The organism is Nonomuraea sp. CA-141351, assembly GCF_050944675.1.
Classification (GTDB): Bacteria; Actinomycetota; Actinomycetes; order Streptosporangiales; family Streptosporangiaceae; genus Nonomuraea.
In genome coordinates this window covers 3,144,479-3,202,149 of the sequence record NZ_CP191982.1, presented here as the reverse complement: position 1 = coordinate 3,202,149, position 57,671 = coordinate 3,144,479, and the positions used below count along the sequence as shown (strand labels likewise).

Genomic DNA, 57,671 nt, shown 5'->3' with positions numbered 1-57,671 from the left:
ACCAGGTCGCGCAGGCGGAGGCGCCGGACGCCCGCGTGGTGTACGTCGACAACGACCCCATCGTGATGTCGCACGCCAGGGCGCTGCTGAACAGCACGCCGGAGGGCAGGACCGCCTACATCGAGGCCGACGTGCGCGACCCGCGGAGCATCCTCGAGCACCCCGACGTGCTGGCCACGCTCGACTTCAAGCAGCCGGTCGCGCTGGTGATGGTCGCGATCCTCATGCACATCCCCGACGACGACGACCCGGCGGGGCTGGTCAAGACGTTCGCCGCGGCCGTGCCCTCGGGCAGCTACCTCGTGCTGAGCCACCTGACGCTGGACTTCGTGCCCAAGGAGACCGCCGGCACCTACCTGGCGGCCACCAGCCACCAGGCGATGCACAGGACGCCCAGGACGGGCGAGCAGATCGCGCGTTACTTCGACGGGTTCGACCTGATCGAGCCCGGGCTCGTGGCGGCCCCCGACTGGCGTGACACGCCGCTCTTCGCCGACGACCCCGCAGCCTGGATGTACGCCGGGGTCGGCCGCAAGCACTGACCCCTCAGCCGTGCGAACGCTGAGGGCGCGGCTCGGCGCTCTCCACGGCGGTCTAAGGTTCAAGCCGTGGATCAACACGGCGGGGCGAACGCGACGGTCGAGGCGGGGCGGCCCGCCGCGGCCGGTCCAGCGGCGCCGCGGAAGCGTCGCAGGCGATGGCCGGCCTGGACGGTCGTCACGCTGCTGGCCCTCTGGGCCGTCATCAGGGCCGGTGGCCTGGAGACCGGCTCGTTCCTGACCCAGCTCATGACCGTGACCCCCATCGGGGCGGGCCTCGCGGCGCTGACCGCGATCCTGTCGCTGCTCAGGCGCAACCGCCCGGCCGCGCTGGCGGCGGCGCTCGTCGGCGCGGTGATGGTGTCGGTCGTGACACCGCGGGCCTTCGGCGCCGAGCAGCCGCCCGCGAGCGGCGCGCCGCTGCGGGTCCTGGCGATCAACCTGTTCGGCCGGGGCGACGCCCAGACCGTGGTGGACCTGGTACGCAGGTTCGACGTCGAGGTGTTCAGCGCCCTGGAGCTCACCCCGGCGGAGGCCGAGCGCCTGGACGCGGCCGGGTTGAAGCAGCTCATGCCGTACCGCGTGCTGCAGGCCGACTTCGGCGCGACCGGCAGCGGCATCTTCGCCAGGCACCCGGTGACGGAGCTGACGGGCCTGTTCACACCGATCGGCCACAACATGCCCGCCGCCACCGTCACCTTGCCCGGCGGCGGCAAGGTCGAGTTCGTGGCCGTCCACCCCAACCCGCCGCTCGGCCGCATGGAGGCGGAGTGGAACGCCGCCCTGCGCGCGCTCCCCTCGCCGTCGCCTGCCACCGTCCGGGTGCTGGCCGGCGACTTCAACGCCAGCCTCGACCACCGCGCCTTCCGCGACCTGCTCGACCGCGGCTACGTGGACGCGGCCGACCAGGCGGGCAAGGGCCTGACCCCGACCTGGCCGAACCTCCGGGCGATCCCGCCCATCATCTCCATCGACCACGTCCTGGCGGACCGGCGCGTGGCCGTGCGGCGGGTCGAGATCGTGGACGTGCCCAGGACCGACCACCGCGGCGTGTTCGCCGAGCTACGCCTGCCCTAGCCCCGTCCCCGCCCTGAATCAGTGTCCCAGCGTCTTCTCGGTGGTGAGTCTGTGCCTGGTGCCGAGGGCGACGGTCTCGCCGGTGAGCCGGATGTCCGCGCGCAACGGCAGCTCCGCCGCCGACGGCCCGGCGGCGAGCACGATCGTTCCCGGCTCGACGATGCGGCGCAGGCCGAGCCCGGTGTAGGAGAAGGCGTCCGCGGGCACGTCGAACGCCACGACGCGTTCCTCCCCCGGCTTCAGCGCCACCCTGGCGAACCCGATGAGCTGGACGACGGGCCTGGCGACCTGCGCGACCGGGTCGGAGGCGTAGAGCTGCACCACCTCCTCGGCAGGCCTGGCCCCGGCGTTGCGGACCGTCACCCGGGCCTCGATCGAGCCGCTGGTGGGGCATTCGGCCCGGTCCGTGGCCAAGGCCACGTAGTCGATGGCGGAGTACGACAGCCCGTGCCCGAACGCGTACGCCGGGGTGGGGTCGAGCACCGTGATGCCGTCGGTCCTGCCGCCAAGGGGCGGTTGCAGGTAGGTGGACGGGTTGACGAAGGGCGTGCCGGGGACCTGCACGGGCAGGCGGCCCGACGGGTTCACCCGGCCGCTCAGCACGCCCGCCAGCGCAGCCCCGCCCTCCACGCCGGGGAAGAACGCCTGGACCGCGGCGGCGACCCGGTCCTTGTACGCTCCGAGCGCGTACGGCCTGCCGGACACGACGACCAGGACGGTGGGGGTGCCGGTCGCCAGGACCGCCTCCACCAGGTCCGGCTGGAGGCCGGGCAACCGCAGGTCGGGCGCGTCGCACCCCTCGCCCGACGTGCCGCCGCCGAACAGCCCGGCCCGGTCACCGACGAACACGAGCGCCAGGTCCGCCTCGGCCGCGGCCTCGGCGGCCCGGGCGATGCCCGGCCCGTCGCCGCCCGACACGTCGGTCCCCTTCTCGTACCGCACCTCGGCGTAGGGGAACTCGGCCTCGACGCTCTCCCTTATGGACGCGACCGGCAGCCCCATGCCGTGCTCCGGGTAACGGTCGAGCACGTGGTTGGGGAAGGCGTAGCAGCCCATCAAGGTACGCGGGTCGTCGGCGCACGGGCCGATGACCGCCAGCCGGGCGGTCGTGCCGGGACCGATGGGCAGCAGGCCGTCGGGGTTGCTCAGGAGCACGATGGAACGTTCCGCGACCTCGCAGGCGATCCGGCGGTTGCGCGGACTGTCCAGATCGACGCCGTCCGGGCCCTCCGGGACGAGCGGGCCGCCGTCCAGCAGGCCGAGCTCGATCTTCTGGCGCAGGACCCGGCGTACCGACTCGTCCACCACCGCCTCGGCCACCCGCCCCGCGCGGACGCCGGCGACCAGGTGCGCGCCGTACGAGATCGTCTCGGGCAGCTCCACGTCGACGCCCGCGGGCAGCGCCACCGCGCCGGCCTCCGCGGCGTCCTCGGCCACCTGGTGCATGGAGGCCAGGAACGGGATGGACCAGTAGTCGGACGTCACGGTGCCCTCGAACCCCCACTCGTCGCGCAGCAGCCGCCGCAGCAGGTCGGCGCTGGCTCCCACGGGGACGCCGTCGAGGTCGGTGTAGGAGCACATGACCGAGCGGGCCCCGCCCTCGCGCAGCGCGATCTCGAACGGCGGCAGGATCACGTCGGCCAGCTCGCGCGGCCCGATGCTGACCGGGGCGTGGTTGCGGGCGGCGCGGGAGGCCGCGTACCCGGCGAAGTGCTTCAACGTGGCGATGACCCCGGCCCCCTCCAGACCGCGTACGTAGGCCGCGCCCAGCCGGCCCACCAGGTGCGGATCCTCACCGAGGGTCTCCTCCACCCGCCCCCACCGATAGTCCCGCACCACGTCCAGCACTGGCGACAACCCCTGGTGCACCCCCGCCGCCCGCAGGTCCGCGCCGATCGCCGACGCCATCCGCTCGACCAGCTCAGGGTCGAAGGTCGCCGCCCATGCCAGCGGCGTCGGATACGCCGTCGCCCCGAACGTGGCGAATCCCGTCAAGCACTCCTCATGCGCGATCGCCGGGATGCCCAGGCGGTTCGAGGCCACCACCCGCTCCTGAAGCTCGCGCAAACGGGCCGCGCCCTCGGCGGAGGACAGCGGCGCGGTGCCGTAGACGCGGGTGAGGTGGCCCAGCCCGTGGCTCAGCTGCTCGTCCAGCGTCTCCGGGGGCTTGAACCGGTCCTGCAGGGGCGCCACGTTGCCCTCCCCGCCGTCCTGGAGCCAGACGGACCCGAGCTGCGCGACCTTCTCCTCCAGCGTCATCTCCGCCAGGAGGGACCCCACGCGTTCGTCGATCGTCCGTGCGCTGTCCCGCCAGGGCGCGAGGCCCGGCGCGTTCACTGATGTCATGGCGCCCCCCTTGTGAAACTTCGCAAGCTCATGCAGATCATCGAATTCGGACTCTAGATGCCGCTCTCAAAAGCCGTCAAGAATATTTCGGGACAATTCCGAAACTTTCGGAAATATCGGGGCCGCGCGAGGAAGGCGACTATCACCACAAGGACAGTTCGAAAATACGTTCGCACCTGGAATCGTCACGTCCCTGCCCGGACCCACCGGGGCCTGCTACACGAGGAGCCATGACATGCCCTTTCTCAAGGCCTTACGTTCGTCCCACGCGGTCGCGCTCGCCTTGATGAGCGCGACCGCCCTGGTCCTGCCCGCCTCACCCGCGCAGGCGACGAGCACCAACGTGGTCGTCACCTGGAACGAGGCGCTGCTAGCGGCGGTGCGCGGCGGCACACTGGGACCGCCGCAGGCGGCCAGGGCGCTGGCGATCGTGCACACCTGCGCCTACGATGCCTGGGCCGCCTACGACCCGGTGGCCGTCGGCACCCGGCTGGGGGGCTCGCTGCGCCGGCCCTCGCCGGAGCGCACCGAGGCCGGCAAGGCCGAGGCCATCAGCTTCGCCGCCCACCTCGCCGCGGTCGATCTCTATCCGGCGCAGCGACCCGCGTTCGACGCGCTGATGGCCGAGCTGGGCTACGACCCGGCCGACCCATCGAGCCGCCCGGCCCAGACGGGCGTGACCGCGTGCCAGGCGGTGCTCGACCACCGGCACGCCGACGGCTCCAACCAGCTCGGCGGCTACGCGGACACCACCGGGTACGCGCCGGTCAACGCGCCTGTAGTGGTCTCCGATCCACTGACCTCCCTCGCCGAGCCCGGCCGGTGGGCGCCACTCACCTATGTCAACCGGGCAGGTACGCTGGTCACACCGCCGTTCCTCGCCCCGCACTGGGGTCGTGTGGGCTCCTTCAGCGGCGCCGCCCGCGACCTCGCCGACAGTGTGCCCGCGCCGTACGCCTATCCCTCGTCCGGCTTCAGCAAGCAGGCCGCCGAAATCGTCTCCGGCACGGCCTCGCTGACCGACCGGCAGAAGGCGATCGCCGAATACTGGGCCGACGGCCCCAACAGCGAGACGCCGCCCGGGCACTGGTGCCTGTTCGCGCAGCGGATCTCCGCGCGCGACCACCACAGCCTCGACCAGGATGCGAAGATGTTCTTCGCGCTGGCCAACTCGGTCATGGACGCCGGGATCGCCTCGTGGGAGGTCAAGCGCGACCACGACTCGGCTCGCCCGATCACCGCGATCCGCTTCCTGTACCGGGGGAAGCAGATCCCCACCTGGGGCGGCCGGACGATCGACGGGGCCTCGTGGGTTCCTTATCAGGCGCCGACGTTCCCGACGCCGCCGTTCGCCGAGTACGTCTCGGGGCACAGCACGTTCAGCGCGGCGGCGGCCGAGGTGCTCAAGCGCTTCACCGGCTCCGACACGTTCGGCGAGCAAGCAGTGATCGCGAAGGGTTCGTCGCAGGTGGAGCCCGGGGTGACGCCGGTGCAGGACGTGACGTTGCGCTGGCACACGTTCACGGAGGCCGCCGACGAGGCCGGGATGTCACGTCGGTACGGTGGCATCCACTTCCCCCCGGGCGACCTGCAGGGCCGCGCCCTGGGACGGGCGGTCGGCACGGCGGCGTGGGATCGCGCCAAGGCGTACTGGACGGGCCGCGGCTGACCTTCCCATGCCGAGGCGCCCGCTCCACTGCGCTGAGAGCGGGCGCCTTTCGTGCAGCGGAGAAGGTCAGGCCGCGCTTTCCTCGGCCTCCCGATGGAGCGTCTCAAGGTCGAACGCGCCCGACTTGACCGCCGCGGTGAACGCCTCCCAGTCGCGGCGCGGGACCTCCAGCACCTTGTCCGGGTTGTCCACGTGGATGACCTCCACGTGGTCGTTGATCCGCTTGGCCGCGACGCGGCCCGCGTCTTGAGTCATGCCGCACTCCTTCCAGTGCACTGCGGAGGTGTCCGCCCCTGCCGCCTTCGCAGGATGACCGGGGCGGCTGCGGGAAGCCTTCCATCCCGGCCGGGGCACCGGCCACTGGTCCGGGTGGAAAAACCCACTCGCGGAGGTCGATCTCTTGACCTCAGATGCAAGATTGACGCCCCGGCCCCACGCAGCGTCATGCGGGCGTGAGGATCCAGTGGTGATCAAGCGGCTGTAAGAGCCTTTTAAGTGGAGAGACGTAAGTTACGCATAAATTAGCGAACAGCACCACATAGAGGACATGTCATGAACTTGACCCCAAAGCGGCAGACGCGCGTCCACAAAACCCGGAGCATCCGCATCACATAGCCAGAAGATCATCCCCAATGGATGGTTCGAGCATAGTTGAAGCATTCCTCCGGCGATGTCCCGCCTGTCTACAGTCCTACCTGTGGGGGCTCAAGTCACAAGCACCAAGGTGTGGAGCGAGCTGCACGTACGCTCCACACCCCAGCTGTACGTCTCCATCTCGCCCAACCTGACCGTCCTTGCCATGATCGCCGACGCCCTCGCCGACCGCCACCGGGGCCTGCCGGAACTCTGGCGGCGGGCGATCGCCTCGCGGGTCGGCCCGCTCGGCCACGAGGCCGTGCGCCCGCTGGCCGCCCCCGGCTACTCCGCCGCGCCCGACAGCCTCGTGCCGCGCACCCCCGTCGGCCAGGACGTCTCCGTGCAGGCCCAGATCAGCGCGCTGCACGACACTCCCCCCGACCACCTGATCAGGGATCTGGAGCAGGCGTTCGGCCCGGGCGACCCGCCCCCGCACTGGCGCTCGGCGGCCGAGCGGCCCTCCCGCTGGCTGGTCGGCTACGCCAGCGCCCTGGCCGACGTCTGGAACACCACCGAGCCCCTGTGGCAGCGCGGCCGCCTGCTGCTGGACAGGGAGGTCGAACGGATCGGTGTCGCCACCGTGCGCGGCGGCCCGGAGTTGCTGCTCGGCGCGCTCAGCGACCGCATCGCGTACGGCGAGCGCGGACTGCGCATCTCGGACGTCGAAGCCGGCACGTACGACCTGGGCGACCGCAAGATCGTCCTGGTGCCGATGCTGGCCGGCAAGGACGCCCTGATTTTCAGCCTCGACAACCCGGACGCGGTGTGGATCGCCTACCCCGTGCCGGGGGCGGACTCGCTGTGGCGCAAGCCGGTCGCGCCCGCGATGGACGAGCTGTCGGCCCTCGTGGGGCCGGTCCGCGCGGACCTGCTCTGCGCGCTCGACCAGCCCATGACCATGTCGATGCTGGCCACCGACATGAAGATCGCGCCCAGCGGTCTCACGTACCACTGCGACCGGCTGCGGGCCGGGCGGCTGATCACGCGCGAGCGGCGCGGGCGCGAGGTGTGGATCGCCCGCACGCACCGGGCGGAAGAACTGCTGGAGCTGTTCCGGCGCTGACGGAAGGGCTTGGGGCGCGCGCTGGAGACGCCTCCGCCCAGGAACAGGCCGACGTCTACCAGCGCCGCGACGAGGGCCCCCGCGGTAATCCCCGCCGCCCGCCGCCCCTCCACCACCGAATGGCCACCGACTCACAAGTCGTACATGTACGGGTCCGCGAAAACCCTAGGGCGAGGCCCGCGGATCATGAGGTCGCTTCAAATAACCTGGAAGTGTCCGGTCACCGAGCTCCTGAGTTCCTCGACGCGGGTCAACATTTCCTCCGCCCGCGCGGAGATCCGTTCCAGCTCTTCTGGATCGAAGTCGTTCACCGTACCTCCCGGCTCTCTGCGACGGCCGGCAGGCCGAGCTGCGTCACGCCTGGACGTACTGAGCGAGTAAGACGAAGCGGTGGGCGGTCGCTCTCAGCGGGCGGCCGCTCCCCATTTCCGCGTGCAGCGCGCGGAGCCGGTCCTCGTACGTGTCGGTGTGGAAGCCCGGGACCTGCCAGGAGATGACCCGCAGGTACAGCACGAGTGCTCCGATGTCGCGAAATGTCACGGGGTAGCCGGCCTCCTGGCTCCAGGTGACCTCGAGTCCGGCGGCTTCGAGCGCGGCGGTCGCGGTGGCCAGGTCCCAGGCATGGTCCTCGTGCGGCGGGCCGCCCAGCGCCGCGTTGAGCTCTTGCAGGTCGCGCCCGGCCACCTGCTGGGTGACGAACGTGCCACCCTCGGCCAGCAGGCGGCGAATCTCGTGCGGGTCGTACGATTCGTGCCGGTCGACGATCAGCTCGAACGAGCCGTCGGGGAACCGCCGGCTCGACTCGGCCACCTCAACTCCCAGGGGCTCCAGGCGGCGCCGGGCAATCGGGAGGTTGGGCGCGTATCCCTCGGTGGCCGCGGTGCGGGGCGGCAGCGGCGACAGGGACGACAGCAGCTCGCCGCCTCCGGTGCCGAGGTCGAGCAGGGACGCCGCCTTCGGCAGGCGCTCGCGCACCAGCTCCTCGTAGTCCCACGGCAGGTCGTCGGCGCTGGTCATCCGGCCGCGGAACACCGCCCAGTCCCAGCCCTCGAACGGCGTGGTCAGTGCCTCGTGGACCAGCTCCTCGTAGCCCATACCGCGATCATGCTCTGTCGCGGGGCCGTCCCGCACGCCCTTTTCCGTGGCGCGGCGGGGTGCTCTCGCGCAGGACGACGCGGGTCGGGAGCGGCACGTCCGGCGCGCTCTCATCGTCGGAGAGCGCGAGCCGCATGGCGGTCAGGCCCGCCTCCTGCAGCGGCACCGCGACGGAGGTGAGGGCGGGCACGACGTCCAGCGCCGAGCCGATGTCGTCGAAGCCCGCCACCCCGATGTCCACGCCCGGGATGACCCCGGCGTCGCGGAAGGCCGCCATGGCGCCGATCGCCATCACGTCGTTGACCGCGAACACCGCCTCCACGTCCTCGAAACCCCGCTCCACCAGCCTGCGTGCCGCGTCGTAGCCGCCCGCGCGGGTGAACGCGCTCTCGATCGCCAGCGGCTCCGGAACACCGCCGACCAGGTCCGACCCGTCCAGTCCGAACGCGCCCGCTTCCGGCCCCGACGGGTCCGGGCCGGAAGCGGTGAGCGCCCACTCGCGGAGGCCCGTCCGGAAGCCGTCGTGGCGCTCGCGGGAGGTGCGGATCTCGTCGGGGGCGTGGAAGACGGCGAAGCGCCGGTATCCCGCGTCCAGCAGCGCGCGGGCGAGGTCGCGGGCGCCGCCGTGGTTGTCGATCGTGACGGTGCCGAACGGCAGATCGCGCTGGCTGATCAGCACGACCCGGCCGCCCGCCGTCCGGTACTCCTCCAGCTCCTCGATCAGAGCGTCCCTGGTCCCGGAGCCCTCGACGCGGCTGCCTGCGACGATGATGACGCGCGGCCGCTGCCCCCGGAGCGTCCTGACGATCTCCAGCTCGCGCTCGGGCGACCCGTCCGCCACCGCCATGGTGACGATGAGCCGCGCCTCCTCCGCCGCCCGGGTCACCCCTGCGGCGATGGAGGAGAAGTACGGGTCGGCCACGTCGCGTATCACCAGCGCGACGGTCCTCGTCGAGCCCTTCGCGATGGCCTGCGCCGACAGGTGCGGCTCGTAGTCGAGCTTGGCCGCCGCCGCGCGCACCCGGCGGGCGTTCTCGGACCTGACGTTGCGTGAGCTGCCGTTGAGCGCACGCGAGGCGGTCGCGATGGACACGCCCGCCTCACGGGCGACGTCGTGGAGGGTGGGCGGGGCCTTGGACCCGTCATCCATACCGGTCATCCTGCCACTACGGTCAACGGATCGCCCCTGGTCACGCCCGCCGCGTTCGCCAGCTCCGCCACGTACGTGTGCCTGCCGGGCGACCGGCCCGTGAGCACGGTGGCGGCGCTCTGCGCGGCCGGCGTGGCGGGGTCGAGCGGCTGGGTGTCGACGAGCACGCCGTCCTCGTAGAGGCGGTAGGAGGTGGCGTTGGTGCCCCACCACATGTTCATGCGGATGGTGTAGTCGCCGTCGCCGTCCCAATTGTCGGAGCTGAGCACGGGCCTGCCGGGGTTCGCGTCGGTCACGACGACCTTCGCGGACGTGGTGGCGGTGCGGCCGGCCTGGTTCAGCAGCTCGCCGGTGTAGACGTAGGTGCCGTTCTTCCGGCCGGTGACCGCGACGGTGGCCTTCTGGGCCGACGGCGTCTTCGGGGTCAGGTCGCGCCTGGCGATCTCCTTGCCGTTCTCGTACAGGACGAACACGCCGGCGTTGACGCCGTACCACAGGTTCATGGTCACGTCGTAGGTGCCGTCGTGGAGGCCGTACTGACGGCCGCTCGTCGTCGAGAGCGCGGCCCGCGCGGGCGGCGCGGTGGCGCCGTCCTGCGGCAGCCCGGGCTCGGGGCGGGTGACCTTGATCGTGTACGTGGCGTCCGCCGTGCCGTCCTCGGACACCACCTTGACGGCGACCGCGGTGTCACCGACGGGCACCTGGATCGGCGCGGACGCGGCGCCGCTCGCCACCGCCTGCCCCTGCACGGTGATGGCCGCCTCCGGGTTGAGCGCGGTCGGCGTGAACGCGACCCGGTCCCCCGGGACGGTCAGGGCGTATTCGAGGACGTCGGCGTCGAAGGCCGGGTCGAGCGTGCCCGCGTCCGGGACGAGGCCGGACAGGGTGGTGTCCTGGGCGAGCGGGCGGCGCCTGATCTGGAGGGTGTGGGTGGCCTCGGTGCCGTCCTCCGCGGTGACCACGATGGGCACCTCGGCCCCCGTCGCGCCCAGCGTGATCTTCCGGGTCGCCTGGGCTCCCTCCATGCGCTCGCCGGAGATGCTCACCGACCTGGCGAACGGGCTGCGCGCCACGGCGGTCACCTCCACCTCGGTGACCCTGGCGGGGACGTCCAGCACGCCGTCCGCCGGCGCGCCCTGGCTGGTGTCGATGCCGAGCAGGCCGGTGTCGTCGCGGGCGAGGCCGGCTCCCTGGGCGACCCGGATGTCGTCGAGGTGGATGCTGCCGTAGTTGCTGCTGTTGGCGTAGTAGTCGATCTGCGCCACGCCGTCCATCGCGGTCCTGAACGCGGCGCCCTCGAGCACCTTGCGGCCGTCGATCAGCAGGTCGAAGCGCTGGTTGACGGTGTCGATCACGGCCGAGACGTGGTACCAGCGGCCCGGCTCGTACGCGCCCACCGTGCGCGTGGTCGTGCCCGCGTAGGCGACGATGGTGTTCTTGGTGAAGGCGAGGCTGACGGCGTTCTGGCCGGCGGCGTTCCTGATGTAGGGGACGGCCCACCAGTGGTTGCCGGAGGTGTAGGGCTGCTCGCTCATGACGCGCGCCTCGACGGTCACGATGCCCTTCAGCCCGAACGTCTGGGAGACGCTGGTGCTGCCGCTGTTCGCCGTGCGCGTGAGCTTCAGGCTCTTGCCGTCCGGCGTCTCGACCACCTCGGCGCTCCCGCCGGCGCCGCTCACCACGAGTCCGTCGCCGCTGGTCAGCGGCCCTGTCGCCAGGTCGTAGAAGTCGTGCACGGCCACGTAGTCCGGGACCGGGCGGACGAGGAGCAGCGCGCCCGCGTCGGTCGCCGTGGCCGCCTCCACGGTCAGCCCCGGCCGGGTGGCAGTGACGTACCCTCCGGACGAGGCGCGGACCGCGTACCCCTTCCCCGCCGGGACGTTCTCGACGGCGAAGGCGCCGTCGGGGCCGGCGGTCGCGGTGCCGAGCGTCTGCTCGCCGTCCTTGACCGTGACCGTCGCGCCGGGCAGCGGGCGGGCGGCCTGGTCCAGGACGCGCCCGGTGACCGAGCCGACCGTGCCGGCCGAGGCCATGGTCAGGTGGACGGTGGCGGTGTTGCCCGCGCGCACGTTGACGGTCTCGGTGGCCGTCGAGTAGCCGTTCCTGGTGGCGGTCACCTCGACCCCCTCGGCGAAGGGGACGTCTTTGATCGCGAAGCGTCCGTCGGCTCCGGTGGTCGCGTTCCTGCCCGCCGCCGTCACTGCCGCCCCGGCGACGGGGACGCCCGCGGGGGTGCGGACGGTGCCGATGACGGACTCGGTCGTGGCGCCCGCGGCCGTGGTGTACTCGAAGGCGCCGATGTCGGGGCCGCCGTTGTAGAGCGGGGTGCCGGCGAAGTCGCGGCCGCCGTTCGCGCTGATCTCCTCGCCCGCGTCGATCGCGTACGAGCCCGAGGAGACGCGCAGGCCGTGCGCGGTGTCGAGCCGCGGGCCCGACTCCGGCGTGCCGTACGGGCCGTCGAGCGGCGCCTTGGCGAACAGCGGGTCGGCCACCACGGCGGCCGAGTCGCCGGCCGGCACCGCGAGGTCCGCGCCACCGTACAGGTTGTGGCTGTAGGCGATGGTCGGGCTGGTCGTCAGCGTCGCGGGGCGCGTGGAGTAGAGGATGTTGCCGACGATGTCGTAGCGGGCCTCGATGTACGTGCCGTACCCGTAGATGAGGTAGTCGCTCTTGTCGTTGTAGATCGTGTTGTTGTGGACCTTGGCGGTCGCGGCCCGGTCGGAGTGCAGGTAGATCTGGTAGCGGCTGTTGCTCGCGATCACGTTGTTCCTGACCACGGCGTCGCCGAACGCGAACTGGCACAGCAGCACGCCGTCGCCGTTGCCGTGCAGGTAGTTGTACTGCACGACCTGCCGGGTGGTGCCCTTGTCCGGGTCGATGGCGTTGGAGTCGGCGCCGCCGGCCTTCTGCTGCGTCTCGTACACCTCGTTGAACTGGAACGTCACGTCGTCGGCGTAGTACGACTCGATGCCGGAGGTGCCCGCGCGGTAGACGACGTTGTGCTCGACCAGCGCGCCTCTGACGTTCGTGATGTACATGCCGTTGCAGCCGTACGCGGTGCCGGCCTGGGTGACGTGGTTGTTCCTGACGACGATGTTCGTGTGCGGGGTGAACTTGGGGTCGTCGGCGCTCTGCCGGGTGCCCCAGCCGGTGGCCGTGGCGATCGTCTCGCCCGCGTCGTTCTTGCCGTCACCGGTGTACTGCTTGAAGACGATCCCGGCGAACGACGTGTTGGCGACCGTGGAGTTCTGGATGACCACGTCGTTCAGCACGGTCGCCTTGTCCGGCGGCGCGTGGATGTCGGGCACCGTCGTGTCGAACACGATGCCGCCCGTCTTCTTCGAGCCGTCCCAGCCGGTCTGGAAGCGGATTCCGGGGGCGTTGCCGGCGATGCTGCCACTGATCCAGTTGACCTGGCCGGTGACGTCGTGCACGTCCACGCCGTCGATGACGAAGCCGTCGAGGGTCTGGCTGTTGTCGCCGGAGACGTGGATGCCGCGCAGGTCGCGCAGGTTCTCGCCGGGGGTGCCCGTCGGCGGGACCTCGTTCGTGACCTCCAGGTTGCGGATGGTCCAGAACTCCTGGTTGAACAGCCGGACTGCGTCGCCGGCCTGGCCCGCGCCGTCGATGCGGGGCTTGCCGCCCTCGCCGTACCTGTCGACGGTGATCGGCGCGCCGCTCTCGCCCGAGCCCTTGGGCCAGAGCCGGCCCGTCCACCTCTGGCCGGCGCGCAGGAGGATGCGGTCGCCCGGGTGGAACGTGGTCTCGTTGACCTTGCCCAGGCTCTTCCAGGCGTGCGCCTCGTCGATGCCCGAGGCGGAGTCGTCCCCGCCGGTGGCGTCGACGTAGTACGTGGTGCCCGCCTGGGCCGTGGCCGTGGCGGGCTGGGTGAATGTTGTGATCATGGCAGCGGCTGTGAGCACGTGCAGGAACTTTGGCATGACCGGGCTCCTGGGGGTGTGCCGGCGCGCCTCCCGATCCGGAGGCGCGCCGGAGGGCGATCAGCTCGGTTACGGGGTGTGGACGATGGGGTGGGCCACGTCGTGGGCACGCAGGTGGCCGCACATCCCCCACCGGTCTTGTGGCGGGCTCTCCATCAGGGCCGACTGGCGCAGGTGCGCGCCGTCGCCGCGCTCCAGGGCCTCGAGGATCCCGGCCGTGCGGCGCGTCTCCTGGGCGACCGTGTCCTCCCAGATCGAGCGCCACGCCGCCGCCTTGGGACGTACGAGGGCGAGGGCGTGGTCGTAGAAGCGGTGGAGCGGGCCGAGGTCGCCCTCGGCGGCGGCGTCGGCGAGTCGCAGGAACCCCTCGACGGCCGATTCCCGCCGCCTCCGCACCGCCTCCTCCTCCCCTTGGCTGGGGAGGGCGGCGGCCTGGCGGTAGCGCTCCGCGTCCGAGACGATCTCCGGCGGGAACGTCATGACCGCGTCGCCGGCCTCGGGAAGCCCGGCGTTCGACATCACGACCACCACCTCCAGGCCCCCGCGGTTGACCGCGCGGTGGATGGTGCCGGGCGTGAACCACACGGTCGTCCCCGCGCTCAGCTCCGTCTCGCGCAGCCCGTTCACGTCGAGTGTCTGCAGCGTGCCGTGCCCGCCGACGACCACGTACGCCTCCGTGGAGGCCGTGTGCAGGTGCGGCGTGCCGCCCTCCAGCCCGTCGGCGCACGGGCTGCCGGAGTAGACCGACAGCCGGCTGACCGAGGTGCCTCCGGGGAAGGTCATGCCAGCGCCGCCCGCCCCTGCTTGGCCAGCAACTCGGTCCCTTCCTCGCCCCGGTCGCCGTCGCCGATCACGACCGCGTACCGGAACCTCAACGACTCCCCGTCCGGCAGCTCCAGTTCCTCGCTGAAGAACGGCGCCGGGCACAGGCACGCGAACTGCTCGCTGCGCGCGAACCACTGCGGCGGGTGCTGGGGGTTGGAGGCGGCGTCGACCACGACGATCGTGGAGTGGTCGCCGGTCTCGTCGTGCCTGCCGCGGAAGCCGAACCATTCGGCGCGCGTGCCACGCAGCTCGTCACCGCCCGCCCCGGCAGGGGACTGGATGGTCCCGCCGGTGAACGACCTGGGCCCGCGCCAGAAGAGCCCGCCGTACCCGGCGTTCTCGCGGCCCTTCGTCGTCGGGGAGCCGAACGCGAGCGTGCCGCCCGACACGTTCGTCATCTCCGTGTCGAACACCAGCGCCCACGTCGCCTCGTCCACCACCTGCGCGGCCAGCGAGCGCCGCTCCGTGATGACCGGGGCGCCGGCCTGCGAGGTCCAGTCGAGCGTGTGCGCGATCTCGGCCCGCCCGCCGGTGACCGACAGCGCGGTCATCTCGCGGTGCGTGGCGGCGCCGTTGTTCTCGAGCTGCACGTAGAACTTCCCGTGCACGTACGTCGGCCCGCCCCAGAAGTTGTGCTCCCCCACGTGCGGCAGCGACCAGGCGATGCCCTTGTGCCAGACGTGGTCGTGCGGCCTGAACAGCGACACCAGCCGGCCGCCGAGGGTCCGGATCGGGTGCAGGTACGGCTTGGGCGACTCCAGCACCGGCGTGTCCGGGCGGTAGACGTACGTGAACAGGTCGACGTCGCCCGCCGCGACGGTCACCGAGTTGTCGAGCACGTGTGTGGCTTGCAAGGTCACGGGTTATTCACCTTTCCCCAAGGAGCGCCCGTGCCGTCCATGCGCAGGGCGAACGGGCTGTCAGCAGTGATCTGTCCGGCTTGTACGCGCTCGCCGGTGAAGGCGGAGGTGTACAGCGCGGCGATGAACTCCATCGTCCGGCGGGCGTCCTCCGTGGTCACCGGAGGCGCCTCACCACGGTCGAGCGCGTCGAATACGGCGGCGAGCCAGCCGTCGTGGCCGCTCGGCACGGTGCTGTGCCCCTGCGCCCACAGGTCCGACACCGCCTCCTGGCCCGGCGCCGGGGTCACGGTCCAGTCGTCGTCGGTGTAGCCGTACAGGTGCTCCACCTCGACGGTGGCGCGCTCGTAGTCGAAGCGGAGCTGGGAGGTCTGCCTCGGGGACACAACGGAGTTCACGATCGTGGCCACGGCGCCGTTCTCGAACGTCACCAGCGCCAGCGACACGTCCTCGGTGTCCACCGGGCGCGCCTGGCGGGCGGCCACGGCCGTGACCTCGCGCCACGGCCCGAGCACCGAGAACAGCAGGTCGAACTGGTGGATGCCGTGCCCCATGGTCGGCCCGCCGCCCTCCGACTCCCACGTGCCGCGCCACGCGACCGCGTAGTACGCCTCGTCGCGGTACCACTGGGTGTTGCAGGTGGCCAGCAGCGGGCGGCCCAGCTCGCCGGCCTCCTGGAGGCGGCGCAGCCGGAGGGCGCCCGCCCCGAAGCGGTGCTGCAGGACGGTCGCGACGTGCGCCGTCGAGTGGCGCTCCGCCTCGATCAACGCGTCGAACTCGGCGAGCGAGAGCGTCGGCGGCTTCTCCACCAGCGCCGTGACCCCGGCCTCCAGGCACGCGATGGCCAGCGGCGTGTGCAGCTGGGGCGGCGTGCACAGGTGGACGAGGTCGACCTCCTCCTCCCGCAGCAGGTCGTCCAGGCTCGCGTGGGTGCTCGTCACGTCGTACTTCTCGGCGAACGCGCTCACCCGGTCGGCGTCCACGTCGGCCACGGCCACGAGCTCCGCCCGCCCGGACCCGAGGACGGCCTGGGCGTGCGCGTGGGCGATCGCGCCGGTTCCGACGATCGCTGCCCGGTAGTTCCGTTGTGTCACGATGATGCTCCTATATGGGGGTATGTCAGGCGCCGTCGATCTCAAGCCTGGTCACTCTAGGGGCCGGGCCTACATTGGGGTGTCCAGGTACTCCGCAGCGGCTTTGTCCGTTTCCGTGAGCTTCGGAGTGATGGCCGCGCGGCCGCCTCGGAGTCCGCGGCCGCTCTTGCGCATGCGCTGGAGCTCGCCGATAGCGCTCACACGTGACCTCCTGTTCAATGATCGAGACGCGGGAAAGCGCATTCCACGGGAAAACGTATTCCGCAGTTTGCACCGGCGTTACCTGAGCGTCAAGAGCGTTACCGGGCGACTACATGCGCCAGGACCGCCAGGTGTGGTTACACAGCGTGACGGGCGGCGGCGTGCCCCGCCCGCGAGCGCCAGTGCCTTCCCTCAGGGTGCACATCCGGGGCGTCAGGCCCTTGTGCGGGTGCTTTCGCGGACGATCAGTCGCCCCTCGAGGGTGAGCCGCCTACCCGCGCCCGCCTTTTCCAGTGCGAAGCGGATCGCCTCCACTCCCGCCTGCGCCAGCGGAAGCGCCACGGTGGTCAATCGCGGCGTCACATCCCCGGCGAGCGGAATGTCGTCGATTCCCGTCACGGAAACGTCTTCGGGAACCACCACACCGGCGGCCCGGAATCCCGACATCGCACCGATGGCGACGGCGTCGTTGACGGCGAGAACCGCTTCCACACCGTCCATGCCCTCCTCGGCCAGCCGCCGCGCCGCGTCGAATCCGCCCTGACGGCTGACGTCGCAATAGACGACCCGGATATCCCGCTCGTCGATGCCCCCGGCCCGCAGTCCGGCCATGAAACCGCTCGTGCGAAGGGCCATGTTGCGCAGTTCGGGAACGCCGCCGAAAATCGCCACCCGCCGGTGCCCGGTTTCCGCGACGAATGCGCCCGCCGAGCACCCGGCGCCGTAATCGTCGAAGCCGATCGCGTCGAAACTCATGTCGGTCTCGCCGACGATGACGACCCGGCCGCCTTCACGTTCGTAGGAGTCAAGCTCCTTGAGCAGCCGCCCGTCGAGCGCGTTCGCCATGAACCGGCTGGAGGTCAGCACGAGCGCGCGCGGCCGCAGGGCGCGCAGCAGCCGGACGGTCTCGAGCTGCCGCTCGGAGGCCGCCATCGTGGACGAGACGGTGACGAACGCGCCCGCCGTACGCGCTTCGCGTTCCATCGCGGCCACCACCATCGCCATGGTCGGCGTCGTGAGATCGTCTGCCACGAGCGCGATCGACTCGCTCGCCCGGCGCATCGCCCTGGCCGAGGCGTCCACCGTGTAGCGCAGGGCCGCCGCCGCGGCCAGCACGCGCGCCTCGTACTCGGGCGCCACCTTCCGCGTGCTGCCGCCCAGGACCCTGGACGCGGTGGTAACGGAGACCCCGGCCGCCGCGGCCACATCGTGCAGCGTGACCGTGGGCCTCGCCGCGTGAGGCATCCGCAGTGTCCTTTCCTCGGGCGTACGGGCCGGTTATGAAGCGTACCCGCCGCCGTCTCCCTCCTCCTCGACAGCGTTCATGGATCCGGCATGACCCGTGTCATATGGACTCGATGACACAGCGCACTAACTCCGCCAGGTCCGGCTGAACCATGCTGCCCACATGACATCTCGCCGATTCAGGAAGCCGGCCGCGGCTCGCGCCAGGCGGCTGGCCGCCGCGACCGCGGCAGGCGCGTTACTCGCGGCAGGGACGCTGACCGCACCAGCCATCGCTCAGACCACGGTCGTCACCGGCACGGTCCAGGATGGCGGGCTGGACCGGCAGGCGCTGCGGCAGTCCCTGGACGCCGTGCACGAGGCCGGCATGTTCGGCATCTACTCGGAAGTACGCGACGGCAGCCAGACGTGGAAGGGCGCGTCCGGTGTGGCCGATGTGGACACGGGCCGCCCCGTACGACCCGACATGGTGCACCGGGTGGGCAGCATCAGTAAGACGTTCACCACAGTGGCCATCCTCCAGCAGGTCGAGCGCGGTGCCATCGAACTGGACGCCCCGATCGGGCGCTACCTCCCCGGCCTCGTCCCCGGCGAGCGCGGCCAGAAGATCACCGTACGGATGCTCCTCAACCACACCAGCCACATCGCCGACTACATCGGCCCGGCGTTCCCGTCGCTGCTGGAAGGCTCGACCAAGAGCCTGGACGACAACCGTTTCCGCAGCTTCGCCCCGGAGGAACTGGTCAGGCTGGGCCTGGCCGCCACCCCGACCGGCGAGCCCGGAGCGGTGCCCGGCTCGTACTCGAACACCAACTACGTCCTCGCGGGCCTGCTCCTGGAGAAGGTCACGGGCACGGACGCCGAGCAGTACATCACCCGCAACGTCATCCGCAAGGCCGGCCTGCGCCACACGTCCTTCCCGCGCACACCGCTCATCCCGGGCCCGCACTCCAAGGCGTACGAGTCGTGGTACGGCTTCATCGACCCGCCGCGCGACTACAGCGTCTACAACATGTCGTGGGCCAGCACGGCGGGCGCGATCGTGTCCACGATGGACGACCTCAACCGCTTCTACCGGGCGCTGCTCCGCGGTGAGCTGGTCGGCGCCGCGCAGGTCGCCGAGATGCAGAAGACGGTGCCGGTGCTGGTCGGCGGGGGGTCGATCGCGTACGGCCTCGGGCTCTACTCTCTCGACCTGCCGTGCGGCCGCTTCTGGGGGCACGACGGGGGCGTGTTCGGGATGGGCACACAGTCGCTGTCCAGCCCGGACGGCAACCGCCAGCTGTCGTTCGGGATCAACCTCATGAAGTACCAGAAGATTGACGAGAACGGCCAGCTCGTGCCAAGCCCGATCGACTACGCCCTGGTCGATCACCTGGTCGTGGCCCTGTGCGGCGACACCGCGGCCCAGGCGAAGGCGTCGCGGCCGCAGTTCCTCCCGCTCCCGTCGGACAACGCGCCCATCGGAGTCCGGTAGGACTGTGTCGCCGATCACTTCGTGAGTGCGCATTTGTCCGCAGATGACTGCTCGAACTCTCCGTAATGTCCCTGCTGCCGGATCAAACCGGCGCACTGACGACGGGGAGGAAACCCAATGCGTAAGACCCTTGCGATCACCGCTCTGGCCGGCTCGATGGCCATCACCGGCATCGCCCTCACCCCGGCCGCCCAGGCCGCCACGGAGTCCACCTCGTACTCCATGGGGACCAGCTGGGGGAAGTTCTTCTCCAGTGACCACAAGGCGTACACGTTCGGCAAGACGTGGAAGGCCGGCGGCCAGGTCTTCACGAAGTGGTACGGCGTGGACAAGGTCGGCGGGAAGAAGGGCTGGGTCTGGTTCGAGTACTACCAGAACGGCGGCTGGCACAAGTTCAACCGCTCGTTCGACGGCAAGGTCGTCGGGTCCTGGCACGGCCGGGGGATCAAGAAGATCTACACGTTCACCTGCTGGGCTGGCAAGTTCGACAACTGCGGCCGTAGGTACCGCATCTACTAGACAAACAGGCCCGGCGCCGTTCAGCGCGCCGGGCCACCGTTCTGGGATCTTGCCGGCCCCCTGACTCGGTGTTACCTCTTGCGAGATGCGCGCAATCCGCGCACCCCTGAGACGCAGGAGGCACCGTGTCCTGGTTACGCAGCACCCTCGTCGCCGTCGCGCTCGTCGCGTCGGCCTTACCCCTCGCGGGGCCGGCCCGGGGCGAACCCGGCGGGCAGGCCCCGGTCCACGACTTCCAGGCCGAAGAGCACGGCAAGCCCGACGTGGACAACCGGCAGGGCAGGGTGGCGCCGCCCGCCGGGGTGAACGCCCGCACCGCCGGGTCGAAGGCCGAGATCCGTTGGAACGCTCTCGGCACCCCCGCCGCCGTCACCAGCGCGGAACCGCTGGCCGAGGGCCTCGGCGAGGATCCCGAGCAGGCCGCCCGCACCTACCTCAAGAACAACCAGACCGTCTTCGGGCTGTCCGCGGAGGCGGTGGACGCGCTGGAGCGGGTCGCGGTCAACCCCATCGGCGCGGGTCACGCCGTGCTGCTGCGCCAGCGCTTCGGCGGCCTGCCGGCCGGCGTGGACGGGCTCGTCGCGATCGGCGTGGTGAACGGCCAGGTCAGGCACGTCACGTCCTCGCTTTCCCGGAAGACCGAGGCGCCCCCGGCCGCGACCATCACCGCGCAGCAGGCGCTGGAGATCGCGGCCAGGGACGGCGGCATCGACCTGGCCACGGCGACGACCAAGCAGTCCACGCCGGTGGCGGTGCCCGCTCCCGACGGGGTGCACAGCGCGTACCAGGTGGTCCTGGTCGGCGGCTCGCAGGGCGAGGCCGCCGGATACACGACGCACGTGGACGCCGTCAGCGGCGCCATCCTGGTACGCGAGAACCTGGTCGACCACTTCGACCCGGAGAACCCGCACTGGGCGGCCTTCCCGTCGAACCCGCGCGACGACTACTCCTCCCGCGACACCCGCCAGACGTGGTGCTTCACGGCCGGACCCGGCTGCGACTATGTGACCGGCGGCGACCCGGGCACCGGCAAGGCGTGGGACGTCGACCACACCACCAATGAGCCGACGAACACCAGCTCCGGCAACGCGACCAAGTCGACCGAGAACCGGGCGAACGGCGACCCGTTCAGCGTCGGGACCCGTACCAACGTGCTCACGCCCAGCAGGAACTACGTCTACCCGTGGCGGAACACCTGGCACGAGGCGAAGTGCGACCCCGCGGTGTTCGACCAGAGCGGCGAGGCCGACCTGGAGGCCGCCATCGCCAACCTGAACGCGATGCACAACCGCATGCACGACTGGTCCTACCGGCTCGGCTTCACCGAGACCGCCTGGAACATGCAGGCCGACAACGGCGAGCGCGGCGGCCTCGGAGACGACCCCGAACAGGGCAACGCGCAGGCCGGCGCCCGCGTCCTGTCCGTACGCGACAACGCCAACCAGATCACCGGGCCTGACGGCGTCGCGCCGATCACGAACATGTACCTCTGGCAGCCCATCGCCGGCTCGTTCTACTCGCCGTGCGTGGACGGCGACTACGACATGTCGGTCATCGGCCACGAGTACACGCACGCCATCTCCGGCCGCATGATCGGCGGCCCGAACGCCGGCTGGAGCGGCGCCCAGCCCGGGGCCATGAACGAGAGCACCTCCGACCTGTTCGCGATGGAGCACCTCTTCGAGTACGGCTTCCGCCCCTCGGGCCTGACCCCGTACGTGACCGGCGGCTACGTGACGGGCGACAAGGCGCGCGGTATCCGGAACTACGACATGTCGAAGTCCCCGCTGAACTACAGCGACATCGCCTACGACATCGTCGGCCAGCAGGTGCACGCGGACGGCGAGATCTGGTCGGCCACGCAGTTCGACGTGCGGGCGGCGTTCGTCAAGCGGTACGGCGACGGCACCGCCAGGCAGCAGCGCTCCTGCGCGGACGGCCAGACGCCGGTCGAGCGGTGCCCGGGCAACCGGCGCTGGGCGCAGCTGTCGTTCGACGCCCTGCTGCTGATGGCCTCGGGCGCGGTCAGCTACGTCGACCACCGAGACGCGCTGCTGGCGGCGGACGCGATCCGCTTCGGCGGCAAGAACCAGGACATCATGTGGCGCGCGTTCGCCGAGCACGGCCTGGGCGAGGGCGCGGCGAGCAGCGGCCCGAACGACGCCGACCCGACGCCCGGCTTCGTCAACCCCGCGGGCAAGAACGGCTCGCTGCAGCTCAAGCCGCTGGGCGAGGCGAAGGGCGCGGCGCTGCGGCTGTACGTGGGCGACTACGAGGGTCGCGCTGTGCCGGTCGCCGACACCGACCCGGCGACGCCGCTGGGCGACACGGTGGAGATGACGCCGGGCGTCTACTCCTTCGTGGTCACGGGCAACGGGTTCGGGCACACGCGGCTCAAGTACGCCGTGGTGGGCGGCGTGACCCTGCCGCTCCCGCTGCCGCTCACCCGCAACCTCGCCTCGGCGGCGGGCGGCGCGGCGGCCGCGGGCGACGGCGTCAACCAGGCCAAGCTGATCGACGAGACCGAGGCCACGAACTGGGCCTCGCTCACCGGCGCGCCCGCCGGCAAGTCGGTCGTCGTGGACCTGGCGGGCGACGCGCCGGTCACGGTCCGGCGGGTGCAGGTGAGCGCGATGCTCAGGCCCAACGTCGGCGACGCCGCCGACCCGGGAGCACAGAACCGCTTCTCCAGCCTGCGCGCGTTCGAGGTGCTGGCCTGCAGCTCCGGCTGCGCCGACCCCTCGAACTTCACGAAGATCTACACCAGCCCGGCCGACGCCTTCAGCGCCGGGCTGCCGCGCCCGCGGGGCGCGGACATGCTCATCAAGTCGTTCGGAGTACGGCCCACCAGCGCCACGCATCTGATGCTGCGCGTGGTCAGCACGCAGTGCACCGGCAATCCGCTGTACGCCGGTGAGCAGGACAATGACCCGAACTCCGCCACGGACTGCGCCACGGCCAGCCCCCAGCGGGAGCAGGTGAGGGCGGCCGAGTTCCAGGCGTTCTCGCACTGACGTTGTGACTGTGCGGCCCGCGCCGTTTGGGGCGCGGGCCGTACGCGTGCTTGCCCCAAAGTAGTTAGACATCGTACTATACGGACAAGAGCTAGTTAGACGTCGAACTATATGGAGAGATCATGCGTACCTTGATCCGTAACGTCCGGGTCTTCGACGGCGAGCGGACGGTGCCCGCCGCCGACGTGCTGATCGACGGCGACCTCATCGGCCCGGCGGGAGGCCCGCTGGGAGACTCGGCGGACGTCGAGGTGGACGGCACCGGGAAGACCCTGCTGCCGGGCCTGATCGACGCCCACGCGCACGCCTTCGACGGCGATCTGGAGGAGGCGCTGAAGTTCGGCGTCACCACCGAGCTCGACATGAACAACCTGCCGCCCGTCCTGGCCGCCCAGCGCCGGCTTGCCGCCGAACGCGACGACGTGGCCGACATCCGCAGCTCCAGCATGATCGCCACCGCCCCCGACGGGCATCCGACCCAGATCATGACGGCGGACGTGCTCAAGGCCCTCGGCACGGACCGCACGCTCGACACGGTCGCCGACTCGGGCGAGGCCAAGGCGTTCGTGGAGGCGCGGCTGGCGGAGGGCGCCGACTACCTCAAGATCGCCATCGACGACGGCGGCTCGTCCGGGATGCGGCTGCCGGCGCTCAGCCCCGAGCTCGCCGCCGTCCTGGTGGAGGCCGGCCATGCCGCCGGGCTGCGGGTCATCGCGCACACGGTGACCGCGAGGGAGGCGATCATCGCCCTCGACGCGGGCGCCGACGGGCTGGCGCACCTGTACGCCGACGTGGACCAGGACCAGGCCGAGGAGATGGCCGCCAGGGTCGCCTCGTACGACGCGTTCGTGATCAGCACGATCACCTACATCGAGGCCGTCACCGGCGACCCGAACGGCCAGGAGCTCCTGCGAGACCCGCGGGTCGCGGGCCGGATGTCGGAGCGCGCGAAGGCCACGTTCGGGCGGGAGTGGACGGACATCCCCATGCACTCGCAGGGCGTGCTGAACGCCGCCCACACGGCCGCGGCCCTGATGCGGGCGGGAGTGCCGGTGCTGGCCGGCACGGACGCCACCCCGTTCGGGCCGGTGCACGGGGCGGGCCTGCACCACGAGCTCCTGCTGCTGACGGAGGCCGGCTGGACCCCGGAACAGGCCCTGGCGGCGGCGACCAGCGCCCCGGCCCACGCCTTCGGGCTCACGGACCGCGGACGGATCACCCCTGGACTGCGTGCCGACCTGCTCCTCGTGAACGGCGACCCGACCACGGACATCACGGCCACCCGGGCCATCGCGGACGTGTGGCGCGGAGGCGTCCGCCAGGCCGGCTGACCCCTGGCGGGCCTACTCGCGGCGGCTCACCCAGTCCGCCACCTTGGCGACGGGCGACGTGGTGACGCGGCCCCCGGCCGTCTCCTGCCGGTCCGCCTCCCGGTACGCCGCGTACATCCCCCTCACCCCGAGCCACCGCAACGGCTCGGGCTCCCATTTCCTGACCTTCCGCCCCACCCACGGCAGACCCGTCAGCTCCGTCTCGCGGCCCAGCACCAGATCCCGCAGGGTGCGGCCGGCGAGGTTCGTGGTGGCCACCCCGTGCCCCACGTAACCGCCCGCCCAGCCGAGCCCGGTGCGCCGGTCGAGGCCCGCCGTCGAGCACCAGTCGCGCGGCACCCCGAGAACCCCCGACCAGGCGTGCGCGATCCCCACGCCGAGCGTGGCGGGGAACAGCCGGACGAGCGCGTCCCGGAGCTGGCGCACCGTGGAGATGTGGGTGCGCCCGTCGGAGTCGGTCCTTGATCCGTACCGGTACGGGCGGCCGCGACCGCCGATCGCGATCCGGCCGTCGGCCGTACGTTGCGCGTAGATGTAGGCGTGGGACATGTCCCCGAGGAGCTCCTCACCTGACCACCCGATCCGGTCCCAGACCTGGCCGGGGAGCGGCTCGGTGACGATCAGTGAGGAGTTCATGGGGAGCCACGTGCGCCGCTCCCCCGCCAGACCCGCCGTGAAGCCCTCGGTCGCCCTGATCACGTACGAGGCGCGGACCGTCCCGTACGGTGTCTCGACCGTGTGCGGCGAGATCCGCGTCACCGGCGTGGACTCGCGGATCGGCACGCCGAGGCGCTCCACGGCCCGCGCCAGTCCCCGCACCAGCTTGGCCGGTTGCACGCGGGCGCAGTGGGGCGTGAAGGACGCGCCGAGTGCGCCCGCGACGCCGATCCTGGCGACCGTCTCCTCCGCGTCGAGCAGCACCACGTCGTCGGCCCAGGAATGCGCGGCGGCGACCTGCGCACGGAGCCTCGGCAGTTGGGCGGGCGCGTGCGCCACCCGGAGCATGCCGCTCTTGACGATGTCGGCCTCGATGCCCTCGGCCGCGGCGACCGCGATGATCTCATCCACGGCGACGTTCATGGCCCGCTGGAGGTCGATGACGCCCTGGCGGCCGTGGGTGGCGGCGAAGCGGCGGCGTGAGCCGGCCAGGCTGGCGGTGATCCAGCCACCGTTGCGCCCGGAGGCGCCGTAGCCGGCGAACTCGCGCTCCAGGATCACGATCCGCAGCCCGGGGTCGGCCTTCTTCAGGTAGTACGCCGTCCACAGGCCGGTATAGCCGGCGCCGACCACGCACACGTCGGCCTCGGCGGACCCGTCGAGCGGCGGGCGCCTGGCGGGAAGTCCGATCTCGCGGTACCAGTGCGAGACACCCCCGTTGAGCGTCACAGGGCCGCCTCCACGGCGGGGGCGGCGACGCGTACCCGCCCGATGAACAGCCCCACCAGCGTGAACACGTAGAACAGCGCCGTCACCACCGCGACCGGCCAGTAGTGGCCGCCCGTCCACTCCAGCGACGCCGTGGCGAACAGCGGCACGAGCCCGCCGCCGATGGCCCCGGCGAGCTGGTACGACAGCGACATGCCGGTGTAGCGGACGCGAGGCGCGAAGAGCTGGGCGACGTAGGCGGCGCCGACGGAGTACGTGGCGGTCACGCCGATGAGGCCGACGCCTACGCCCACGCAGAGCCAGAACGTGCTGCCGGTGCCGAAGAGCCAGAACGGCGGCACCGCCCACACGAGCCCGGCGACCGCGCCCCACGCGATGACCTTGCCCTTGCCGTACCGGTCGCCCATGGCGGCGAAGACGAACATGAGGGCCGCTTCCACGACGGCGGCCACGATCTGCCCGGCCAGCGCGGCCGACTTGGGCAGCCCGAGCTGGGTCGTCGTGTACGCGAGCATGAACGTGGTGAGCACGTAGTACGCCGCGAAGCCGCCGGCGAAGATGCCGAGCCCGACCACGATCTGCCGCCACGACGTGCGCAGGCACTCGACGATCGGCAGCACCTCGGAACGGGCCGACCGCTCGAAGTCCGGCGTCTCCTCGATCTTCATGCGCACCGCGAACCCGACCACGACCAGCACGATCGACACGAGGAACGGCACCCGCCACCCCCATGCCTCGAACTGCCCGGCGCTCAGCACACCGTTCAGCACCGCGAACATGGTGGTCGCGAGGAGCAGCCCGACCGGCGAACCGATCTGGGCGAACGCGCCGAAGAACGTGCGCCGCCCCTGCGGCGCGTGCTCGACGGAGATCAACGCCGCGCCGCCCCACTCGCCGCCGACCGCAATGCCCTGGACGAAGCGGAGGACGACCAGCAGCAGGGGCGCGAGCGTGCCGACGGTCTCGTGCGTGGGCACGCAGCCGACCAGGAATGTCGCGCCGCCCATCATGAGCAGCGTCCACACCAGCGACTTCTTGCGCCCGATCCGGTCGCCGAAGTGGCCGAACACGACCGCGCCCAGCGGCCTGGCGACGTAGCCGACGGCGTACGTGGCGAACGCGGACAGCACGCCCGCGACCGGGGACAGTGTCGGGAAGAACAGCTTGTTGAAGACCAGCGCGGAGGCGGTCGTGTAGATGAAGAAGTCGTACCACTCGATGCTGGTGCCGAGCGCGGACGCGAGCGCCACCCTGCGCATCTGCGGTGATGTGGTCATTGGGGGGTCTCCTTCACGCGCTCATTCACTGTCAGGCCGTCCCGCAGGTCGGCCTCGCGGCGCGCGGCCGGGCGTTCGGCGGGTGGGCCGTAGCCTCCTCCGCCGCCGGTGCGCAGGCTGACCCGCTCGCCCGCGGCGAGCGTCACCGCGTCGATGTGGGACAACCGTTGTACGGTTCCGTCGGGCCTGCTGACCTCGAGCCCGCCGGTGGCCCCGTCGCCGCCGCCGAACAGGCCGCGGGCGCCGTAGCGGTGCCGGTCGGAGTAGGCGGAGAAGGTCACGCCGTCCCTGGTGGCCTCGTATGTGCGGACGAAGCCGAGGCCGCCGCGGTTGCGCCCGTCGCCTCCCGAGCCGGGGACGAGCGCGAACTCCGTCACCCTGAAATGCGAGTAGTCGATCTCCAGCGCTTCGACGGGAGCGCTGGCGCAGTTGGAGATGGGGTTGTCGAGCGCGTCCGCGCCGTCGCCCGCCGCTCCGGCGCCCCAGCCGCCGCCGAGCACCTCCAGCACCACCTCGTACTGGTGGCTGTGGGGGTCGAGGTAGCTGAGCGCCGCCGCGCTGGTCGTGTCGTAGCCGGTGGCGACGACCCGGTCGGGCAGCGCCTCGGCGAGCGCCCTGATGACGGCGTCGAACGCGCGGCTGGCCGGGGTGAGCCTGGCGCGCACCGCGGCGGGCGCGGCCGGGTTGAGTATGGACCCGTACGGCGCGGTCACCCTGATGGGCCGGTTGCAGCCCTCGTTGAACGGGATGTCCTTGTCGCGCAGCAGGCCGCGGATCGCACTCTGCACGGAGGAGACCGTCGAGGCGAACGGGCAGTTCAGGTTGGCCGGCACCTGGGGATCGGTCCCGGTGAAGTCGACCTCCAGGTCGGATCCGCGCACGCGGACCGCGACCCTGACGTGGTGCCGGTCGCCGCCCCACGTGGAGGCGTCGATGATCTCCTCGGCCGCGTAGTCGCCGTCGGGGATCTCAGCGATGGAGTCGCGCAGCCGCCGCTCGGCGTAGTCCTGCAGCTCGTCCATCACGGCGGCGGTCAGCTCGGGACCGTGCCTGGCGACGAGCTCGCGCAGCCGTTCCGCGGCCACGTTGTTGGCCGCGAACTGCGCGTTGAGGTCTCCGACGACCAGGTCGGGCACGCGTACGTTGAGCCGGAAGAGCTGCTCGACGAAGCCGCCGTGCCAGTCGCGCGAGACCGAGAACGGCCGGCCCGGCAGGCGGATGCCCTCCTGGTAGACCTCCTTGGCGTTGATGGTCAGCCCGGGCTCGCCGCCGCCGATGTCGACGTGGTGCGCCACGCTCGCCGCGAACCCGACCAGCGTGCCCTCGTGGAAGATCGGCGTGAACAGGTAGATGTCCTGCAGGTGCTGGCCGCCGTGGAAGGGGTCGTTGTAGAGGATCGCGTCGTCGCCGGTCAGCGCCGCGGGGTCGATGTCGGCCAGCACGGCGGCGATGGCGTGCGAGATGCCGGCGGTCATGATGGGGATGGCCTCGGCCTGGCTGACCACGTTGCCGCGCGGGTCCACGAGCGCCACGGCGTAGTCGCGGGCCTCACGCACGACGGAGGAGAACGCGGCCCGCCGCAGGTTCGCCGCCATCTCGCGGGGGATGGCCGCCAGGGCGGTGCCGACGATGTTCAGGGTGACGGGGTCCACGGTCATGTCAGGCTTCCCTGGTGAGCAGGAGGTTGGTGGCGGGGTCGACGGTGGCCGTCCAGCCGGGGGGCACGTACGTGGTGGCGGTTTCCTCCTCGACCACCGCCGGCCCCTCGGCCGTGAAGCCGGGTGGGAGCGACGCCCGCCACAGGAAGGCGCAGCTCCGCTCCTCACCGCCGATCACCACCGGCAGGTCCTCGCGGCGCGCGGGCCCTTCCACCGGTACGGCGGGCAGCGCGGTGTCTTCGCGCGGCACCCTGAGCGTCAGCCGGTACGTCACCACCTGGACGGCCTTGGCGGGCGTGCTGTGGCCGTACCTGAGCGCATGGGCCTCGTGGAACAACCCGGCCGCCTCCTCAGGGGACACGCCCTGCGGCACCGGCACGGTGAGCTCGAAGCCCTGGCCCCGGTAGCGCAGGTCCAGTTCGAATTCGGTGACCACGCCGCCGGGGTCCACGCCCTGGGCGGCGATCTCGGCCCTGGCTTCGGCCAGCAGTTCGGCGAACACCTCGTCCAGCTCCTCCGGCGCCAGCTCTGCCAGGTCCGCGACCCTCGTGACCGCGAAGCGGCGCTGGAAGTCGGAGCTGAGCAGCCCGTACGCGGACATGAGCCCGGCGTGCGGCGGGACCAGCACGGATGTGATGCCCAGCTCGTCGGCGACCGCCGCGGCGTGCAGGGGGCCGGCGCCGCCGTAGGCGACGAGCGTGTGGTCGCGCGGGTCGTGGCCGCGCTCGGTGGAGACGAGCCTGATGGCGCCGGCCATGGCGACGTTCGCGATGCGGAAGACGTCCTCGGCGAGCTGGGCAGGCGTCCGTTCGAGCTCCCGGGCCAGGGTCTTCAACGAGGCGATCGCCGCCTCCGGGTCCAGGGCGTGCCGGCCGCCGAGGAAGTGACCGGGGCGGATGAGGCCGCGGGTGACGTTCGCGTCGGTGACCGTGGCCGCGGTGCCGCCCCTTCCGTAGCAGGCCGGGCCCGGATCGGCGCCCGCGCTGCGCGGGCCCACCTGGAGCATGCCGCCAGGGTCGAGGCCGACGATGCTGCCGCCGCCCGCTCCCACGGTGGCGATGTCCACCATCGACAACTTGACCGGGATCCTGTCGATCATCGACTCGGTGGTGATCTGCGGACGCCCGCCGGTGACCAGGCAGACGTCGGTGCTGGTGCCGCCCATGTCCATGGTGACGATGTCGGCGAGGCCCGTGGCGGCGGCCACCGCGACGGCGCCCGCCACCCCGGCGGCCGGGCCGGAGAGCAGGACGTGGATCGGCCGCCGCCGCACGTACGCGGCGGGCACGACGCCGCCGTTGGACTGCATCATCGACAGCTCGCCCATGCCGCGATCGGCGAGGGAACGTTCCAGGCGGCTGAGGTAGCCGTCGACGGTCGGCTTGACGAAGGCGTCCACGGTGGTGCTGCTGGCCCGCTCGTACTCGCGGAACTCGGCCACGACCTCGCTGGACAGCGACACGTCCAGGGCGGGCGCGACCTCCATGGCGATCTCGCGTACCCGCTGCTCGTGGGCCGGGTTGCGGTAGCTGTGCAGGAAGCACACGGCGATCGAGGTGACGCCCAGCCCGGCCAGCTCGGCCACCGCCTCGCGTACGGCCGGCTCGTCGAGCGCCACCAGCGGCTTGCCCGTGACGTCGAGCCGCTCGGGCACCTCGCGTACCAGCTCGCGGCGGACCAGCGGCCGCGGCTTGCGGTAGTGCAGGTCGTACATCACGTCCCTGTCGTGCCGCTGCAGCTCGAGCACGTCGCGGAAGCCCTGGGTGACGATGAGGCCCAGGCGCGGCCCCTCGCGTTCGAGCACGGCGTTGGTCGCCACGGTCGAGCCGTGCAGGAGCGGCGCGCCCGACAGGTCCACGGCCTCCAGGCGGGAGATCGCCTCCAGGACCGCGAGCGAGGGGTCGGACGGGGTGGAGAACACCTTCCCCGTGGCCGCGAGCCGCCCGGCGTCGTCCAGCAGCACCAGGTCGGTGAAGGTGCCGCCACACTCCACACCGAGTCTCATCGCGTTCCTCTCTGTTGGATGGAGAAACGGTCACATAGGCCTCCATCTGCGGCAATACGTCATTTAACCTATGGAGATGCTGCACGGGCCGAGGTATGAGGGGTCGCCCAGCGGCGCGGGCGAGCCCGGGATGGCGCGTGTCTCCCCCGACGGCGCCGTGGAGCGGCTCGACGGCGTCGGGGCCGACCTGCGCGGGCGGCAGATGCTGGCCCGCGCCGCGACCGCGCTGCTGCGGTCGGGGCGCGACGCGGTCACGTTCCTCCTCGTGGAGGGGGACGAGCTTTGGACGCACGCCTCCATGACGGTGGCGCGGGAGACGGGTGACGTGGTGGTCTCCGCTGCGGACGTGCCGCCCCCGTACGGGCTGACGCCTCGGGAGCTGGACGTCCTGACGCTCATGGCCGGCGGGCTCACCAACACCGCCGTCGCGCGCTATCTCGGCTCGAGTCCGCGTACCGTGTCCAAGCAGGTGGAGAGCGTGCTCGCCAAGCTCGGGCAGGCCACGCGCGGCGGGGTCGCGGCGTTCGCGGTGGATCACGGGCTGCTCAGGCTGCCGATCCCCGGCGGGTGCCCGGAGCTGACCGCGCTGGCGGCGGGCGCGGTGGACCGGCTGATGCGTTCTTCCGGGCCGCTGCCGAGCTTCGCCACCGTCGGGGTGGCGCGGCGCCGCCCTGTCTCGCCGTACGAGATCGGGCTGCTGCTGCCGCTGGTCGGCGGGTCGAGCGACGACGGCGAGCAGATGCGGCGCGGGGCGGAGCTGGCCGTCGAGGAGCTGAACGCGCGCGGCGGCGTGGCGGGCCGGCCGGTGCGCACCCATGTGAGCGCGGTGGACTCACTCGACGCGGACTCGGTCTCCGCCGGCCTCGCGGAACTGGCGGCCCGGGAGGTGCCGGCCATCGTCGGCGGCTACCTGCTGACCGACGAGCGGGCCTCGTACGAGATGGTGGCCGACTTCGGCGCCCCATACCTCAACATCGGCACCAGCGACCTGCAGGCCGACTGGGTGCGGCAGGAGCCGGACCGGTTCGGCCGGATCTTCCAGACCGGGCCCACGCGCGCCAACTACGGCAAGGGCTTCGCCCGCTTCCTCCGGAGCCTGCGGCTGCGCAGGCGCAGCGTCGGGTTCGTGGAGACGACGATGCCGGACACGCAGGCGTTCAACGAGGAGACGGCGCGGCTGGTGCAGCAGGCGGGGCTGGCCATCGACTTCGTGGTCCGGCTGACGCCGCCCTATCACGACTGGAGCCGGGCGCTGGCCGCGATCCGCGCGCACGCGCCCGGTGCGGTGATGGTCACCCATCACCTGGCCGAGCAGGCCTCCGCATTCCAGCGGGCGTTCGTCCAAGAGCCCTCGCCGACGCTGGTGTACATGGTGTACACGCCGGCGGTGCCGCAGTACCTGGAGCTGGCGGGACGGGCGGCGGAGGGCGTGGTCTGGGCGACGGTCACGGGTCTGTACGGGGACAGCAGGGGACGGGCGTTCGCCGAGCGCTTCCTGAAGCGGTACGGCGCCTCGCCGGGGAGGTCGGTGGCGGGGGCGGCGTACGACCAGATCAACCTGCTGGCCCTGGCCTGGTCGGCGCACGGTCGTCCGCACGACTTCGGCCTGGTGGCCCGGGATCTGCGGGCGATCGTGTATCGGGGGGTGAACGGGGCTTACGACCTGGACCGGGGCGGGCAGACGAGCGTGGCTTTTCCCGATGAGATCCCGGATCCTTCGCTGGGGCAGGCGCACCTGGTCTTCCAGATCCAGGACGGGGTGCACCGGGTCATCGGCCCGGCGCCGTACGCGGAGGCCGCCTTCCGGCGACCCCCGTGGATGGTCGCATAGGGGCTGGCCGGATTCTTTCGCATAGTGGCCTCCCAGCCACTCGTGGAGGCTGGGCAGCGCGCGCAATGATTGCATGCGCCGCATAAAGGCGGACGCAATGCAATTGGAGGGTTTGGACATGCCTATCGGGCTTCTCGCCCTTGCACTGGGCGGCTTCGGCATCGGGCTCACCGAGTTCGGGATCATCGGCCTGTTGCCTGAAGTGGCGGCGGACTTCGGAGTCACCGAGCCGGTGGCCGGATATCTGGTCTCCGGGTACGCGCTGAGCGTGGCGGTCGGCGCCATCGGGCTGACCGCGGCGATCGCCCGGTTCGACCGTAAGAAGGTGCTGCTCGCGCTGATGGTGCTGTTCATCGCGGGCAACCTGATCTCCGCGGTGGCACCGATCTACTCGGTGCTCATGGCGGGCCGGGTCGTCGCGGCGCTGTGCCATGGCGCGTTCTTCGGCGTCGGCTCCGTGGTCGCCGCCGACATGGTCGCGCAGAACCGGCGGGCCGGGGCCATCTCGCTGATGTTCGCCGGGCTGACCGTGGCCAACGTGCTCGGGGTTCCGCTGGGCACGCTGCTCGGACAGCAGCTCGGCTGGCGCTCGACGTTCTGGGCGATCACGGTCATCGGCGTCGTCGCGCTGATCGGCATCCGGCTGCTGGTGCCACGGACGCCGGCGCCCGCCGAGACGAGCCTGCGCAGCGAGCTGGGCGTGTTCCGCCGGCCACAGGTCTGGGTCTCCGCCGCGGTCACCGTGCTGGCCTTCGGCGGCATGTTCGGCGCGTTCACCTACATCGCGTTCACGCTCACCGAGGTCAGCGGGTTCGCCACCACCACGGTGCCCTGGCTGCTGGTGCTGTTCGGAGTCGGCACGTTCGCCGGCAACTTCGCCGGCGGCAAGTTCGCCGACCGGGCACTGAACACCTCGCTGGGCGTGATTCTTGCGCTGCTCGCCCTGGTGCTCGCCGTGTTCGCGCTGACGGCGCAGAGCCAGGTCATGACGATCGTCTCGCTGCTGCTGATGGGCGCCGTCGGGCTCGCCACCGCGCCTGGGCTGCAGCTGCGGATCATGGGGTACGCCCAGGAGGCGCCCACGATGGCCTCCGGCGCCAACATCGCGGCCTTCAACATCGGCAATGCGCTGGGCGCGTGGCTGGGCGGGCTGGCCCTCGGCGCGGGACTCGGGTTCGTCTCGCCGCTCTGGGTCGGCGCCGGAGTCACCGCCGCCGGGCTCGTCGTCCTGGTGGCCGGGTCGGTACGGCCGCGCCGTCAGGCGCCGGATACCGTCCCGGCCGACGTCACCCGCGTAGAACTCCCTACGGGTGGGCGATGAAGCGGCCGAAGCGGCCCTGGTGGTAGATGAGGGGACGGCCTGGGCTGTGCACCCTGGCCTCGGCGACCAGGCCCACGACCAGGATGTGGTCACCGACGTCCACCGTCTCGTGCGGCAGGCAGATCAGGTGTGCGGAGACGTCCTGGAGCAGGGGGGCGCCCAGGGGACCCGGACGCCAGCGGGTGGGCTCGGCGAACCGGTCGATGTCCTTGCGCGCGAACCTGGACGCCAGATCGGCCTGGTCGCTGGCCAGGACGTTGACCGCGAAGTGGTCGGCCGAGCGCAGCCAGGGCCAGGTGGTGGAGGACCGGTCGACGTAGAAGGAGACCAGGGGTGGGTCCAGGCTGACGGAGGAGAAGGACGTGGCGGTGAGGCCGACGGGGATGCCGTCGGTCTGGGCCGTGATGATGACCACCCCGGCCGCGTGCACGGCCAGCGCGCGCCGGAACCCGTCGGCGTCAACGGGACCATCCGGCACCGCCTCCACGGCCGGCTGTCCCTCCACCGCCGGCTGCGATTCCGTCATCGACAGGTCGTCCGCCACCACACGCGACTCAGCGGACAACCGCGGTGCCGGCGCCAAACGAGGCTCCGCCGCCGAACGGGGGTCCGGGGCCGTCCGGGGCTCTCTCCCGATCCATGCGGCCTCCGACGCGCGCCGCGCGTCCCGGGCCTGCCGGATCTCCTTGGCCCGGCGGGCCTCGCGAGCGGCCACCGTCTCCGTCATGAGAGAGCCCCTTCCTTGAGCACGGCGGCCACCTGCGGCGCCACTCGATCGGCCCATCCGGCCAGTACCTCCTCCAACTGCGGAATCTGCGACTCCAACACCGCCAGCCCCGGGGTGGGCACGAAGGCCCCCAGCTCCACCAGCAGCGGCCGCAGGTGCACCTCCACAGCCAGCGAATGTTTGGGATCCCCCATGACCAGCAGCGGCAGCGCCGCCTTGCCCGCCAGCGCGTCCGGCGGCAGGCGGTCAAGGAGAGACTTCAGCAGACCGGTATAGGTGCCCTTGTAGGTCGGGCTGGCCACCACGAGCACGCTCGCCCCCGACACCAGTTCCAGCGCCGCGCCCACGTCGGGGTGCTTGCCGGGCGAGAGCAGGTGGGGCCCTGCCCCCGACAGGTCCACGACCTCGTACGCCCCGGACGAGGCGCCGAGGCGGCCGCCGACCGCCTGGGCGGCCGAGGTGGCGACGGCGAGGGTGCGGGAGCCCGGCCGGGGGTTGCCGACCAGCGTCACGATGCTCATCGCGCCGCCGCCACTTCGTGCCGGACCTCGGCGTAGCGGGACGGGGGTCTGGGCAGGCCGTAGTTCTCGCGGAGGGTGCGCCCCTCGTAGTCGTACCGGAACAGGCCCCTGATCTGCAGCTCCGGCACCACGTGGTCCACGAAGTCGCTCAGCCCGCCGGGCAGGATCGGCGGCATGATGTTGAACCCGTCGGCCGCCCCGGAGAAGAACCACTCCTGGAGCTGGTCGGCGATCTGGCCGGGCGTCCCGGCGACGACGCGGTGGCCGCGGCCGCCGGCGAGGCGGCCGAGGAGCTGCCTGACCGTGAGGCGCTCGCGCCTTGCCAGGTCCACGACGAGCTTGCGCCGGCTCTGCGCGCCCTCCGTCTCGACGGACACCTCGGGCAGGGGCTCGTCCAGCGCGTCCTCGGTCAGTTCGATGCCGGTCATGTGGGAGAGCTGTGCCAGCCCGTACGCGGGGATGATGAGATCCTCCAGTTCCTTCTCCAGCCGCAGCGCCTCGTGCTCGGTCGAGCCGATGATCGGCGAGATGCCCGGCAGGATGAGCACGTCCTCGTGCCGCCGGCCGTAGGCAGCCAGGCGGCGCTTCAGATCGGCGTAGAACTCCTGCCCTTCCTGCAGGGTCTGCTGGGCCGTGAAGACAGCCTCGGCGTAGCGGGCGGCGAACTCCTTGCCGTCCTCCGACGACCCGGCCTGGACCAGGAGCGGGTGCCCCTGGGGTGGGCGGGAGGTGTTGAGCGGCCCGTCGACCGCGAAGTACTCGCCGGCGTGCTCGATCGCGTGGATCTTGCCGGTGTCGGCGTAGAGGCCGCCGGCGCGGTCGCGCAGGATCGCGTCGTCCTCCCAGCTGTCCCAGAGCTTCCGCGTGACCTCCAGGAACTCGGTGGCCCTGGCGTAGCGGTCGGTGTGTGACGGACGGACGACGCCGAAGTTGCGGGCTTCGGCCTCGCCGGCGGAGGTGACGATGTTCCAGCCGGCCCGGCCGCCGCTGATGTGGTCGAGTGAGGCGAACTTGCGGGCCACGTGGAAGGGCTCGTTGTACGTCGTCGACACGGTGGCGATGAGGCCGATGTGGTCGGTGACGGCCGCCAGGGCCGACAGCAGGGTCAGGGGTTCGAGGCCGCCGAGCGCGTTGTGCTTGACGTTGCCCTTCAGTGCCACGCCGTCGGCGAGGAAGACCGAGTCGAGCTTGCCGCGTTCGGCGATCTTGGCGAGCTCCTGGTAGTGGCGGACGTCGGTGAGGCGGGCCGGCTCTGTCCGGGGGTGTCGCCAGGCCGCCTCATGGTGGCCGACGCCCATGAGGAAGGCGTTCAGGTGGAGCTTTCTCGTCACGTGGTCCTCCAGGTGGAGAAGCGGCGCTCGACGCCGACCAGGAGCAGGTTGAACAGCACGCCGAAGGGGAGCCGGCCGCCGAGGATCCGCCGGCGCGTCTCCTCCGGGACGTCCTCCTCGGCCTCGTCGTCGGGCAGGTCGTACCAGTGAATGTCTCCGGGGAGCAGGCGCCGGTCAGCCATGAGCCCGCTCCAGTACCCGCGCCGCCGCGACCTCTTCGCGCAGCAGGCTCCACACGCGGCGGCGGTACTCGCCGAAGGCCGGGTCAGCCCTCAAGTCGCCCTCCCGTGAGTCGAAGCGCACATCGATGATCTCTTTGATCCGGCCCGGCGTCGAGGTCATCACGGCGACCCTTTGACCGAGATAGACGGCTTCGTCGATGCCGTGCGTGATGAACACGACGGTCTTGCCGGTCTGCTCCCAGACGTGGACCAGCTCCTCCTGCAGCGACTCGCGGGTCCGCGCGTCCAGAGCGGCGAACGGCTCGTCCATCAGCAGCACGTCGGGGTCGAACGCGAGGCTGCGCGCGATGGCGACCCGCTGCCGCATCCCGCCGGACAGCTCGTGCGGGTACCGCTCCTCGAACCCGGCCAGGCCCACGAGCGCGAGGTGCTCGCGTGCCCGCCGCGCCCGCTCCTTCCTCGGCACGCCCTTGGCCTCCAGCCCGAACTCCACGTTGGACTGGGCCGTGCGCCAGGGGAACAGCGCGTACTGCTGGAAGACGATGCCCCGGTCGAGCCCGGGTCCGGCGACCGCCACGCCGTTGATGAGGATGTCGCCGGACGTCGGCGCGCTCAGCCCGGCGATCAGGTCGAGCAGGGTGGACTTGCCGCTGCCGCTGGGGCCGACGAGCGTGACGAACTCGCCCTCGCGCACGTCGAGGTCGATGCCGGAGAGCGCGGTGATCGGCTGGGGATCGTCCCTGACCTGGAACGTCTTGGTCACGTCCCGGATGCTGATCTTGGTCATGAGCCGCTCGCGGCGGCGTATGGGTTGGACTTGATCACGGTTGGTCCTCTGATGGACGGAAGAGGGATGTCAGCGGTACGTGATCAGCGACACTGCGCGCTGGCGACGTGGCCGAAGTCCACGTGCGGGCGCGTGGTCAGGTAAAGGCCCATGTCTATGAAGCTACGATCCCCGACCGGTAAAGTCAACATTTCCTACTGGACATACATGAATTAGTCCCAAGCCTGCGCGAGCAGCTCGTATGAGCGGACGCGGTCGGCGTGATCATGGGTGATGGTGGTGATCAGGAGCTCGTCGGCCTGCGTGACGCGCTGGAGCACGCGCAGCCCTTCCGCGACCGCCTCCGGGTCGCCGGCGAACTGGGTGTCGACGCGGTCGGCCACCAGTCGCCTGTCCTCCTCCGTCCACACGTGGGCGTCGGCCTGCTCGGGGGTGGGGTACGGGATGGCGCCCTGGCCGGTGCGGATGCTGCGTACCCAGAGGCCGTAGGGCTTGGCCAGCTCCCGCGCCGCAGCCTCGTCGCCGGCCACGACCGCGTCGGCGGACACGATCACGTACGGCTCCGCCAGGACGGCGGACGGCTTGAACGCCTCCCGGTACGCCTCCACGGCCTCAAGCACGGTGGCGGGGCTGACGTGGTAGTTGGCGGCGAACGGCAGACCCCGCTCCCCCGCCACCCGCGCGCTCTGGCCGCCGCTGCTGCCCAGGATCCACAGCTCGACGTCCGCGCCCTCGCCCGGGACCGCGTGGGCGGCCAGACCGTCGGACGAGGTGTAGGTGCCGTGCAGGAACGCCTGCACCTCGTCGAGCTGGTCGGCGAAGTCCGGGGTCCGGGCGCCGGGCTGCTGGAGGAGCGACGCCTGGAAGGCGAGGTGCGGCGCCCTGAGGAGCCCGGAGAAGTCGAACGGCGGCGGAATGAGCAACCCGTCCACCACCCGCCCCTGCTCGGGTGGCGCCGGGGGGCCTTCCGCGCGGCGGGCGAGCTCGGCGCGGCGCTGGCCGGAGCGGCCGAGACCGAGGTCGATGCGGCCCGGATGGGCCGCGTCCAGGAGGCCGAACTGCTCCACCACCGCCAGCGGCGTCTGGTGGCCCAGCTGCACCGCCCCCGAGCCGACCCGGATCCGGCTGGTCGCCGCGGCCACCAGCCCGATGAGCACGGCGGGAGCCGAGCTGACCACGCCCGCCGCGAAGTGGTGCTCGGCCAGCCAGTAGCGCCGGTAGCCGAAGGACTCCGCCTGACGTGCCAGGTCGATGGTGTTGCGCAAGGCGTCCCGGGCGTTGCCGCCGGCCGGGATCGGCGCCAGGTCGAGGATGGACAGGGGAACCGTCATGACGAGCCTCCGGGGAACGGCCTGCTGGGAATCTCCTTGCGCAGCACCGGGGCGATCTCCGACTGGAACAGCTCCAGCGCCTCGCGGTGCTGCGCGTCCGTCAGCCCGTCGGCGTCCGCGTGCAGGTGCATCACCTCGTGCCCGAACCGCTCGTGGTACCGCAGCACCTTGTCGATCACCTGCTGCGGGCTGCCGACCAGGATGGAGCTCCGCTCGATGGCGTCCTCCAGCGAGTGGAAGACCGGCGGCACCCCGTACTTCTTGAAGGTCTCCAGGCGGGCGTCGAAGATCGGCCGGTACGTCTCGACGGCGTCCTGCGAGTTCTTGGCGGCGTAGTAGCCCGCGCTGCCCGCCCCGATCAGGGCGTCGGCCGGGTCGTGGCCGTAGTGGGCCCACCGTTCGCGGTAGTAGTCGATCAGCTCGGCGTAGGGGTCGATGGGGTTGGTGACGTTCGCGGAGAAGAGCGGGTCGCCGTAGCGCGCGGCCAGGTCCACCGACTCCTTGCTGGTGGCGCTGCCGTGCCAGACGCGGATCGGCTGCTGGAACGGCCGCGGCCAGGTCTCCGCGTCCGTCAGGGACGGCCTGAACCGCCCCTCCCAGGTCACCTTGTCCTCCCGCCACAGCCTGCGGAACAGCTCGTACGACTCGCGGTTGCGATCCCACTGGTCCTCGGCGGTGACGTGGAAGAGCTGGGCCTGGGCGGCGCCGTTCCCCTTGCCGATGATCAGCTCGAGCCGCCCGCCGGACAGGTGGTCGAGGGTGGCGTAGTCCTCGTACGCCCGTACCGGGTCGAGCAGGCTGAGCGTGGTGACCGCGGTGAACAGCCGGATGCGGGACGTCTTGGCGGCGATGTGGCTGAGCACCACGGGCGGCGAGGAGGAGATGAACGGCCGCTCGTGCCGCTCCCCCACCCCGAACCCGTCGAATCCCAGCTCCTCGGCCAGGACCGCGTTGGAGATGACCTCTTGGAATCGCTCGTTCGTGGATTTACGGCCGTCATGAACGATCAGGGTGATCGCCAGAAATTTCACGCAATGTCAGCTTTCTGGGAGGCGTAACGATTGATCGCGGGCGGCAGGCCGAGGTGCCCGCGCAGGGTGGCGGCCTCGTACGCGCGCCTGAAGGCGCCGCGCCGCTGCAGCTCGGGGACGAGCTGCCGGGTGATCCCCTCCAGGTCGAGCGGCAGGGCGCCGGGCCGCAACCGGTACCCCTCGATCCCCGACTCCCGCCAGTCGAGCAGCAGGTCGGCCAGCTCGGCGGCGGTGCCGGTGAACGTGAACGCGTCGGACTCGGGCGGCGGGTCCAGCTCGTCGAGCCGGGCCTTGCGGTCGGCCGCGTCGTCCCCGACGTGGACCAGCAGGTCGGCGAAGACCTTGAGCGGGTGCCCGTCCCTGGGGACGTTCCTGACCTGCTCGACGATGTCCCGCGCGTGGTCCCGGCCGTGCGGGGTGACGAAGACGACGTCGGCGGAGCGGGCGGGCAGCTCGTACGGCACCGCCGACCCGCCGTGATCGAGCACGGTCACGACCGGCTGCCCCTGCGGCGGCCTGGGCGTGATGGACGGCCCCTTGACGGAGAACCGGGATCCGGTGAAGTCGATGTAGTGCAGCTTGTCGCGGTCGATGAACCGGCCGGTGGCCACGTCGCGGATCTCGGCGTCATCCTCCCAGCTGTCCCACAGCCGCCTGGCCACCTCCACGGCGTCGGCCGCCTCCTGGAACAGCTCCCCGACGAGCTCGCGGCTGCGCTCGTCGGGCTCCCATCGGCGCCGGTCGGCCGTGTCCCGCTTCGGGATGAGCGCCGGGATCTCCCTGCGGCCGAAGTGGGCGGCCTCCCAGCCGCGGCCGGAGACCTGGACCCGCCAGCCCGCGCGCCCCAGGCTGACGTGGTCCAGGCTCGCGATGCCGATGGCCACGTGGAACGGTTCGGTGTGTGTGGTCGTGGCCGTCGGCACCAGTCCGATGTGCGTGGTGAGCGGCGCGAGCGCGGCCGCGAGCAGCACCGCGTCGAACCGGCCGCGCACCTGGTCGGTACGCCCGTCCGGCCCGTCGAGGCGCGTGGACTGCAGCCCCAGGGAGTCCTCGATGGTGACGAGGTCGAGCAGCCCGCGCTCGGCCTCGGCGACGAGGCCGGCCCAGTGGCGCGCGGTGAACAGCTCCCGCGCGTCGACCGCCGGGTCCCGCCAAGCTGCCGGATGCCATCCGGCGCCGTCGAGCGCGACGGCCAGGTGAACAGGCGCGTCCGTCATGCGACACCTCCCAGCCCGAGGTGGTCGCGGAGCGTGGTGCCCTCGTAGTCGGTACGGAAGGCGCCGCGTTCCTGCAGCAGCGGCACCACCTTGTCGACGAAGTCGTCCAGCCCGCCCGGCGTCAGGTGCGGGACCAGGATGAACCCGTCGGAGGCGTCCGTGCGCACGAACTCCTCGATCTGCCCGGCCACCGTCGCGGGCGAGCCCACGAACGACTGCCTCCCCGTCATCTCGATCACCAGCTCCCGGATCGTCAGCTGCTTCTCCGTGGCCACGGCCCGCCACTTGTCCGCCACCGCGACCCGGTCGGCCACCTGCACGCGGCCCTGGGAGACGCCCTGCTCGACGGCCGGCTCCACGTCGGGCAGCGGCCCCTCGGGGTCATACGTGGACATGTCCCGGCCCCAGATCTGCTCCAGGAAGGCGATCGCCGTCTGCGGCCCGACCTGCTGCCGGCGGATCTCGGCGGCGTGCTCGGCCGCCTCGGCGTCGGTGTCGCCGAGCGCGAACGTCGCCCCTGGCATGATCTTGAGCTGGTGCGGCTCCCGCCCGTACCGCCCCAGGCGGCGCTTGACGTCGGCGTAGAAGGCCCGACCTTCCTCCAGCGTGCCGTGGCGGCTGAAGATGACGTCGGCGTTGGCGGCGGCGAATTCCCTGCCCTCGTCGGAGTCGCCCGCCTGGATGATCACGGGATGGCCCTGCGGGCTGTGCGGGACGTTGAATCGCCCCTCGATGTCGAAGTGGTGGCCTTGGTGACGTACGGTCGCGATGGATCCGGGCCGCAGGAACCGCCCGCTCTCCTGGTCGGCGCGCACGGCGTCGGGCTGCCACGAGTCCCACAGTTCGCGGGACAGCCGGACGAACTCCTCGGCCCGCGTGTAGCGGTCGGAACGGTCCAGGTAGCCGCCGCGGCGGAAGTTCTCTCCGGTGAAGGCGTCCGAGGTGGTGACCACGTTCCAGGCGGCCCGGCCCGCGCTGAGGTGGTCGAGCGTGGCCAGCCGTCTGGCCAGCTCGTACGGCTCGTTGAAGGTGGCGTTGACGGTGGCGGCCAGCCCGAGCCGCTCGGTGACGGCGGCGAGCGCGGCCAGCACCGTCAGCGACTCGGGGCGTCCGACCACGTCCAGGTCATGGATGCGGCCCTTCAGCTCGCGCAGCCGCAGCCCCTCGGCGAGGAAGAAGAAGTCGAATTTGCCGCGTTCGGCGGTGCGGGCCAGGTGCTGGAAGGACGTGAAGTCGATCTGGCTGCGGGATCGGGGGTCGGCCCAGACGGTGGTGTTGTTGACGCCGGGGAAGTGCGCGGCCAGATGAACCTGCTTCATGCGGCCTTCTCGCGGCGGTGGGGGACGTCACATGCGGTCATACGCGCTCCTTTCAATACCCAGTTAAACAGTAGGAAAACTGGGTATCGCTGTCAACGGAGCGCGGACGTGGGCAAGGGGATCGCGGGGAACGGGTTGTCGGGCAGCAGGATCACGCGGCGCGGACGGTCGGCCTGACCTGCGGCGTCGAGGTGCAAGAGCGCGGCGCCGATGCCGGCCGCGCCCACCATGTAGCCGGTGTCGGCCGTCACCTCTCCGGGGCGCAGCCGCCGGTACGCCTGGTACCAGCGGTAGCCTCGCCCGTCGTGGTCGGTGGCCCGGCCGATCAGGTCGGCGGCGAGCCGGCGGGCGTACTCCAGGTGGGTCTCATCGCCCGTCGCCGCCCACAGCCCCACGAACAGCTCGATCAGGCCGGCCGTGCCGCAACATTGGCAGGCCACGTTCCAGTAGCCCTCGGTACGGCGCCGCGGCACGCCGCTCTTGACGATGCCGCGGGCAAGCCGCTCCACCCACTCCAGGTCGCCGGGGTCGCCCGCCACCCGGTACAGCTCGTAGAACATCCTGGCCACGCCGGCCGAGCCGGAGCAGAAGCCCAGGTAGTGCAGCTCGCGGGCATGCGGCACGTGGTGCGGGACGACCGCGCAGGAGCCGCTCACGACGCTGATCTCGCGGACGAAGGCCGCCCCGCTACGGGCGGCGAACAGGAACCGCTCGTCGCCGGTCACCCCGTACAGGCGGGCGAGCAGGAACGCCGTGCCGGACGTGCCCGCGAGGAAGCCGGGCGTGACCGCGTCCATGGGCAGGTCGGCGCAGTCACCGAACTGGTGCCCGGGGACGGGCAGCCGGGCGATCCGCAGCCCCGCCTCCAGGGCCGCCTCCTCGTACGCGGGCACACCGAGATGGGCCGCCGCCCGGAGGAGCCCGAGGATGATGCCGCCCTCACCCCGCTGGGCGGGATCCCGCGACCATCCGACGCCGTTCCCGGACTCCCGCCCCCTGCGGACGATCAGGTCGGCGATGGCGGCCGCCTCGCCCTCGAAGTCCCCCTCGCCGAGCGCCCAGCCCGCCTCCATGAGCGCGATCATTGTGCCGGTCAGCCCGTGGTAGAGCGAGAGGTCGTCCTGCTCGCGCCAGGTCGCGGCGAGCCTGCGCGCCCCGGCCGCGGCGTCCTCCAGGTACGCCTCGTGGCCGGTCGCTGCGGCGAGCTCGAGGAAGAACAGCACGATGCCCGCCGCCCCCGAATAGAGGGACCCGGGCTCGGGGGTGACCGCCGACCCGCCGTGCGGATCGGGATTGGCCACCCAGCGCCTCCCATGCTCGTCATGGGCCGCGGCGGATCTGATCCACCGGCCCGCCAGGATGGCGGCGGTCAGCGGGGAATCGGCTCGGGCGCTCGATGCGCGAATCCTGTCCAGGCTCACTTTTCTACTATCCCACACAGTTGGTAGGAAATTCAGGAAATCCGGGGAACCGCCTCGACGAGTTCCCGCGTGTACGGATGCCGGGGCTGCGAGAACACCTCCGTCACCTCTCCTTCCTCTACCACTCTGCCGTCCTTCATGACCAGCACCCGGTCGGCTACATGGTGTACCACGCCGAGGTCGTGGCTGATGAACAGCATGGCGGTACCGTACTCGGCCTGGATCTCGGCGAGCAGGTCGAGCACCTGGGCCTGGATCGAGACGTCGAGCGCGGAGACGGGCTCGTCGCAGACCAGCACGTCGGGGCGGGGGCCGAGGGCCCGGGCGATGGCCACGCGCTGTCGCTGGCCACCCGACAGCTCTCTCGGGTGCCGTCCGGCCACGCCGGCGGGCAGGCCGACGCGGTCGAGCAGGCCGAGCACCCGGGCGCGGCGCTCGGCTCGGGGCAGGTCGAGCGGCTCGGCTACCAGGCGGCCGACGGTGTGACGGGGGTCGAAGGAGTCGAGCGGGTTCTGGGAGATGATCTGGATCCTGGGGCGGAGCGGGCGTCGTCTGCGCTCGGGCACGCGGCTCCACTCTCCGCCGTGCAGGGTGACCCGGCCGGCATCTGGTTCGAGCAGGCCGAGGGCCAGGCGGGCCAGCGTGGTCTTGCCGGAGCCCGACTCGCCGACCACGCCGAGCGTCTCGCCCTCGCACAGGACGAACGAGACGTCGTCGACCACCCGGCGCGGGCCGTACGACTTGGACAGGGCGGTGCCGGCGAGCACCCGCGCCGACGGGTTGGGCGCACGCCGGGGCAGGGGCGCGCCGGGCGGGGTGGCCGAGAGGCGGGTGCCGCGGGAGGCGGCCGACGGGACGGCGGCCAGCAGCGAGCGGGTGTAGTCGTGCGCGGGCGCCGACAGCACGCTCTTGACGGGGCCCTCCTCGACGACCCGGCCGTCCTTCATGACGAGGATGCGGTCGGCGATCGAGGCGACGACGGCCAGGTCGTGGCTGATCAGCAGCAGCGCGCACCCGGCGGCCCGGCGCTCGGCCAGCAGCCGCAGGATCTGGGCCTGCACGGTGACGTCGAGCGCCGTGGTCGGCTCGTCGGCGATGATCAGCTCGGGGCCGGCCGCGATGGCGGAGGCGATCAGCACCCGCTGCCGCAGCCCGCCGGAGAGCTGGTGCGGGCGCTGCCCGATCCGGAGCGCAGGATCGGGCACGCCCACCGCGTCGAGCAGCTCGAACGCCTTGTCACGGCGCCGTGCCCGTGGGACGACGTCGTGAACGGCCAGCACCTCGCCGATCTCGGCTCCCACGGTCCGCAGCGGGTCGAGCGAGACCAGCGCGTCCTGCAGCACCAGCCCCGCGAACCCGCCCCGCAGCCGCCGCCACTCCGCGGGTCCGAAGCCCAGCGCGTCCCTGCCGCCGATGCTGAAGGCGGACGCCCGCACGGTGGAGCCCGGTCCGGTCAGGCCGAGCAGCGTGCGGGCCGTGACACTCTTGCCGGATCCCGACTCCCCCACGATGGCCACGCACTCGCCCGGGGCGACCGACAACGAGATGCCCCGGACGACCTCGGTCCCGCCGAAGCTCACCCGCAGGTCCTCCACGGCGACCAGGGTGGTGACCGAAGGCGGGGCGGCGTAGGTGGTCATGGGGTTCTCCCCTCGAAGCGGCGCTGGAGGCGGCGGCCGGCGGCGGTCAGGCAGACGACGGTCAGCGTGATCGCGACGCCCGGGAAGAGCGCCTCCCACCAGGCGACGCGCAGGTAGTTGCGGGCCTCAGAGAGCATCGCGCCCCATTCGGCGGCCGGCGGCTGCGGGCCCATGCCGAGGAAGCTGAGCCCCGAGGCGGCGATGACGGCCGTGCCGAGCCCGATGGTGGCCAGCACGGGGATGGGCCCGAGCACGTTCGGCAGCACGTGCCCGAAGGTGATCGCGGCCCTGGACCGGCCGAACGTGACGGCCTGCTCGACGTACCCGGCGCGGCGCACGACGAAGGTCTGGGCGCGGATGACGCGAGCGTAGTTGGGGACCTGGGCGATGGCGATGGCGAAGATGACGTTGCCGGTGCCGGGCCCGGTGATGGCGATGACGAGCAGGGCGAGCAGCAGCTCCGGCAGGGTGGACAGCACGTCGAACGACCGGGCCAGCGCCTCGTCCAGCCACCTCGGGGACAGCCCGGCGGCCAGGCCGAGCAGCACGCCTGCGGCCACCGCCAGGGCCGTCGCGGTGACGCCGATGCTGAGGGAGTGGCGGGCGCCGTACACGACCCTGGACAGCACGTCGCGGCCGAGGTGGTCGCTGCCGAACCAGTGGGCGCCGCCGGGCGGCGCGAGGGCGCTCACCGGGTCGGCCGCCAGCGGGTCCACCCCGGTCAGCAGCCCCGGCGCGGCCACCGCCACCGCCAGCAGGGTCAGGAACGCCAGTGGCGCCACCACGCCGAGCACCGCTCGGGGAGCACGGGCGTCGAGTGCGGTCACGAGCGGCCTCCGATCCGGGGGTCGATGGCGCGGTAGGCCAGATCGAGGAGCGTGCTGATGGTCACGTACACGACGGCCGACAGCAGGACGACAGCCATCACCACCGGCATGTCCCGGCCCGTCACGGCCCGCATGGCCACCTGGCCGAGCCCGGGCCGGCCGAAGAGCACCTCGGTGATGACCGCCCCGCCGAGCAGCGTGCCGGTGAACCAGCCGGCCAGTGTGACTGCGGGGATCAGCGCGTGCCTGAGCGCGTGCCTGGCCACCAGCCGCGCCTCGCTCAGCCCGCGCGCCCGGGCCGTGACCGCGAACGGCTGCTCGAGCGCCCGCTCCAGGCCGCCGCGCAGCACCTGCCCGAGCACGCCCGCGATCGGCAGGCCCAGCGCGCACGCGGGCAGCACCAGCGCCTGCGGCCCGGACGCGCCCGACACCGGGAACCAGCCGAGCGTGAACGAGAACACCGACAGCAGCACCAGACCGATGAGGAACGGCGGCACCGACACCGACACGAGCTCGGCCGCCGAGGCCGCGCCGCGCAGCCACCGGCCCCGCCCCGCGGTCACGACGGCGATCACCCCGGCGAGCGCCACCCCGGCCCCGGCGGCGGCCAGCGTGAGCTGCACGGTCGGCCCCACCTGGCCGGACAGGACATCGCCGACGCCGAGCTGGAGCTGGTACGAGCGGCCGAGGTCGCCGTGCAGCAGCCGCCACAGGTAGGCCAGGTACTGGACGACCTCGGGCCGGTCGAGCCCCCATTCGGCGATGATCTTCGCCCGGATCTCCGGCGTGTCGGCGCCGTCGCCGATCAGGACGTCGATGGTCTCGCCCGGGGCGAGCATCAGCGCGACGTACGAGGCGCTGGCCGCCGCCCACAGCACCGCGAGGCCGGTGAGCAGGCGCCGGGCCAGGGCACGGCTCCAGTTGGACAGCGGTCTTCCGGTCATGTGGCGATCCGGACGTCGTACGCGCCGCGCGGCGTGCCCGAGGCCTCCTCGAAGCCCAAGCCCTGCACGGTCTTGTGCGCCGCGATCTGGTCGGCGGGCACGTAGATCGGGAACACGATCGCCTTGCCCCTCACCACGACCTGCTGCGCCTTGGCGTACAGCGCCTTGCGCTCGCCCAGGTCGGAGCTGGTCTGGGCGGCGGCGAGCCACTTCTCCACGTTCGGGTCGGAGAAGCCGGTGCGGTTGATCGCGCCCCTGCCCGGGAGCAGCAGGTTGAGCGCGGCGCCCGCGTCGGCGTCGCCGCGGGAGTTCTCGAAGATCTCGTACTCGCCGTCGTTGAGCGCCTTCTGCGCCGTTCCCTGATCCACGATCTTGACCTGGAAGTCGATCCCGGCGCTCTGCTTGACCTGCGCCTGGATGGCCTGGGCGAGGATGTCGCGGCGGTCCCGGATGAACGCGGCGGAGGCGACGGAGCGTACGGTGAGCCGCTTGCCGTCCTTGACGCGGTAGCCCTGGGCGTCGCGCTGTTTCCAGCCCGCCGCGTCGAGCAGGGCGTTGGCCTTGGCCGGGTTCCCGCCGAAGGAGCCCTCCAGCGAGGCGTCGTAGAACGGGCCGCCCTTGGTGACGATGCTCCACGCCCTGGTGGCGGTCCCCTGGTAGACGGCCTTCAGCACCGCGTCCACGTCCACGGCCTCGCGGAACGCCTCCCGTACGCGCTGGTCGTCGAAGGGCGCGTGGGCGGTGTTGAAGTAGTAGGAGAAGGAGGTGCCCGAGTTGAGCGAGCTCTGGTAGGTCAGCCCGGGATCCTGCTTGATCATGGCGGCGTCGGTGGCCGGGACGCCCTCGATGACCTGCACCTGCCCCGAGGTGAGCGCGCCGACGCGCACGGCCGCCTCGGGCAGGAACCGGTAGGTGATCCGCGAGAGGTAGGCGGGTCCCTGGTGCCCCGCACCGGCGGGCGGCCACTTGTAGCCGGGGTTGCGACGGTAGCGGATCTCCTGGCCCTGCACGTACGACTCGAGGATGAACGGCCCGGTGCCCACCAGGTCAGGGCCGCCGAACTTGACGTCCTTGGCCGCCTTCAGCGACTTCGGCGAGATCTGCCCCGCGTACGGCGAGGCGAGGAAATCGAGGAAAAGCGCGTCCGGCTCCTTCAGCGTGACCTCGAGGGTGGTCGGCGACTTCACCTCCGCCTTGGCGAAGGACTTGAGCTGGATGGCGGCGACGGTGGGGTTGTAGCCGGGCACGAAGAACTGCTCCAGGTTCGCCTTGACCGCCGCCGCGTCGAACTTCGTGCCGTCATGGAACGTCACGTCGTCGCGTAACTCCAGGGTGTATGTCAGCCCGTCGTCCGACACCTTCCACGACTTGGCCAGCCACGGCCGGAACGTGCCGTCCTTCGCGCGCGAGAGCAGCGCGTCGAACTGGTTGAACACGAGCAACCTGACCTTGTTCTGCCCCCACTGCTGAGGGTTCAAGGTGATCGGCTGGGTCTCGATGGCCCAGGTCAGAGCGGTGTTCTGGGCCTGCTGGGCCGGTTGCTGAGATCCGCAGGCGGTCAGGGAGACAACGAGGACGAGGGGGGCGATGCCCTTGAATCGCTTCACACGCATTCCTTGCGGCCGATTACCTATCCAAACGGTAGGTAATGCATGAATGCCTGTCAACGGCCCTCGATAGGCTCGACCCAGATGGACCCGAAGGAGTCAGCCCGATGATCTTCATCACCGCCAAGTTCCGCATCCTGCCCGAGCACGCCGACCGCTGGCCGGAGATCGCCCGCGAGTTCACCGAGGCGACCAGAGCCGAGCCGGGCTGCCTGTGGTTCGACTGGTCGCGCAGCGTCGAGGATCCGGCCGAGTACGTCCTGGTGGAGGCGTTCCGCGACGAAGAGGCCGGGGCGGCGCACGTTCAGTCGGCCCACTTCAAGCAGGCCCAGCAGACGCTCCCGCCGCACCTCGTCGAGACGCCCCGCATCATCAACACCGCCGTCCCGCAGGACGACTGGTCCCTGCTGGGCGAACTGGCCGTGCCCGAGCGCGACTAGCCGACCCGGCGGCCTGGACCCACGCCCGCGGAAGGAAACGGGCCGCCCGCGGCCCTACCGAAGTACTCGGGGACGCGGCTCTCCGCACATCCCGTTACGGGAACGTTACGAAACTCCGCAAACCTCCTTGTTCGAGGGTTTTCGCAGCTCCCAGCCACAATTGTGTTTTTTCCGGGTTGTTGACGAAAAACATCTTGTGTCGGCACACTTCGCGTTATGTCACACCCCCGTGGCCCCTTGGCGCAGCTGAGGCGCGGGCACGAAGAGCTCGTGCTCGAGCTGCTGCGCAAGCACGGCCCGCTCAGCCGGGGCGAGCTGGGCAAGCTGTGCCAGCTGTCCCGGACCACCCTGTACGACATCCTCGCCGGGCTGGTCTCCACCGGCGCGGTCGTCACCGCCACCCAGCAGGACGCCCCGCGCGGCCGCGGCCGGCCGGCCGAGACGCTGACCCTCAACCCGGACGCCGGGCAGGCGATCGGCATCGACTTCGCCCGCCGCGCGGTGCACGTCGCCGCCGTCAACCTGGCACACGAGGTCGTCGGCTCGGCCAGCGCGCCGCACCCCGCCGACCTGTCGTGGGAGGAACGGGTGGACCTGGCCGATCGGCTCGTCGGCTCACTCACCGACGGCGGCCTGCGACTGGGCGCGCTCAGCGCGATCGGCGTCGGCGTGGTCGGCCCGGTCGGCTGGCCGGAGCCCGAGGACGACCCGGCCGGACTCGGCCCCGACGAACCCGCCCACCCCGTGCAGGTGCTGCTCAGCAGCCGGTTCGGCGTACCGGTGCTGATGGACAACAACACCCGGCTGGCCGCCCTGGGCGAGGCGATCTGGGGTGCCGCCGCCGGCGGCCTGGACGTGCTGTACCTGCGTCTGTCCCACGGCGTCGGCGGCGGGCTGGTGGTCGGCGGTTCGCTGCACCGCGGGGCGTACGGCCTGTCCGGCGAGTTCGGCCACATCACGGTGGACCCGGACGGAGCGCCCTGCGACTGCGGCGGCACCGGCTGCCTGGAGACCGTGGCCTCGATAAGAGCCGTCCTGGACGCGTACCGCGCTGCGGGCGGACGCGCCGGCGACGTGCCCGAGCTGGCGAAGGCGACCAGGGCAGGCGACGAAACGGCCCTGACCCTCCTGGAGGGCGTCGGCGCCACGGTCGGCGGCGTGCTCGCCGCCGTGTGCAACGCGATCGGCCCCAGCGTGATCGTGGTCGGCGGCGAGCTGGCGGAGACCGGCGCCGCGCTGATCGAGCCGATCGAGCGGGCACTGCGCGCCCAGGTCATGCCCGTCTCCAGGCACCGCCTCAGCCTGCGCCGCGCGACGCTCGGCGAGGCGGCGGGCGCCCTCGGCGGCATCGCCCTGGTGCTGCACGAGTCCCCGCTGCTCTCCCGCTATCCGGCAGGCCCCGACCTCGCGTCCGGCCTCATCGACGAAACCGAGCGGGCCACGCGCCCAACCCGGCAAGAAAGGCAGTCATGACCCAGCTCACCACGCTGGAGAAGACGTCGACGGCGCGGCGAAGCCCCAGCCGCCCGCAACGCGCCGTCACCCTCAACCTGATCGCGGTCGCCATCGGGCTCGCCCTATGGACACTGCTGGCCGTGGTCGGCGTGCAGGGCCTGCCGACCCCGCTGCAGGTGGCGGCCAAGGCCGGCGAGCTGATCGCCGACGGCACGCTCCTGGAGGACGCGCTGGCCAGCCTGCGCAGGGTGCTGCTGGGCTTCCTGCTCGGCACCCTGCTGGCCGTCCCGGTCGGCTTCCTGATGGGCTGGTACGCCACCGCGCGCGGCCTGCTGGAGCCCTATGTGCAGTTCTTCCGCACGATCCCGCCCCTCGCGATCATCCCCCTGGCGATCGTGCTCCTGGGCATCGGCGAGGTGCCGAAGGTCTTCGTGATCTTCCTGGCGGCTTTCCTGTCCAGCGTCGTGGCGACCTTCCAGGGCGTGGTGGACGTGGACAAGACGCTGATCAACGCCGCGCGTGTGCTCGGCGCGTCCGACCGGACGATCTTCCTCAAGGTCGTGGTGCCGGCGTCCACGCCGTTCATCCTGGTCGGCATGCGGGTCGGGCTCGGCTCGGCCTGGGGCACGCTGGTCGCCGCCGAGCTGATCGCCGCCCAGGAGGGCCTCGGCTTCCGCATGCAGCAGGCCCAGCTCTACTACGACCTGTCCACGATCTTCGTGGGCCTGATCACCATCGGCGTGCTCGGCCTGCTGATGGACCGGCTGCTGCTGCTGGCCGAGCGCCACCTCACAGACTGGCAGGAGCGCCGATGAACAGCAAGATCTCGTTCAGGGACGTGGTCAAGACGTACCCGATGAAGGACACCACGTTCACCGCGCTCGACCACGTGTCGCTGGACATCGCCGACCGCGAGTTCGTGACGGTCGTGGGGCCGTCGGGGTGCGGCAAGAGCACGCTGATGAGCATGGCGGCCGGGCTGGTCGAGCCCACGTCGGGCGAGGTGCTGGTGGACGGCGTGGCGGTGAACGGGCCGGGGCCGGAGCGGGGCGTGATCTTCCAGCAGTACGCGCTGTTCCCGTGGCTGACCGTGCGCAAGAACGTCGAGTTCGGGCTGAAGCTGGCCGAGCTGCCCGCCGACGAGCGCAGGCGGCGGGCCGAACGGGCGATCGAGCTGGTCGGGCTGTCCCACTTCGCCGACGCGCTGCCCAAGACGCTGTCCGGCGGCATGAAGCAGCGCTGCGCCATCGCCCGCGCGTACGCGGTGAACCCGCAGGTCCTGCTCATGGACGAGCCGTTCGGCGCACTCGACGCGCTCACCCGGGTGCAGCTGCAGGACCAGCTCCTCGACACCTGGAGCCAGGAGCAGCGCACGGTCATGTTCATCACCCATGACGTGGACGAGGCCGTCTACCTGGCCAGGCGCGTGATCGTCATGGCGGCCAGGCCCGGCCGCATCCAGCAGGTCATCGACGTGGACCTGCCCTATCCGAGGACCGAGGAGATGCGGCTGTCGCCCGAGTTCGGGCGGATACGCAACGAGGTCTGGCACTCCGTCTACCACCAGGCACCCGCGGCCTGACACCTCCCGGAAAGGAGCTACCCGCCATGCGTTCTCTTCGTCACGCCCTGACGGCCGCCACGGCGGTGAGCGTAATATCACTCTCCGTGACCGCCTGCTCCAGCGACGGCAGCACGGTCCGCTTCGGCTACATCAGCGACTACAACGGCGCGAGCCTGCTCGCCATCGCGAACAAGCAGGGCCTGTGGGACAAGCAGGGCCTCAAGCCGGAGATCAAGGTCTTCACCAACGGGCCGCTGCAGATCCAGGCCCTCGGTGCGGGCGACCTCGACTTCGGCTACATCGGCCCGGGCGCCATGTGGCTGCCCGCCTCCGGCAAGGCGAAGGTCGTCGCGATCAACACGCTCGCGTTCGCCGACCGCGTCATCGGCCGCCCCGGGATCAAGAGCATGCAGGACCTGAAGGGCAAGAAGGTCGGCGTGCCACAGGGCACGTCCGGCGACATGGTGCTCAACCTGGCCCTGCAGAAGGCCGGGATGACCGAGAAGGACATCCAGAAGGTGCCGATGGACCCGGCGACCGTCGTGTCGGCGTTCTCGGCCGGGCAGATCGACGGCGCCGGCATCTGGTACCCGCTGATCGACACGATCAAGCAGAAGGTGCCCGGCACGGTCGAGATCGCCAGCACCAGGGAGTTCCCCGACCGTTCCTTCCCGACCGCGTTCGTCGGCGGCACCAAGGTGGACCAGGAGCTCACCAGCAAGGTGATCAAGGTGCTGCAGGAGGCCAACGACTGGCGGGCCGCACATCCCGACGAGTCGATCACCGAGGCGGCCACGCTGCTCAAGCTCGACGCGGCCAAGGTCAAGGCCGACGCGGCGAACGTCCAGACGATGACGACGGCCGACCTGGTCGCCAAGACCAAGGACGGCACGGTCGCCAAGTGGCTCAACAGCCTGGGCGACTTCTTCGTCGGTACCGGCCAGCTCAAGTCGCGGCCCGACCCGGCCACGTACTACACCGGCGACCTCTACGAGAAGGCTTTCAGCAAGTGAACCTGCTGTTCCTGATGACCGACCAGCACCGCGTCGACACCCTGGGCTGCTACGGCAACCCGCACGTGGCCACGCCCAACCTCGACAGGCTGGCCGCGACCGGCACGCGGTTCGATCGGTTCTACACGCCGACGGCCATCTGCACTCCCGCGCGGGCCAGCCTGCTCACCGGGCAGGCGCCGTTCAGGCACCGGCTGCTGGCGAACTACGAGCGCAACGTCGGCTACCTGGAGGACCTGCGCGAGGACGCCTTCACCTTTCCCGGAGCGCTGAAGGAGCGCGGCTACAACCTGGGGCTGATCGGCAAGTGGCACGGTGGCACCCGCCGCAACGCCGCCTCCTACGGCTTCGACGGGCCCGACCTGCCCGGCTGGCACAACCCGGTCGACCATCCCGACTACCTGGCGTACCTGGAGGAGCGGGGGCTGCCGCCGTACCGGATCTCTGACCTGATCCGGGGCACCACGCCGAACGGCAACCCGGGCAACCTCCTGGCGGCGCGGCTGCACCAGCCGGAGGAGGCGACGTTCGAGCACTATCTGGCGACCAGGGCGATCGAGCACCTCGACCGGTACGCGGCCGACGGACGGCCGTTCTACCTGGCCACCCACTTCTTCGGGCCGCACCTGCCGTACCTGCTGCCGGACGAGTACTTCGACATGTACGACCCGAGCCTGGTCGAGCTGCCGCCGTCGATCGCGGAGACGTTCGAGGGCAAGCCGCCGGTGCAGCGCAACTACAGCGAGCACTGGACGTTCGACACGATCCCGATCGAGGTCACGCGCAAGCTGATCGCGGTCTACTGGGGATACGTGACGCTGATCGACCGGCAGATCGGCCGGATCCTCGACCGCCTCGAAGAGCTGGACCTGTCGGACCAGACCTCGGTGTTCTTCACCGCCGACCACGGCGAGTTCACCGGCGCCCACCGGCTGCACGACAAGGGCCCGGCCATGTACGAGGACATCTACCGCATCCCCGGCATCGTCCGTATCCCCGGCGAGAAACCGCAGGTCAGGAACGAGTTCGTGACGCTCACCGACTGCACCGCGACGATCCTGGAGCTGGCGGGCTGCGACACCGAGCCGGCGGTGGACAGCCGCAGCCTGGCGCCCCTCGTCCGCGGCGGGCGCCCGGAGTGGCCGGGTGAGCTGCTCGCCGAGTTCCACGGCCACCACTTCCCCTATCCGCAGCGGATGCTCCGCGACGACCGCTACAAGCTGGTCGTCAACCCGGAGTCGGTCAACGAGCTGTACGACCTGCACGCCGACCCGCACGAGCTCAGCAACCGGTACGACCACCCGGAGCTGGCCCCGGTCCGCCGCCGCCTGATGCGCAGGATGTACGACCTGCTGCGCGAGCGCGGCGACAACTTCTACCACTGGATGACCCCGATGTACGACATCGGCCACTCCGACTACGACCCCACGCTGAGCTCCTTCGAGAAGGAGGGCACCACCACATGAAGCTGGTCTTAGCCGTCACCGCCCTGCTGTCCGGGCTGGTCAGCGCGCCCGCGCCGGCGCCGGCGACGTACACGAACCCGGTGTCGGCGGGCGTGGTCGACACGTTCCCCGACCCGACGGTGATCCACGCCAGGGACGGGCTCTGGTACGCCTACGGCACCCAGAACCCCGTGTTCAACAGCAAGGGCGAGGCCGGCGAGCGGATGCTGCCGATCCTGCGCTCCAAGGACATGGTGACCTGGGAGTACGCCGGTGAGGTCTTCACCCCGCAGACCAAGCCGGCCTGGCACGGCGGCGCCCGGCTCTGGGCCCCCGACATCCGCTACATCGACGGCAAGTACTACCTCTACTACTCGCTGGCCTCCGGCGACGTCGGCCTGGTGACCGCGCCGACCCCGACCGGCCCCTGGACGGACGCGGGCGATGTGCTCCCCGCCGCCGCCCAGGCCGCGTGCCCGACGTTCAACATCGACGAGGCGCAGTTCACCGACGTGGACGGCACCCACTACCTCTACTGGGGCAGCTACGACACCATCTGCGCCGCGAGGATGAACGCCGACGCCACCCGCGTCGAGGGGACTCCGACCCAGGTGGCCAGGGGCCGGCGCATGGAGGGCGGGTACGTCGTCCGCCACGCCGGCTTCTACTACCTGTTCTACTCCGACGCCGGCTGCTGCGACGGCGCCTACAGCGGCTACCAGGTCAAGGTGGGCCGCGCCACGAGCCCGTTCGGCCCGTTCAAGGACGACGAGGGCGTGGACCTGATGGAGCTGACCACCAAGGGCGCCATCGTCGTCGGCGCGAACGGCAACCGCTGGGCCGGGCCCGGCCACAGCGGTTTCGTCACGGACCTGTCCGGCCAGGACTGGCTGGTCTACCACGCCATCTCGACGGCCGACCCCGACTTCCCGCCGATCACCAACGGGCCGTCGGGCCTGACCAAGCGGCCGCTGCTGATCGACCGGCTGGACTGGATCGACGGCTGGCCGGTGGTCCGCGCCGGGGCGGGGCCGTCGGAGGGCGCGCACCCCGCGCCGGTGACCTCGTACGACGCCGGTGGCACGTTCGGCGACGGCTCGCTGTCCGGGTGGCAGGCCGGGCCCGGCTGGACGGCCGGGACCGGCCAGGACGCCCACGGGCTCGCCTCGCACGCGGGCGCTCTTTCGTACCTGGTCTCCGGGAAGAAGGCGCCGGCCGCCGACGTCCGGGCCCAGGCCGACCTGCGCGTCGCCTCCGGCGCGGCCGGGCTCACGCTCGCCCACGTCAACCGCGACAACCACGTGGTCGCCTGGCTCGACAAGGATCGCGACGCCCTGGTCACCGACGTGGTGATCGGCGGCACGAGCCGCGGCGCGCAGGTGACGCCGCTGCCCACCGGGTTCGACCTGAGCACCTGGCACACCGTGGTGGCCGAGCTGCGCGGCACGGAGCTGACGGTCCAGGTGAGCGGCGACAAGCTCGGCGATCCGGTCGCGGAACAGAAGCGCGCTCTGCCGCGGGCCGCCGCCCGCCACGGCTCCGTCGGCGCGGTCGCACGCGGCGCGGCCGACGCCGACAACGTCGGCGCCGCCAGGCTGTACACGCCCGTCACGTCACGGGTGCCCGTCCCTTCACCCGGGGAGTTGTTGCCCGAGTACAGCGACGAGTTCGACGGCACGTCGGTCGGCACGACATGGCAGTGGGTCCGCGGCCCCGCGGCGGGCGTCACCGTCTCCGGCGGTGCGCTGTCCTGGCCCACTCAGAACGCCGAGCTGCACCGGGGCACCAACACGGCCTCTGTGCTGCTGCGGGACGCGCCGGAGGGCGACTACACGGTCGAGGCGAAGCTGGACTTCGCGCCGACGCAGGGCAACCAGCAGGCCGGCCTCGTGCTGTACGAGAACGACGACCGGTACTTCAAGATGGCCCACTCGGTGCTGCCGCTGAGCCGCGGCGACGGGGCCGTGCTGCAGGTCAGCGAGTTCCTCAAGGAGGGCGAGCGGCCCACGGCCACACCGCCGGCCGCCGTGTTCAACGGGCCCATGTTCGGGGGTCCGGCGGCGGACACGATGTGGCTGCGGATGTCGTACCACTATGACGCGGCGAACCACGAGAACGAGGTGCGCGCGGCGACGAGCCGGGACGGGTCGCACTGGGTGCGCAACGGCGTGTGGACGCTTCCGGCGAAGGACAAGCTCAAGATCGGGCTGATCTCGATGAACCGCTCGGGCGCCGTCGCCAAGTTCGACTACGTCCGGACGTATCGCGACTGATCTCCTGGGGTGGGGAGCGGCCCGACCACACTCCCCACCCCAGGCGAGTCCTGCAACAGAGCGCAAGTATTCGCAAGAAGTCAGCAAATTCACGAAACTACTTCACAGTGCCTTGTGGACCGGTGTGCGAGGGGCCTACTGTCGCCTCACCCTCCGAGAGAAACGAGCACCGGATGCCACGCACAGTCCTGGCTGTCTTATGTGCGGCCGCGATGACCCTCGGCATCGCCCCGGCCCACGCCTCCTCCGCCCCGGCTCCCGTCGTGACACGGGCCGCCCTCGATCCGGCGCTCGTCGCCGGGCGGGGCGCCGCCGTGGACTTCCTGGAGCAGGAGGCGGAGAACGCGGTCACGAACGGCACGGTCATCGGCCCCGACCGCACCGCGTACACGCTGCCCGCGGAGGCCTCGGGCCGGAAGGCGGTCAGGCTCGCGCCGGGGCAGCACGTGGAGTTCACGCTGCCGGGCGCGGCCAACGCGATCACCGTGCGCTACAGCATCCCCGACGCGCCCGGCGGGGGCGGCATCACCGCGCCGCTCGACGTCACGGTCAACGGCAAGGGCCGCAGGACCATGACGCTGACGTCCCAGTACGCGTGGCTGTACAACCAGTACCCGTTCTCCAACGACCCCGGCGCCGGCCTGCTGCACCCGGACTGGTGGATCACCGAGTGCTCGTGCGTGCCGAGCGCCACGACGCCGCCGCCCGTGATCGCGAAACCGTTCCGGCCGAACCACTTCTACGACGAGCAGCGCCTGCTGCTCGGCCGCACGTACCGGGCGGGCGACAGGGTGCGCCTGACGGCCCCCGCCGGCAGCGGCGCCGCATGGACGGTCATCGACCTGCTCGACTCGCAGCTCGTGGGCCCGCCGCGGGTGCAGGTCGCGGCGGCCAACGTGCTGGCGTTCGGGGCCGACCCGTCCGGACGGCGCGAGTCGTCGGACGCGTTCGACCGGGCCATCGCCTTCGCCAAGCGGAAGCGGCTGGGGGTGTACGTCCCGCCGGGCACGTACCAGGTGAACCGGCACATCATCGT

At 71.4% G+C, this 57,671-nt stretch carries 45 protein-coding genes (2 of these 45 running past the window's edge); 18 read left to right on the top strand and 27 right to left on the bottom strand.

The window, feature by feature from the left end; all coding sequences use genetic code 11:
• Together ACQPWU_RS15440 and ACQPWU_RS15435 are read left to right on the top strand one after the other, a co-directional pair.
• Positions 1-542, top strand: the 3' portion of a protein-coding gene (locus tag ACQPWU_RS15440; RefSeq protein WP_433440469.1) for an SAM-dependent methyltransferase. The gene continues 253 nt to the left of window position 1, outside the view; only the last 542 of its 795 coding nucleotides appear in the window; its start codon lies beyond the left edge, outside the window; it ends in the stop codon at positions 540-542.
• Between the two features lie 66 nt (positions 543-608).
• On the top strand, positions 609-1,616 hold the full coding sequence (locus ACQPWU_RS15435) for an endonuclease/exonuclease/phosphatase family protein (protein ID WP_433440467.1): 1,008 nt from the start codon (positions 609-611) through the stop codon (positions 1,614-1,616).
• Positions 1,617-1,634: 18 nt separating this feature from the next.
• Here the strand turns inward: ACQPWU_RS15435 and ACQPWU_RS15430 are convergent, their stop codons facing one another.
• Positions 1,635-3,962 carry a beta-glucosidase family protein gene (locus tag ACQPWU_RS15430; protein WP_433440465.1) on the bottom strand — a complete coding sequence of 776 codons (2,328 nt, stop codon included), beginning with the start codon at positions 3,960-3,962 and terminating at the stop codon, positions 1,635-1,637.
• 235 nt (positions 3,963-4,197) lie between these two features.
• Here ACQPWU_RS15430 and ACQPWU_RS15425 point away from each other — a divergent pair, with 235 nt between their 5' ends.
• Complete coding sequence (locus ACQPWU_RS15425; protein ID WP_433440463.1) at positions 4,198-5,631, top strand: vanadium-dependent haloperoxidase; 1,434 nt, start codon at positions 4,198-4,200, stop codon at positions 5,629-5,631.
• 66 nt (positions 5,632-5,697) lie between these two features.
• On the opposite strand, the gene ACQPWU_RS15420 is transcribed toward ACQPWU_RS15425, so the two are convergent.
• Positions 5,698-5,886 carry a hypothetical protein gene (locus tag ACQPWU_RS15420; protein WP_360703474.1) on the bottom strand — a complete coding sequence of 63 codons (189 nt, stop codon included), beginning with the start codon at positions 5,884-5,886 and terminating at the stop codon, positions 5,698-5,700.
• Positions 5,887-6,328: 442 nt separating this feature from the next.
• On the opposite strand from ACQPWU_RS15420, the gene ACQPWU_RS15415 reads away from it, so the two are divergent.
• Complete coding sequence (locus ACQPWU_RS15415; protein WP_433440460.1) at positions 6,329-7,330, top strand: ArsR/SmtB family transcription factor; 1,002 nt, start codon at positions 6,329-6,331, stop codon at positions 7,328-7,330.
• A gap of 354 nt (positions 7,331-7,684) precedes the next feature.
• Here the strand turns inward: ACQPWU_RS15415 and ACQPWU_RS15410 are convergent, their stop codons facing one another.
• From ACQPWU_RS15410 to ACQPWU_RS15380, 7 genes are all read right to left on the bottom strand, one after another.
• On the bottom strand, positions 7,685-8,425 hold the full coding sequence (locus ACQPWU_RS15410; protein WP_433440458.1) for a class I SAM-dependent methyltransferase: 741 nt from the start codon (positions 8,423-8,425) through the stop codon (positions 7,685-7,687).
• Between the two features lie 7 nt (positions 8,426-8,432).
• The gene (locus tag ACQPWU_RS15405; RefSeq protein ID WP_433440456.1) at positions 8,433-9,575 is read right to left on the bottom strand and encodes a LacI family DNA-binding transcriptional regulator; all 1,143 of its coding nucleotides are present in this window, start codon (positions 9,573-9,575) and stop codon (positions 8,433-8,435) included.
• 5 nt (positions 9,576-9,580) lie between these two features.
• Positions 9,581-13,516, bottom strand: a complete 3,936-nt coding sequence (locus ACQPWU_RS15400) for a carboxypeptidase regulatory-like domain-containing protein (RefSeq protein ID WP_433440454.1) — start codon at positions 13,514-13,516, stop codon at positions 9,581-9,583.
• Positions 13,517-13,585: 69 nt separating this feature from the next.
• Positions 13,586-14,299 carry a cupin domain-containing protein gene (locus ACQPWU_RS15395; RefSeq protein WP_433440452.1) on the bottom strand — a complete coding sequence of 238 codons (714 nt, stop codon included), beginning with the start codon at positions 14,297-14,299 and terminating at the stop codon, positions 13,586-13,588.
• Positions 14,296-15,201, bottom strand: a complete 906-nt coding sequence (locus ACQPWU_RS15390; RefSeq protein ID WP_433440450.1) for a PmoA family protein — start codon at positions 15,199-15,201, stop codon at positions 14,296-14,298. Before ACQPWU_RS15390 ends, ACQPWU_RS15395 begins: the two co-directional genes overlap by 4 nt.
• Complete coding sequence (locus ACQPWU_RS15385; RefSeq protein ID WP_433440448.1) at positions 15,198-16,295, bottom strand: Gfo/Idh/MocA family protein; 1,098 nt, start codon at positions 16,293-16,295, stop codon at positions 15,198-15,200. Before ACQPWU_RS15385 ends, ACQPWU_RS15390 begins: the two co-directional genes overlap by 4 nt.
• A gap of 414 nt (positions 16,296-16,709) precedes the next feature.
• The gene (locus ACQPWU_RS15380; RefSeq protein ID WP_433440446.1) at positions 16,710-17,702 is read right to left on the bottom strand and encodes a LacI family DNA-binding transcriptional regulator; all 993 of its coding nucleotides are present in this window, start codon (positions 17,700-17,702) and stop codon (positions 16,710-16,712) included.
• 202 nt (positions 17,703-17,904) lie between these two features.
• On the opposite strand from ACQPWU_RS15380, the gene ACQPWU_RS15375 reads away from it, so the two are divergent.
• The 4 genes from ACQPWU_RS15375 to ACQPWU_RS15360 all read left to right on the top strand — a co-directional run bounded on the left by ACQPWU_RS15375 (position 17,905) and on the right by ACQPWU_RS15360 (position 24,082).
• Positions 17,905-19,218 carry a serine hydrolase domain-containing protein gene (locus ACQPWU_RS15375; RefSeq protein ID WP_433440444.1) on the top strand — a complete coding sequence of 438 codons (1,314 nt, stop codon included), beginning with the start codon at positions 17,905-17,907 and terminating at the stop codon, positions 19,216-19,218.
• 117 nt (positions 19,219-19,335) lie between these two features.
• Positions 19,336-19,737: a hypothetical protein gene (locus tag ACQPWU_RS15370; RefSeq protein ID WP_433440443.1), complete on the top strand. Its 402-nt coding sequence runs from the start codon at positions 19,336-19,338 to the stop codon at positions 19,735-19,737.
• A gap of 125 nt (positions 19,738-19,862) precedes the next feature.
• Complete coding sequence (locus ACQPWU_RS15365) at positions 19,863-22,751, top strand: M36 family metallopeptidase (RefSeq protein ID WP_433440441.1); 2,889 nt, start codon at positions 19,863-19,865, stop codon at positions 22,749-22,751.
• Positions 22,752-22,873: 122 nt separating this feature from the next.
• Entirely contained in the window at positions 22,874-24,082 is a 1,209-nt protein-coding gene (locus tag ACQPWU_RS15360) for an amidohydrolase family protein (RefSeq protein ID WP_433440439.1), read from the top strand.
• 12 nt (positions 24,083-24,094) lie between these two features.
• On the opposite strand, the gene ACQPWU_RS15355 is transcribed toward ACQPWU_RS15360, so the two are convergent.
• Genes ACQPWU_RS15355 through ACQPWU_RS15340 form a run of 4 tightly spaced genes read right to left on the bottom strand, consistent with a single transcriptional unit; the run spans position 24,095 to position 30,408 of the window.
• Positions 24,095-25,468: an NAD(P)/FAD-dependent oxidoreductase gene (locus ACQPWU_RS15355; RefSeq protein ID WP_433440437.1), complete on the bottom strand. Its 1,374-nt coding sequence runs from the start codon at positions 25,466-25,468 to the stop codon at positions 24,095-24,097.
• A complete protein-coding gene (locus ACQPWU_RS15350) occupies positions 25,465-26,745 on the bottom strand; it encodes an MFS transporter (protein WP_433440435.1) in 1,281 nt (426 codons plus the stop codon). The genes ACQPWU_RS15355 and ACQPWU_RS15350 overlap by 4 nt, the downstream gene beginning before the upstream one ends.
• Positions 26,742-28,403, bottom strand: coding sequence for a hydantoinase B/oxoprolinase family protein (locus ACQPWU_RS15345; RefSeq protein ID WP_433440433.1), 1,662 nt, complete (start codon positions 28,401-28,403; stop codon positions 26,742-26,744). The genes ACQPWU_RS15350 and ACQPWU_RS15345 overlap by 4 nt, the downstream gene beginning before the upstream one ends.
• A gap of 1 nt (position 28,404) precedes the next feature.
• Positions 28,405-30,408, bottom strand: coding sequence for a hydantoinase/oxoprolinase family protein (locus tag ACQPWU_RS15340; protein WP_433440431.1), 2,004 nt, complete (start codon positions 30,406-30,408; stop codon positions 28,405-28,407).
• Between the two features lie 76 nt (positions 30,409-30,484).
• On the opposite strand from ACQPWU_RS15340, the gene ACQPWU_RS15335 reads away from it, so the two are divergent.
• Both ACQPWU_RS15335 and ACQPWU_RS15330 read left to right on the top strand, forming a co-directional pair.
• On the top strand, positions 30,485-32,239 hold the full coding sequence (locus ACQPWU_RS15335; protein WP_433440429.1) for an ABC transporter substrate-binding protein: 1,755 nt from the start codon (positions 30,485-30,487) through the stop codon (positions 32,237-32,239).
• Positions 32,240-32,357: 118 nt separating this feature from the next.
• Complete coding sequence (locus tag ACQPWU_RS15330; protein ID WP_433440427.1) at positions 32,358-33,560, top strand: MFS transporter; 1,203 nt, start codon at positions 32,358-32,360, stop codon at positions 33,558-33,560.
• Here the strand turns inward: ACQPWU_RS15330 and ACQPWU_RS15325 are convergent.
• The 14 genes from ACQPWU_RS15325 to ACQPWU_RS15260 form a co-directional block, all read right to left on the bottom strand.
• On the bottom strand, positions 33,544-34,086 hold the full coding sequence (locus tag ACQPWU_RS15325; RefSeq protein ID WP_433445217.1) for a flavin reductase family protein: 543 nt from the start codon (positions 34,084-34,086) through the stop codon (positions 33,544-33,546). The genes ACQPWU_RS15330 and ACQPWU_RS15325 overlap by 17 nt on opposite strands.
• A gap of 197 nt (positions 34,087-34,283) precedes the next feature.
• Positions 34,284-34,808: an NADPH-dependent FMN reductase gene (locus tag ACQPWU_RS15320; protein ID WP_433440425.1), complete on the bottom strand. Its 525-nt coding sequence runs from the start codon at positions 34,806-34,808 to the stop codon at positions 34,284-34,286.
• Positions 34,805-36,139, bottom strand: a complete 1,335-nt coding sequence (locus tag ACQPWU_RS15315; protein WP_433440423.1) for an LLM class flavin-dependent oxidoreductase — start codon at positions 36,137-36,139, stop codon at positions 34,805-34,807. Before ACQPWU_RS15315 ends, ACQPWU_RS15320 begins: the two co-directional genes overlap by 4 nt.
• Positions 36,136-36,321 (bottom strand): hypothetical protein, encoded by a 186-nt coding sequence (locus tag ACQPWU_RS15310; RefSeq protein ID WP_433440421.1) that lies wholly within the window; start codon positions 36,319-36,321, stop codon positions 36,136-36,138. The genes ACQPWU_RS15315 and ACQPWU_RS15310 overlap by 4 nt, the downstream gene beginning before the upstream one ends.
• Positions 36,314-37,108 (bottom strand): ABC transporter ATP-binding protein, encoded by a 795-nt coding sequence (locus tag ACQPWU_RS15305; protein WP_433440419.1) that lies wholly within the window; start codon positions 37,106-37,108, stop codon positions 36,314-36,316. Before ACQPWU_RS15305 ends, ACQPWU_RS15310 begins: the two co-directional genes overlap by 8 nt.
• 212 nt (positions 37,109-37,320) lie before the next feature.
• Positions 37,321-38,439, bottom strand: a complete 1,119-nt coding sequence (locus tag ACQPWU_RS15300; protein WP_433440417.1) for an LLM class flavin-dependent oxidoreductase — start codon at positions 38,437-38,439, stop codon at positions 37,321-37,323.
• The gene (locus ACQPWU_RS15295; protein WP_433440415.1) at positions 38,436-39,470 is read right to left on the bottom strand and encodes an LLM class flavin-dependent oxidoreductase; all 1,035 of its coding nucleotides are present in this window, start codon (positions 39,468-39,470) and stop codon (positions 38,436-38,438) included. Before ACQPWU_RS15295 ends, ACQPWU_RS15300 begins: the two co-directional genes overlap by 4 nt.
• Positions 39,467-40,687 (bottom strand): LLM class flavin-dependent oxidoreductase, encoded by a 1,221-nt coding sequence (locus tag ACQPWU_RS15290; RefSeq protein WP_433440413.1) that lies wholly within the window; start codon positions 40,685-40,687, stop codon positions 39,467-39,469. Before ACQPWU_RS15290 ends, ACQPWU_RS15295 begins: the two co-directional genes overlap by 4 nt.
• Positions 40,684-42,006, bottom strand: coding sequence for an NtaA/DmoA family FMN-dependent monooxygenase (locus ACQPWU_RS15285; RefSeq protein ID WP_433440411.1), 1,323 nt, complete (start codon positions 42,004-42,006; stop codon positions 40,684-40,686). The genes ACQPWU_RS15290 and ACQPWU_RS15285 overlap by 4 nt, the downstream gene beginning before the upstream one ends.
• Positions 42,007-42,098: 92 nt before the next feature.
• Positions 42,099-43,427 carry a lanthionine synthetase LanC family protein gene (locus ACQPWU_RS15280; protein ID WP_433440409.1) on the bottom strand — a complete coding sequence of 443 codons (1,329 nt, stop codon included), beginning with the start codon at positions 43,425-43,427 and terminating at the stop codon, positions 42,099-42,101.
• 32 nt (positions 43,428-43,459) lie between these two features.
• Positions 43,460-45,067 (bottom strand): dipeptide ABC transporter ATP-binding protein, encoded by a 1,608-nt coding sequence (locus tag ACQPWU_RS15275; protein ID WP_433440407.1) that lies wholly within the window; start codon positions 45,065-45,067, stop codon positions 43,460-43,462.
• Entirely contained in the window at positions 45,064-45,894 is an 831-nt protein-coding gene (locus ACQPWU_RS15270) for an ABC transporter permease (protein ID WP_433440405.1), read from the bottom strand. The genes ACQPWU_RS15275 and ACQPWU_RS15270 overlap by 4 nt, the downstream gene beginning before the upstream one ends.
• A complete protein-coding gene (locus ACQPWU_RS15265; RefSeq protein WP_433440403.1) occupies positions 45,891-46,838 on the bottom strand; it encodes an ABC transporter permease in 948 nt (315 codons plus the stop codon). Before ACQPWU_RS15265 ends, ACQPWU_RS15270 begins: the two co-directional genes overlap by 4 nt.
• Positions 46,835-48,451, bottom strand: a complete 1,617-nt coding sequence (locus ACQPWU_RS15260) for an ABC transporter substrate-binding protein (protein ID WP_433440401.1) — start codon at positions 48,449-48,451, stop codon at positions 46,835-46,837. Before ACQPWU_RS15260 ends, ACQPWU_RS15265 begins: the two co-directional genes overlap by 4 nt.
• Positions 48,452-48,552: 101 nt before the next feature.
• Between ACQPWU_RS15260 and ACQPWU_RS15255 the strand changes: the two genes are divergently transcribed.
• The 8 genes from ACQPWU_RS15255 to ACQPWU_RS15220 all read left to right on the top strand — a co-directional run.
• Complete coding sequence (locus ACQPWU_RS15255; protein WP_433440399.1) at positions 48,553-48,885, top strand: putative quinol monooxygenase; 333 nt, start codon at positions 48,553-48,555, stop codon at positions 48,883-48,885.
• 216 nt (positions 48,886-49,101) lie between these two features.
• Positions 49,102-50,358, top strand: coding sequence for an ROK family protein (locus ACQPWU_RS15250; RefSeq protein WP_433440397.1), 1,257 nt, complete (start codon positions 49,102-49,104; stop codon positions 50,356-50,358).
• Positions 50,355-51,155 carry an ABC transporter permease gene (locus ACQPWU_RS15245; RefSeq protein ID WP_433440395.1) on the top strand — a complete coding sequence of 267 codons (801 nt, stop codon included), beginning with the start codon at positions 50,355-50,357 and terminating at the stop codon, positions 51,153-51,155. The genes ACQPWU_RS15250 and ACQPWU_RS15245 overlap by 4 nt, the downstream gene beginning before the upstream one ends.
• The gene (locus tag ACQPWU_RS15240) at positions 51,152-51,922 is read left to right on the top strand and encodes an ABC transporter ATP-binding protein (RefSeq protein WP_433440393.1); all 771 of its coding nucleotides are present in this window, start codon (positions 51,152-51,154) and stop codon (positions 51,920-51,922) included. The genes ACQPWU_RS15245 and ACQPWU_RS15240 overlap by 4 nt, the downstream gene beginning before the upstream one ends.
• 86 nt (positions 51,923-52,008) lie before the next feature.
• The gene (locus ACQPWU_RS15235; RefSeq protein WP_433440391.1) at positions 52,009-52,917 is read left to right on the top strand and encodes an aliphatic sulfonate ABC transporter substrate-binding protein; all 909 of its coding nucleotides are present in this window, start codon (positions 52,009-52,011) and stop codon (positions 52,915-52,917) included.
• Positions 52,914-54,383, top strand: a complete 1,470-nt coding sequence (locus ACQPWU_RS15230; protein WP_433440389.1) for a sulfatase-like hydrolase/transferase — start codon at positions 52,914-52,916, stop codon at positions 54,381-54,383. Before ACQPWU_RS15235 ends, ACQPWU_RS15230 begins: the two co-directional genes overlap by 4 nt.
• Positions 54,380-56,635 (top strand): family 43 glycosylhydrolase, encoded by a 2,256-nt coding sequence (locus tag ACQPWU_RS15225; protein WP_433440387.1) that lies wholly within the window; start codon positions 54,380-54,382, stop codon positions 56,633-56,635. Before ACQPWU_RS15230 ends, ACQPWU_RS15225 begins: the two co-directional genes overlap by 4 nt.
• Before the next feature lie 173 nt (positions 56,636-56,808).
• A protein-coding gene (locus tag ACQPWU_RS15220) for a glycosyl hydrolase family 28-related protein (RefSeq protein ID WP_433440385.1) crosses the window boundary here: on the top strand, positions 56,809-57,671 show its 5' portion. 1,123 nt of this gene lie beyond the right edge of the window; 863 of the gene's 1,986 nt are visible here — the first part of the coding sequence; the start codon lies at positions 56,809-56,811; its stop codon lies beyond the right edge, outside the window.

What these genes read in the sequence shown, in the direction of transcription:
- ACQPWU_RS15350 (WP_433440435.1), bottom strand. Translation starts at nt 26,745, where the DNA reads ATGACCACATCACCGCAGATGCGCAGGGTGGCGCTCGCGTCCGCGCTC.
- ACQPWU_RS15240 (WP_433440393.1), top strand. Translation starts at nt 51,152, where the DNA reads ATGAACAGCAAGATCTCGTTCAGGGACGTGGTCAAGACGTACCCGATG.
- ACQPWU_RS15320 (WP_433440425.1), bottom strand. Translation starts at nt 34,808, where the DNA reads ATGAGCATCGTGACGCTGGTCGGCAACCCCCGGCCGGGCTCCCGCACC.
- ACQPWU_RS15275 (WP_433440407.1), bottom strand. Translation starts at nt 45,067, where the DNA reads ATGACCACCTACGCCGCCCCGCCTTCGGTCACCACCCTGGTCGCCGTG.
- ACQPWU_RS15405 (WP_433440456.1), bottom strand. Translation starts at nt 9,575, where the DNA reads ATGGATGACGGGTCCAAGGCCCCGCCCACCCTCCACGACGTCGCCCGT.
- ACQPWU_RS15370 (WP_433440443.1), top strand. Translation starts at nt 19,336, where the DNA reads ATGCGTAAGACCCTTGCGATCACCGCTCTGGCCGGCTCGATGGCCATC.
- ACQPWU_RS15250 (WP_433440397.1), top strand. Translation starts at nt 49,102, where the DNA reads ATGTCACACCCCCGTGGCCCCTTGGCGCAGCTGAGGCGCGGGCACGAA.
- ACQPWU_RS15420 (WP_360703474.1), bottom strand. Translation starts at nt 5,886, where the DNA reads ATGACTCAAGACGCGGGCCGCGTCGCGGCCAAGCGGATCAACGACCAC.
- ACQPWU_RS15245 (WP_433440395.1), top strand. Translation starts at nt 50,355, where the DNA reads ATGACCCAGCTCACCACGCTGGAGAAGACGTCGACGGCGCGGCGAAGC.
- ACQPWU_RS15425 (WP_433440463.1), top strand. Translation starts at nt 4,198, where the DNA reads ATGCCCTTTCTCAAGGCCTTACGTTCGTCCCACGCGGTCGCGCTCGCC.
- ACQPWU_RS15375 (WP_433440444.1), top strand. Translation starts at nt 17,905, where the DNA reads ATGACATCTCGCCGATTCAGGAAGCCGGCCGCGGCTCGCGCCAGGCGG.
- ACQPWU_RS15360 (WP_433440439.1), top strand. Translation starts at nt 22,874, where the DNA reads ATGCGTACCTTGATCCGTAACGTCCGGGTCTTCGACGGCGAGCGGACG.
- ACQPWU_RS15305 (WP_433440419.1), bottom strand. Translation starts at nt 37,108, where the DNA reads ATGACCAAGATCAGCATCCGGGACGTGACCAAGACGTTCCAGGTCAGG.
- ACQPWU_RS15310 (WP_433440421.1), bottom strand. Translation starts at nt 36,321, where the DNA reads ATGGCTGACCGGCGCCTGCTCCCCGGAGACATTCACTGGTACGACCTG.
- ACQPWU_RS15260 (WP_433440401.1), bottom strand. Translation starts at nt 48,451, where the DNA reads ATGCGTGTGAAGCGATTCAAGGGCATCGCCCCCCTCGTCCTCGTTGTC.
- ACQPWU_RS15330 (WP_433440427.1), top strand. Translation starts at nt 32,358, where the DNA reads ATGCCTATCGGGCTTCTCGCCCTTGCACTGGGCGGCTTCGGCATCGGG.
- ACQPWU_RS15345 (WP_433440433.1), bottom strand. Translation starts at nt 28,403, where the DNA reads ATGACCGTGGACCCCGTCACCCTGAACATCGTCGGCACCGCCCTGGCG.
- ACQPWU_RS15255 (WP_433440399.1), top strand. Translation starts at nt 48,553, where the DNA reads ATGATCTTCATCACCGCCAAGTTCCGCATCCTGCCCGAGCACGCCGAC.
- ACQPWU_RS15325 (WP_433445217.1), bottom strand. Translation starts at nt 34,086, where the DNA reads ATGACGGAATCGCAGCCGGCGGTGGAGGGACAGCCGGCCGTGGAGGCG.
- ACQPWU_RS15285 (WP_433440411.1), bottom strand. Translation starts at nt 42,006, where the DNA reads ATGAAGCAGGTTCATCTGGCCGCGCACTTCCCCGGCGTCAACAACACC.
- ACQPWU_RS15340 (WP_433440431.1), bottom strand. Translation starts at nt 30,408, where the DNA reads ATGAGACTCGGTGTGGAGTGTGGCGGCACCTTCACCGACCTGGTGCTG.
- ACQPWU_RS15300 (WP_433440417.1), bottom strand. Translation starts at nt 38,439, where the DNA reads ATGACGGTTCCCCTGTCCATCCTCGACCTGGCGCCGATCCCGGCCGGC.
- ACQPWU_RS15400 (WP_433440454.1), bottom strand. Translation starts at nt 13,516, where the DNA reads ATGCCAAAGTTCCTGCACGTGCTCACAGCCGCTGCCATGATCACAACA.
- ACQPWU_RS15265 (WP_433440403.1), bottom strand. Translation starts at nt 46,838, where the DNA reads ATGACCGGAAGACCGCTGTCCAACTGGAGCCGTGCCCTGGCCCGGCGC.
- ACQPWU_RS15335 (WP_433440429.1), top strand. Translation starts at nt 30,485, where the DNA reads ATGCTGCACGGGCCGAGGTATGAGGGGTCGCCCAGCGGCGCGGGCGAG.
- ACQPWU_RS15395 (WP_433440452.1), bottom strand. Translation starts at nt 14,299, where the DNA reads ATGACCTTCCCCGGAGGCACCTCGGTCAGCCGGCTGTCGGTCTACTCC.
- ACQPWU_RS15430 (WP_433440465.1), bottom strand. Translation starts at nt 3,962, where the DNA reads ATGACATCAGTGAACGCGCCGGGCCTCGCGCCCTGGCGGGACAGCGCA.
- ACQPWU_RS15410 (WP_433440458.1), bottom strand. Translation starts at nt 8,425, where the DNA reads ATGGGCTACGAGGAGCTGGTCCACGAGGCACTGACCACGCCGTTCGAG.
- ACQPWU_RS15225 (WP_433440387.1), top strand. Translation starts at nt 54,380, where the DNA reads ATGAAGCTGGTCTTAGCCGTCACCGCCCTGCTGTCCGGGCTGGTCAGC.
- ACQPWU_RS15290 (WP_433440413.1), bottom strand. Translation starts at nt 40,687, where the DNA reads ATGACGGACGCGCCTGTTCACCTGGCCGTCGCGCTCGACGGCGCCGGA.